This is a genomic window from Gordonia sp. PvP123, assembly GCF_040547295.1.
GTDB lineage: Bacteria > Actinomycetota > Actinomycetes > Mycobacteriales > Mycobacteriaceae > Gordonia > Gordonia terrae.
Genome location: NZ_JBEPPN010000004.1, coordinates 57672 through 115342, shown reverse-complemented (window position 1 = coordinate 115342; position 57671 = coordinate 57672). Strand labels below are relative to the sequence as shown.

Below are 57671 nucleotides of genomic sequence, written 5' to 3'. Positions count from 1 at the left end.
GGTTTCGTCCGCGACCGGATGCTGGTCTCGTTGTCGGAGGACGAATGGGATGCGGTCGTCCGGGTGCACCTCAAAGGGCACTTCGTCGGACTGCGGCACGCGGCCGCGCACTGGCGCGCGCAGGCCAAGGCCGGCGACGTTCCGCAGGCACGCATCATCAACACGAGTTCCGGTGCGGGCCTGTACGGTTCGGTGGGCCAGGGTAACTACGTCGCGGCGAAGGCCGGCATCGCGGCCCTGACGATCCAGGCAGCGGCCGAACTGGGGTCGTATGGTGTCACCGTGAACGCGATCGCTCCGGCCGCCCGCACCCAGATGACCATGGGCGCCGGTGAGGCAATGGCCGCTCAGATGGCCGCGCCCGCCGACGGCTCCTTCGACTCGATGGATCCGGCAAATGTGTCGCCGCTCGTGGTCTGGCTCGGTTCGCCCGCAGCGGGCTCGGTGACCGGCCGGGTGTTCGAGGTCGAGGGCGGCAAGATCTCGGTCACCGATGGCTGGCAGCGAAGCGTCGAGCGGGACAAGGGGTCTCGCTGGGAGGCTGGTGAGCTCGGCCCGGTGATCGAGGAGATCCTGGCGAAGGCGCCGGTGCCGATGCCGGTGTACGGCGCGCGATGACGTCACCCGCCGATTCGTCGGGCGACCGGATCGCAGCGGCCAGGGCCTATGTCGATGCCCTGGTCAGTCACGATCCGTCTGCGGTCGCGCTGCACCCGGACTGCACCCGGGTGGAGTTCGGCGTCAAGACCGGACGCAACGGCGGCCACATCACCCGTAGCCTCGCCCGCGGTCCGCAATTCCGCCTCATCCATCGGGTCTCGGACTTCACCGCAACGGTCGACGGTCACAGCGTGACCACGCGCTACGTCGTGCACGTCCGACCCAAGGCGCTACGACTGGGGGCGACGGTGTCGGAGACCTTCGTGATCGACGAGGACAACCGGATCCGTGCGATCGTCGCCCACTTCGGACTCCCGCGGCCCCAACGCGCCTGACCGCCGGGCACTTTCGCACGCAACGAACACCCACCGCCCCGCGTGGCGGTGGGTGTTCGGCTGGTATGGATGTGAGTCAGGCGCCCGGCGCGCGGACGACCATCGGCACGCCCGGGAAGTAGGCGGCCATCTCCGAACGCGACTTGCGCAGCGCGGCGGTGCCGTACCCCGACTTGCGGAACTGGGGATGGATCCAGATGCGCAGGTCGATCTCGCCGTCCTTCAGCTCGCCGAATACGAAGCCCACCTTCGATTCGCCCTCGACGGCCACCAGCCAGACGGCTTCCTCGGCGTCGACCCGGTCGGTGGCGGCGCTGATCTCGGCCGCGACATCTCCGGCGGGAGCACCGGAACCGTCTCCGGCGGTGCCGATCTCGTTGGTCCGCGCCGAGAACAGTTCCGCGTCGGCGGACGGGTCGAACGGACGGAGGTCGAGCGTGTCACCGCTGCTCGCCGGCCGCTCGGCCAGCGTGAAGGTGAGGGAACTGTTCAGGTCGTCGAGCTCGGCCTGGTTCTTGCGACGGTCGTCCTTGGTGAGCTGGTCGAGCTTCATGTCCAGAATGGCCTCGGCGCCGAGCCGGGACTTCCCGAGCAGCTCGACGATTGCGGCGACGGCCTGGTCGTGATTCTCGGCGTCGACGATGGCATCGAGGACCTCATGGCGACGTTCGAGAGCGGTCAGCAGGGCGTCGGCGATGTCTCGTCGGGTGGTGGCGAGGTCGAGATCAGTCATGCCTCGATCCTAGGTCACCGTCGGTCACCATGTGGTGGACATCCGGTGCGCGCATCGGATGCCGGACCTCGCCCTCGAGGCGCAAATGTAGAACAGGTTCTATTGGCTGGATGGTCTGTTTTGGTGGAGATTCTTCCCTCTGGCTGTAACACGTCCTAGTCTGGTGCTCATGACGAACGAGGGTACGACGACACCACCGGCCGACTTCGATCACCTGCGCGGGGGCACGCACATGGGCGACCTGATGGTCGCGGCGTTGCGGCGGCACGCCGACCGCACCGTGCTGTCCCTCGGGGACACCGAGATGACCGGCGGCGAGATGGCCGCGTCGATCAGCCGGTACATCCAGGCCTTCGAGGGATTGGGGGCCGGCACCGGAACCGCGGTCGGCCTGCTCGCGCTGAATCGTCCGGAGGTGCTGTTCGTGATCGGCGCCGGGCAGACCCAGGGATGGCGTCGTACCGCGCTGCATCCGCTGGGGTCGCTCGACGACCACGCCTACGTGCTGTCCGACGCCGGTGTGTCGACCCTGATCATCGATCCGGTCCCCATGTTCGTCGAACGGGCGGCGGCGCTGCTCGAACGAGTGCCCGGCCTCAAGCAGGTGCTGACACTCGGGCCGGTACCCGAGCAACTGGCCGCCCACGCGCGCGACGTGATCGCCGAGGCCGAGAACTTCGACCCCAAGCCTCTTGCGGCGGCACATCTCTCGCCCGACCACGTTGTCTCGATCACCTACACGGGTGGGACGACGGGCAAACCCAAGGGTGTCATCGGCACCGCCCGGGCCATGTCGACGATGACGCAGATCCAGCTCGCGGAATGGGAGTGGCCGGAACACCCGCGGTTCCTGCTCTGCACCCCGCTGTCGCATGCGGGTGCGGCGTTCTTCGTGCCGACCCTCATGAAGGGCGGATCGATGGTGGTGCTGTCCAAGTTCGACCCGGCGGAGGTGCTGCGCACGATCGAGGAGCAGAAGATCACCGCGACGATGCTGGTGCCGTCGATGCTGTACGCGCTGATGGACCACCCGGACTCGAAGACGCGCGACCTGTCGTCGCTGGAGACCGTGTATTACGGTGCGTCGCCGATCAATCCGGTACGTCTCGCCGAGGCCATCGAGCGTTTCGGGCCGATCTTCGCGCAGTACTACGGCCAGTCCGAGGCCCCGATGGTCATCAGCTATCTGGCCAAGGGCGATCATCCGGGTCCCGGCGAGGACCAGCGTCGGCTGAGCAGCTGCGGACGACCGTCGGCCTTCCTGCGCACCGCCCTCCTCGGCCCCGACGACAAGCCCGTCCCGCAGGGTGAGCCCGGCGAGATCTGTGTCGCCGGACCGCTTCTCGCGGGTGGCTACCTCGGTCTCCCGGAGCAGACCGCGGATACCTTCCGTGACGGCTGGCTGCGCACCGGTGACGTCGCTCGCGAGGACGAGGACGGCTTCTGGTTCATCGTCGACCGCACCAAGGACATGATCGTCACCGGCGGGTTCAACGTGTTCCCGCGCGAGGTCGAGGATGTCGTCGCCGAGCACCCGGCCGTCGGGCAGGTCGGCGTCATCGGTGTCCCGGACGAGAAGTGGGGGGAGGCGGTCACCGCGATCGTCGTGCTCCGCAGTGATGCCGACACCGACGATGCGGCGAAAGGCCGCATCACGACCGAGATCCAGCAGTCCGTCAAAGACCGCAAGGGCGCGGTGCAGTCGCCCAAGCAGGTGATCTTCGCCGACGCACTGCCGTTGACCGCACTCGGCAAACCCGACAAGAAGGCGCTGCGGTCCCAGTACTGGGCCACCTCCGACCGCGGAGTCGGGTAGGTCTTCGTTCCCTGGGGGACGGACCCAGATCGCAGGTCAGAGATCGCAGCAGTCGCAACAATCGCAGCAGTCACAGTCGTCGCAGGCCGCATCCTTGTACTTGTCGGTGAAGTGATTCCAATGGTCGGTGCAGCAGGCCTTGCCGAAACAAGAAACACCGATGAAGGGCAGAATCCGTTCGGCGAAGGAACGATTCGGCCTGAACGGCGGCGGGTACGGCCACTCGGTCGGATAACCGAAGGGCCGGTGCGGTGGCCACTGTGTGCGCGAGTCGGCGGTCACCGACATGGCGGCAGAATGAGGGTGCATTCGCTTGTGGATGGCGTGGCGCAGGCCGTCGAGCAGAACCACGCGCAGCAAGCGGTCGTCGGCGAGGGAGAGATCCGCATAGCGCGCCCGGATCGCGGCCGCCAGTCGCCGGCACCGGTCGAGGGCGGTCTCGGGTGACGTGCCGGTCGCGCGGAGTGGGTTGAACCGCCCCTCGGCGTCATCGGAGTCGTAGTCGTCTACCGCGTCGAGCAGGTGCGCGATGCGGCCGAAGTCCGCGCCGATGTCGAGCAGCGGCTCCCGATTGTCGGGGGCGTCGGCGAGCACCGCCGAGGTGGCGAAGACCTGTGCCGCAGCGACCGCCGATGGTTCGATGAGGTCGTCGAGCACCACGCTCGTCGACTCGATCTCCGCCTGCCGCGACAGCGTCGTCATCATGGAATCGATGTCGAGCCGGTCGGCGACCGCGGTGTCGGCCGCTGCGTGCCGGCGCAGATGGTTCCCGGCGTATCCGGCGAGTTTCGCGCGGACCGGCCGGCGGGGCGCGAGCGCGTGGTGTTGCTCGTTGCCGACGTCGGCAGCCTTCGCTGCGGCCAGGGTGAGCGACGCGGTGGTGGCCAGGCGGACGCCCGGTTCGTCGCCGGACACGACTGTCGCCGTGCGCATTCCGCGAAGGGGGCACCGGCCGGCAGTTGTGGAGGCGCACTCCGACGCCGATTGCGCGGCGGTGAGGATCGAGACCATCACCGCGTCGGTGTTGACCGTCAGCCTGCTCGACTGGCCGTGGTTGTCGCGCAGCGAGATACAGACACCGCACAGGTGTGAGCGCCACTGGTCCATCAGATCGTGGTCGAGTGCGTGCCGACAAGGAGTGAGGACTCCGAACATCTGAGAATCAGACCACAGGGCCGGGAGCGTCGCCACGGGATTCATTCGTTCGGCGCAACCACTCTCAACCCGGTCCGCGCGCCCCTCCGATCGATCGGGCGCGAGCGGACAGTGCGTCCCGCAACCACCTCGGCTCCACCACGGCGAAATCGTGATCGAACATCGACGTCCACAGGGCGCGGGTGGCATGTCGATGATCGGCGAAATGGAGTTCGAGGTGACAGCGGTCGCCCGGCCGGGGAATCGTGTCGACGGCGGTGGCGATCATCCCGAGGCGCTCGGCATCGTCGGCGGCGCAGTCGACGACCACGTCGACGGGTTCGAACGAGCTGCGGAACGCGTCGCGGCGTCGTTCCCAGATCGCGGCGAGGTCAACCTCGTCGTCCCGTTGTGCGGGCTCGTCGAGGACCTCGACGTCGCGCATCCTGGAGATGCGGTACATCCGTTCGTCGGAACCCTTGCCCGGTCCGTCCTTCCGGGTGGCGGCCGTCTCGGTGGTCCCCGGGCGTCGTCCGGAGGCGACGAGATACCAGGTGTCACCGGCCACGATGAGTCCGATCGGGTCGAGGACGTGTTCGCGGGCCTCGTCCGCGCCTCGCCGGCGGTAGCGCATGCGTATCCGACGCCCATCGAGGACAGCGGTCTGCACGGCGTCGAGCGACTCGAGTCGCTCGGGTGCGCGGACGAACCCTTCCGGCCGGACCAGAACCCGCTGGGCGGCGCGGACCGCGTGGCCGCGGTGCGCCTCCGGGAGCGCCGCGGTCACCTTTCGCATGGCGCTGGTGAACGCGGGGGAGTCCAACCGGCCCGTCCCGGCCAGGAGGGAGGTCGCCTCGTCGACGGTCAGTCCGGTGAGATCGGTGCGGTATCCGGGCAGGAGTGCAAACCCGCCGTGGCGACCCCGCTCGGCGTACACGGGGACGCCGGACAGAGACAACGCGTCGATGTCACGCAGCACGGTTCGCTCGGAGACCCCGAGCTCGGCGGCCAGCACCGCGGCGGTGACCCGGTCGTGCTTCTTCAGCACCATGAGCAGGGCGATGAGGCGTTCAGCGCGCACGGGGGAGATTCTTCCGGAAAAACATGACAGAAGGTGTCGTGTATCGGGACTTCACTGGTCGACGTACCCGAAACCCCACGAGAGGACGACATCATGAACGCAGCGACCACGAACTCCGCACCCACTCCCGAGGCGACGCCCGCCCTCGACGATCCCCGGCCGGCGTTCCGCGCCGCCACCGCATGGGTCGTGGAACTGCTCGACGGAGTGTCCGACGACCAACTCGACTCGCCGACGCCGTGCGACGAGTTCGACGTCCGAACGCTGTCGGCCCACCTCGTCGCCGTCGCCGAACGCGCGGCCGCGCTGGCCGAGGGTGTCGACATCCGCACGATGGCGTCGATCGCCGAACAGTTCGACGCCCGGACCTACGCGGCCTTCATCGACCAGGCGCTCGACTCATGGTCGGATGACGCCAAGCTCTCCGCGATGGTCCAGGTGCCATGGGGCGAAGTCCCGGGCGCCGGTGCCCTGTGGGGTTATGTCAGTGAAACACTCGTCCACGGCTGGGATCTGGCGGTCGCCACCGCTCGGCCTGCGGAGGCCGACGCCGAACTCGCCGAGACGACGCTCGGGGTGGCACGCCAGTTCATCCCGGCCGCGATCCGCACCGATCCCGGTGTCCCGTTCGGCCCCGTCGTCGAGCCGCGCCCGGAGGCCGGACCCACCGAGCGGCTCGCCAACTGGACCGGCCGGCAGTCGGTGGGATGGGTGGCCTGAAGTACAAAGCGCGACGGCTTCTGCTCCCTGAGGTGCGGGCGGGTCGACTTCGCGCTCCCTGAGGTGCGAGCGGGCCGACTTCGCGCTCCCTGAGGTGCGAGCGGGCCGACTTCGCGCTCCCTGAGGTGCGAGCGGGCCGACTTCGCGCTCCCTGAGGTGCGAGCGAAGCGAGCCTCGAAGGGTCCTGGCGAGATGCGTTGCCGCCCTTCGTGGCTCGTCGCTATCGCTCCTCACACCTCAGGGAGCAGGGATGGGGTGTCTGGCTAGAGCTATGCAACCGGCTCGCAGATGACCACCGGGATCGTCCGCTCCGTCCAGGCAGCGTAGGTGTCGTAGTCGGCATAGGTGTCGACCAGATCCGGCCACAGCTCGGCGCGTTCGGCATCGGTGGCCGTGCGTGCGACGAGGTCGAACTTCTCCTTGCCGAGCTGGATCTCGACCTTCGGGTTGTCCCGGAGGTTGAGGTACCACGCGGGGTGCTTGGCCGAGCCGCCCTGCGACGCCACGACGACGAACGAGTCGCAGCGGCGCAGGTAGATGAGCGGAGCCGTGCGCGGCTGACCCGACTTGCGGCCGATCGTCGTCAGCAGGCACACCGGCGCCGGTTTGCGGAGGCCCGCGCCCACGCGCCACGTGCCGCCGACCCGGCCGCCGGTCGCCTTGTACAGCGCCGTGTTCGCCTTGGAGCCCAGCTTGATGAACTTGCTGACGACAGGTGAATCCAGCTGCGCCGGTTTGTTGTTCGGATCGAAGGCGGGCATCAGATCCGCTCGATGATCGTGCCGGTGGCCATCGCTCCGCCCGCGCACATGGTGATCAGGGCGGTCTGACCGTCCCGGCGTTCCAGCTCGTGCAGTGCGGTCGTGATGAGGCGGGACCCGGTACTGCCCACCGGGTGGCCGAGGGCGATGGCGCCGCCGTTGACGTTCACCTTGTCCATGTCCGCGCCGTGGACCTGAGCCCAGCTCAGCACCACCGACGCGAACGCCTCGTTGATCTCGACGACGTCGATGTCGGACAACGACATCCCCGACTTCGCCAGCACCCGTTCGGTCGCCTGGACCGGACCGTCGAGGTGGAAGTGCGGCTCCGCGCCGACGAGTGCCTGCGACCGGATGCGAGCACGCGGCGTCAGGCCCAGCTCGCGTGCCCTGGACTCGTCCATGATCAGCACCGCGGCCGCGCCGTCGGAGATCTGCGACGAAGTGCCCGCGGTGTGGATGCCACCCTCGAGGACGGGCTTGAGTGCCGACAACGACTCGAGGGTGGTGTCACGCAGACCCTGGTCCCGGCTGACGTCCAGGATGTTGCCGGTGAGCTCGCCCTCCTTGGTCCGCTCGGGAGCCTTCAGTGTCAACACCTCGCGATCGAAGCGGCCCTCGTCCCACGCCTGGCGCGCGAGGCGCTGGCTGCGCTCGCCGAGTCCGTCGATGTCGGCGCGTGTGATGCCGCGGCGTTTCGCGATGCGCTCGGCGGCCTCGAACTGATTGGGCATGTCGACGTCCCACGACTCGGCGTGGTACGGCCCGGCGTCGGTGCCGACGTTGGCCCCCAGCGGGACGACCGACATCGTCTCCACGCCACAGGCCAGACCGATTTCTATCGCGTCGGAGGCGATCAGCCCGGCGATCAGATGGTTGGCCTGCTGCGCCGAACCGCACTGGGCGTCGATGGTGGTGGCGCCCGTCGCCTCGGCAAGGCCCGCCGACAGCCACGCCTTGCGGGTGATGTTGCCGGCCTGCGCGCCGGCCTGGGTGACACAACCGCCGATGACCTGCTCGACGAGTGCGGGATCGATGCCGGCCTTGTCGAGGACCCCGCGCTGGGTCATGCCGAGGAGCTCCTCGGCATGTAGTCCTGACAGCCATCCGCCACGCTTGCCGATCGGCGTACGCGCCGCCTCCACGATGACCGGAACGCCCATGGTCACTCCTTCGTTGGTCTCGGTGAACTCCGTTGCCCACCGGGTATGGCCCGACGACAGGGCGTCGAGGCCGCTGAGATCACGCTAGAACACGTTCTATGTTTGCGTCTATGGTGGGTCCGGAAGGCGTCCCCCGATGACACCTCGGGACGCGGTCCGGCGTCGTACGACTGCGCTGCACGATGGCGAACATGGTCGGATCTGCGGAGCAACGCTGCTGGTGGGGGCAACAAGCCGGGAACAAAACTAGAACAAGTTCTCGTCTGGGGGTGTCGAATGGGTCACAGTGTGCTTCAATGTGATTGAAACAGGTTCTAAATCTCACAGCGAGGTGGTGTGACGTGACCCAGGCCCAGAGCGCCCCGATCGGCAGCGAGCCGACCACGGCGGATTCTGCGCACGCGAGCCCTCCCGACGTCGTCGCGGAGTGCCCGTTCATGCAGCAGGAAGGGTGGGATTTCACCAACCCTGATCTGCTCGAAAAGGGAATCCCCGTGCAGGAATTCGCGCAACTGCGCAAGACCGCACCCGTCTGGTGGAATGCCCAGGCGCCCGGAAAGGGCGGCGGGTTCCACGATGGTGGCTACTGGGTGATCTCCAAGCACGCCCACGTCCGCGAGATCTCGAAGAACAACGACGACTGGGAAACCAACGCCAACGGCGTGATCATGCGTTTCGAGGACGACATGACCGCCGATCAGATCGAGATCACCAAGGCGCTGCTGATCAACCACGATCCGCCGGAGCACACACGCCTGCGCAAGCTGGTCTCCAAGTTGTTCACGCCGCGTGCCGTGCACTCCCTCGAGGAGAAGCTCGACGATGCCGCACGTGAGATCGTCAGGCGGGCCGCGGAGAAGGGCAGCGGCGACTTCGTCAAGGACGTCGCCGTCGACCTCCCGCTGCTGGCGATCGCGGATCTGCTCGGTGTGCCCGAGGTGGACCGGGAGAAGCTGTTCGACTGGTCGAACTCGATGATGAACGCCGACGACCCGGACTACACCACCGATCCGCAGCAGGCGAATGCCGAGATCCTCGGCTACGGCTACACGATGGCCGAGGAGAAGCGCAAGAATCCCGGCGAGGACATCGTCACCACGCTGGTGAACGCCGACATCGACGGGCAGGCGCTCGACGAGACGGAGTTCGGGTTCTTCTTCATCCTCCTGACCGTGGCCGGCAACGAGACCACCCGTAACGCCATCAGCCACGGGATGAACGCGTTCCTGGACAACCCCGACCAGTGGGAGCTGTTCAAGAAGGAGCGCCCGGCGACCGCGGTCGACGAGATCGTCCGATGGGCGACCCCGGTGAACTGCTTCCAGCGGACTGCCAAGCGGGACACGCAGATCGGCGGCGTCCACATCGCGAAGGGCGAGCGCGTCGGTATGTTCTACGGCTCGGCGAACTACGACGAGGACGTCTTCGACGATCCGTTCTCGTTCAACATCATGCGTGACCCGAACCCGCACGTCGGGTTCGGCGGCAACGGTGCGCACTTCTGCGTCGGCGCGAACCTCGCGCGGATGGAGATCAACCTGATGTTCAACGCGCTCGCCGACATGGTGCCCGACATCACCAAGCTCGACGCCCCGCGCCGCCTGCGGCACGGTTGGATCAACGGGGTCAAGGAACTCCGCGTCGACTACGGCACGAAGTGACCGCAGCGGAGGAGACCGCCGGACAGCAGTCGCCGGCCTACCTCGGCATCGACCGGGAGAATCATCCCGCAGTCGTGGCAGGTCGTCGTTCGCGTGAGTTCGTGGCGTCACGGGACAAGCAGGCGTGGATCGACAACTTCGCCGTCGACGCCACGGTGGAGGACCCGGTCGGTCCGTCGATGTTCGATCCGGACGGCGCCGGATTCCGTGGGCACGAGGCGATCTCCGAGTTCTGGGACAAGTCGATCGGGACGACCGAGAACATCGACTTCCGGTTCGACGAGGAGATCATCTGCGGGAACGAGGTCGCCTACATCGGCAGCATCGTCACCCACATCGCCGGCCACGTCTCCGAGGCGCGGGGAGTCTTCACGTATCGGGCCGACGCCGAGGGGAAGCTGTCGGCACTGCGCGCCTTCTGGGAAGTGGAGAAGACCATCAACTCGGTGCGCAAGGCCTGATCGGCGCACGAGTAGCCCACCGCGGGCGGGACAGGTGACGACCACCTGTCCCGCCCGCGGTGTTTGTCAGTGACGGTGCCTGTGAGCCATCGGACGTTTACACCGGAGTCGCATCGGCGCACGATGAGGTGCGTAAAGGTCGGCGATCGGCACCGGAAGGACGGACGATGAGGGCACTGCACCGAACACGGAACTACCTTCGCGCGATGGGGCGGGCTCGACGGCATCGCGCCGAACTCGTCGGCCATCTGGCACGACGCCCCCTCGTCGCCGGCGCAACAATGGGCATGGAATCGGCACTGCTGCTGTCGAATCGGATGGACCCGAAACTCAAGGAACTCGCCGAGCTCAAGGCGGCCGGCCTGGTCAGCTGCGAGTTCTGCCTCGACATCGGTTCGGCACTCGCGACGGGAGCGGGCATCACCGAGCAGCAACTCCGCGATCTGCCGCGGTATCGCGAGTCGGGTGCGTACACCGATCTGGAGAAGCTCGTCATCGGCTACGCCGAGGCGATGACCCTGACCCCCGCAGTGGGCGAGGACCTCGCCGAGCTGCGGGGTCGGCTGGCCGAACATCTGTCGGAGACCCAGATCGTCGAGCTCGCGATGACCGTCGCATGGGAGAACCAGCGGGCTCGGCTGAACCAGTCACTGGGCGTTCGGCCGACCGGGATGTCCGACGGCCTCGCCTGCGCTGTGCCCGAACGCATGTCGTAGCAGTCATGCGCACATGGCGCGCATGACTGCTACGAGAACGGATCAGTGGAGGGGCTTGTCGGCCCCGACGAGCCACATCGAGAAGTACTGCGAGCCACCACCATAGGCGTGACCCAGCGCCTTGCGCGCATCGGCGACCTGGTGGTCGCCCGCCTTGCCCATGACCTGGATGGCTGCCTCGGCGAAACGGATCATGCCCGATGCGCCGATCGGGTTCGACGACAACACACCGCCCGACGCGTTGAGCGGGAGGCGGCCGCCGATCTCGGTGTCACCCGATTCGGTGAGCTTCCAACCCTCGCCCTCGGCGACGAAGCCGAGGTTCTCCAACCACATCGGCTCGAACCACGAGAAGGGGACGTAGATCTCGGCGGCGTCGATCTCGTCGAGCGGATTGCTGATGCCACCGGCCTTCCACAGCGCGGCGGCGGCGTCGCGCCCGGCTTGGGGACTCACGACGTTGCGGTGCGCATAGGACAGCGGTTCGGTGCGCATCGCGGTGGCGTGAATCCACGCCACCGGGTCACCCGCGGCCACGGCCGCATCGGCGACATCCTCGCTGCCGATCACCACCGCGCAGGCGCCGTCCGACGACGGGCAGGTCTCGTCGTAGCGGATCGGGTCCCACAGCATCTGCGAGCTCATGACCTTCTCGACGGTCTGATCCGGTTGATGCAGGTGCGCAAGGGGATTCAGCGCGCCGTTACGACGGTCCTTGGCGGCGACCATCGCGCCGATGTGCTCGGGAGCCCCGGACTGCCGGATGTAGGCGCGTACGTGCGGTGCGAAGAATCCGCCCGCGCCCGCACCGACCGGTTTGGTGAAGGGCACCGGGATCGACAGGGCCCACATCGCGTTGGACTCCGACTGCTTCTCCCACGCGACCGCGAGGACTCTCTTGTGCACGCCCGCGAAGACCAGCGACGCGGCCACGTTGGCCGTCGACCCGCCGACCGAGCCGGCCGTGTGCACGCGGATGAGGCGTTTGCCGACCGCGCCGATGGCCTCGGCCATCGCGAGCTCGGGCATCATCGACCCCTCGAACAGGTCGGGCGCCTTGCCGATGACGATCGCGTCGATGTCGTCGAGCGAGACCTTCGAGTCGATCAGCGCGGCGTCGATGGCCTCGCGGACCATGCCGGCCATCGTGACATCGGACCGTTTGGCGACGTATCGTGTCTGCCCGGTGCCCAGCACCGCGGCACGGTTGTTGTGTCCCATCAGTTCCCGGCCCCCTCGTTGTTCTGGGCACTCAGTGTGACCACCATGTTCTGCTGCAGCAGCGGGCCGCTCGACGCATGGGCGAGCGCGGTGCCCGCGTTGCCGCCGAGGATCTCGTGCGCGGCGTAGCCGATGCGCTGCAGGCCGGCCGAGAACAGCGAATTGCCGGCGAGGGAACCGCCGGACGGGTTGATCCGCACCGAGTCCGGAAGGCCGAGTGCGTTGCGGACGATGATCTCCTGATGCGTGTACGACGCGTTGATCTCGGCGACGTCGACCGCACGGCTGCGATCGCCGAACGCGGTGTCGCCGGCCAGCTTCGTCGACGGGGAGAGGGTGAGGTCGCGTGCCCCGAAGTTGGGGGTGTCGATCCGATGGTCCCATCCGGTGACGAATGCCGGATTGGCGACGAGTTCACGCGCCTTGCGCTCACTGGCGATGACGACCGCGGCGGCGGCGTCGGTGTACGGCGCGATGTCGTGCGCCCGTAGCGGATTCGCGACGTAGTCGCGGCCGAGAAGCTCGTCGACCGAGCCGCCGAAGGTGCGGGCGCCGATCGTCGCCATGTCTTCTTCGGTCCACACCCCGGCGTCGATCCCGGCTCGCGCCTGCAGCGCGCCGAGCGACCGGGCGTCGGGGTGCAGGGGAGCGACCGTGTAGGGGTCGGTCTGCAGGATCAGGGTCTGATCCGCATTGCCGGCGGTGGCCTTGCCGAAACCGTAGGCGAGCGCGAGGTCGACCTCACCGGTGGCGATCTTGACCCACGCCTCGTAGAGCGCCCATGCGCCGTCCATCTCGACGTGTGACTCGTTGATGGGCGGCATGGCGCCGATCGAATCGATCGCCGAGATGAAGGAGAACGCGCGGCCGGCAAGGTAATCCGACGATCCGCTGCACCAGAACTCGATGTCGGTGCGAGCGATGCCGAGCTCGGCGTAGAGCTTCTCGAAGCACGGGATCAGCATCTCGACACCGTTGGTGGTGCCGTGGGTGCCGGCGACATTGGGGCTGTGCGCGAAACCGATGATCGCGATCGGGGGCAGTGTCATCAGAGGTGGTCCTTGTAGGTCTCGTACTCGGCGTCCGGTTCCCCGGTGGGCGCGAAGTGGCTGATGTTGCCGATCGAGTGCTCCCATTCGTCCTCGGGGAGCCAGACGGCCTTGACGCGCATGCCCATTCGGACCTCGGCGGCCTCGATGTCGAGGATCAGGTGGAGGAACGGGATGTCCGCGCCGTCGAGGAGCACGTAGGCGGCGACGTACGGAGGCTTGATCCGCTGACCCTGGAAGGGCACGTTGACGATGCAGAACGTGGTGACGATGCCGGTGTGGGCGAGTTCGACTCGTTCCACCGCGGGGGAACCGTCGGCCGGGCTGACGCCACGGGGCGGGAAGTACACGCGTCCGGCGTCGACACCCGAACCGATACGGGTCCCGATCAGCTTGCCCGCCTTCAGCCCTTCGAGGTAGACAGACTCCTCCTCGTTGGCCGAGTGGATGATCTCGGTGCTGACCGGGGTGGGGATGACGAGAAGGCCGGTGTCGGCACCCTTGGGTGCCTCGGCGGTGTTGGCAGGGGCGGTGGCCGGCTCCTCGCCGGGGGCGAAGTGGGCGATGTCGTCGATGCGGCCGATACGAGCCGCGCCGAACACCGCGTGGACCCGCATCCCGGTCGACATCTCGTCGGGGGAGTCGACCGAGATCGCATGCAGCAGAGTCGTGTCCGCGCCGTCGAGGCGGATGAGCGCCCATGCGAACGGCTTGTCCAGTGGCTGGCCCGGTACCGGCTCGGGGTTCCAGGTCCACGTGGTCACCGTACCCACGGCCGACACCTCGACGAACTCCGTTGACTGCGCGCCGGTGACGGGGTCGAACTCGACCGGAGGGACCGCGACCTTGCCGTCGCTGACTCTCGAGCCGATGATCCGACCGTCGCGCAGGGCGAGTGCGAACTGACTGAGAACCGGACCCAGAGACCTGGTGTAGTCGAACGAGTTGGTCAGGGGAGCGGTCAGGATGGGGGACTTCGGCTCGGGCACCTCGGCAACGGGACTCGGGGCGGCCGGAGACGTTACGCTCATGCTCACATCTCGAGTAGAACACGTTCTAGTATTGGACACAAGGTGCATGTCAGGCCGTGGGAACGCGCGGCCGGGCGAAAGGGGAGTGGGAGTGAAGCTCGGTCTGCAACTGGGGTACTGGGGCGCCGACCCCATCCCGAACGCGCCGGAACTGATCGCCGCCGCGGAGGAATGTGGCTTCGACGCCGTGTTCACCGCGGAGTCGTGGGGATCGGATGCGTACACGCCGCTGGCGTGGTGGGGTGCCGCGACCTCGCGTCTGCGACTGGGCACCGCGGTGGCCCAGCTGTCGGCGCGACCGCCGACCTCGCTCGCCATGCACGCGCTGACCCTCGACCATCTCTCCGGCGGCCGGCACATCGTCGGACTCGGGGTGTCGGGACCGCAGGTCGTGGAGGGTTGGTACGGCGAACCGTTCGCCCAACCGCTGGCGCGCACGAGAGAGTACGTGCGCGTGGTGCGGGACGTGCTCGCCCGCCAGGACAAGGTGACCAACCCCGGTCCGCACTATCCGCTGCCGTATCCGGCTGACGCACCGGGGTCGACCGGCCTCGGGAAACCGTTGAAGCCGATCACCCACCCGCTGCGCGCCGATGTGCCGATCTGGCTGGGCGCCGAGGGCCCGAAGAACGTCGCGCAGACCGCCGAGATCGCCGACGGCTGGCTCGCCATCTTCTTCAGCCTCGGCCTCGCCGACCAGTACAACGCCTGGCTCGACGAGGGATTCGCCCGCCCGGGTGCGCGCCGGTCGCGCAGCGACTTCGAGGTGGCCGCGACCGTGCAGGTCGTCATCACCGACGACGTCGCGGCCGCCATCGACCGGTACCGGCCGTCGACGGCGCTCTACGTCGGCGGAATGGGCGCCAAGGAGAAGAACTTTCACGCCGAGCTGTACAAGCGGATGGGTTACGGCGACGCCGTCGACGAGATCGTGAGCCTGTTCCTGAGCGGGAAGAAGGCCGAGGCGATGGCCGCGGTGCCCGACGAGATGGTCCGCGAGACGATGCTGGTCGGGACCGCCGACGAGGTGCGCGCGCAGATCAAGGAGTGGGAGGCGGCCGGGGTCACCATGCTCATGGTCACCGCGCGCGACGCCGAGACGATCCGCGAACTGGCGACGCTGGTGTGATTCGGCCATAGAATTCACCCCGTGCGACACGGTGATCACGATCCTCGTTGTGAGGGCGCAGACCACGAACGGGGCGGCCTCCCGGCGGGAAGGCAGAACAACACGTCCGACCGGATGCCGTCGGGAATGCGCCGCATCGGCAATTTTCGCTTCTTCTACGAGGGTGAGAAGTGGGAGTGGTCGGATGAGGTCGCCGCGCTGCACGGCTACGCACCGGGTGAGGTGGAACCGACCACCGAGCTGATGCGCCGCCACAAGCACCCCGAGGACCGTGCCCACTTCGACGCGGTGATGGCCGAGATACTCACCAATCACGCGCCGTTCTCGAGCCGTCACCGCATCGTCGACACGTCGGGGCGCGTCCGACCGGTGGCGGTCATCGCCCACTCCATCACCGACGCAACCGGTGTGCCCATCGGCACCGAGGGTTTCTATCTCGACCTGACCGACGCCGAACTGGCCGCGGTGCAGCGGCGGGTCGACGATCAGGTCCGGGCCTTCCGGGACAGCAGCGGGGTGATCGAGCAGGCGAAGGGCATGCTCATGCTGGTGTACGGAGTCAACGCCGACCGGGCGTTCGATGTGCTCCGCTGGCGCTCGCAGCAGGAGAACGTCAAGATCCGGGATGTCGCGGCCGCGCTCGTCGTCGAGATCCAGGCGGGACTCTCCGTGGAGGACCACCAGCGTCGGCGCCTCGACGAGATCGTGCTGCGTCCCCGGCAGGCGTCGGGGGACTGACCGGTGCTCTCCGGCCCCACCGCGCGCCTCGCTCGCTAGCGCGCAGAGTCGGACTGTGCGTCGACTGGGCGTCGGCTTTCGTCGACTGGGCGTCGTTTGGCGTTGATTGTGCGCCGAAGTGACTACTCGCCGGTGAACTCGGGTGTGCGCTTCTCAGCGAAGGCGCGCGGGCCGACCTTGGCGTCCTTGGACTTGAAGACCGAGATGCCGATCTTCGCGTCGATCTCGAAGGCGTCGAGTTCGTGCAGGCCCTCGGTGTCGCGGATGGTCTTCAGGATTCCCTGTACCGCGAGCGGACCGTTGGCCGCGATCTTCTCGGCGAGCTCGAGGGCTTTGTCGAGCGCGGCGCCGTCGTCGACGACGTGGCCGATCAGGCCGTACTCCAGGGCCTCCCGCGCGGTGACGTGGCGACCGGTCAGCAGGATGTCGCAGGCGACGGTGTACGGGATCTGCCGGACGAGCCGGACGGCGCTGCCGCCCATGGGGTAGAGCCCCCAGCGCGCCTCGGAGACACCGAACTTCGCGCTCTCGCCGGCGATCCGGATGTCGGTGCCCTGCAGGATCTCGGTGCCGCCGGCGATCGCCGGTCCCTCCACCGCGGCGATCAGCGGCTTGGTGAGGCGGCGTCCCTTGAGCAGCGCGGGCAGCGACGCCGGATTCCAGGCGCCGGAGTCCACCGTGTCGCCGGGTGCGTTCTTGTTCATGCTCTTCAGGTCGGCGCCCGCACAGAAGTATCCGCCGGCGCCGGTGAGGATGGCCACGCGGATGTCGGGGTCGGCATCGACCTGATCCCACGCCTCCGTCATGATCCGCATCATCTCCGTCGACAGCGCGTTGCGCGCCTCCGGGCGGTTCATCGTCACGATGAGGATGTGCCCGCACTTCTCGACGAGGCACTCGGGTGCCTTCTCGGTGACGGACTCGGCGGGGGTTGTTGTGGTCATCGCTGCGCTCCGGTCTCGCTGTGCTCAGGTGATCGCGGCGGCAGTGGATTGCCGCTTGCCCAGAACGATAACACGTTCTAATTTTGATCCCATGGCCTACACGATCGCCGACCTCATCGAGCATGCCGTCGACCTGGTTCCCGAGCGCATCGCGCTCGAGTCCGGCGACCGCACGCTCTCCTACGCCGAGCTGGAGGCGCGGTCGAACGCCCTCGCCCACACACTGCGCGAACTGGGTGTCAAGCCGGGTGACCGAGTGGGGTTGTACAGCCGGAACACCATCGAATCGGTCGAGGCGATGGTCGCCATCTTCAAGGCGCGCGCGGTGATGGTCAACGTCAACTACCGCTACGTCGAAGCCGAACTCGAGCACATCTTCACCGACTCCGGGATGAAGGTGCTCATCCACGAGCGCGGCTTCGCCACCCGCGTCTGCAACACGTTGCCGCGCTCACCCGAACTCGAGCACCGCATCGCCATCGAGGACGGGTCCGACGAGGATCTCTGCTGCGACGGACACGGCGACGCCATCCGGTACGAGGAAGCGATCGCGGGATCGTCGACCGAACGCGACTTCGAGGACCGCAGCGACGACGACCTGTACATGCTCTACACCGGTGGGACCACCGGGAAGCCCAAGGGTGTCGTGTGGCGTCAGGTGGACGTCTGGCGTGTGCTCGGTGGCGGAATCGACTGGTACACCAGCGAACCCGTCCCCGACGAGTGGCATCTCGCCAAGACCGGCGCCGACGGCGGGCAGCTCGTCCGGTACCCGATCCCGCCGTTCATCCATGGCGGATCGCAGTGGGCGATCTTCCAGTCGCTGTTCGCCGGCGGAAAAGCGGTGGTGTACCCCGAGTTCAGCGGCTCGGCCGCGTGGGACATCGTCGAACGCCACAAGGTCAACGTCGTGTTCATCACCGGAGACGCCATGGGACGTCCCATGATCGAGGCGCTGGAGAACGGCGACGAGCGCGATCTGTCGAGTGTGCTGTCGGTCGCGTCATCGGCCTGCCTCTTCTCGCCGAGCGTGAAAGAACAGTTCCTCGACCGCTTTCCGAACGCAGTCGTCATCGATGCCATCGGGTCGTCGGAGACCGGCTTCGGTGGAATGGGAGTCGTCGAGAAGGGCACCCCGCACACCGGTGGTCCACGGGTGAAGGCCGACAGCGAGACCCACGTCCTCCGGGAGGACGGCACACCCGTCGAGGCGGGGAGTGGCGAGGTGGGGGTGCTCGCGCGCTCCGGACATGTGCCACTGCGCTACCACAACGATCCGGAGAAGTCGGCCAAGACATTCAAGGTCTTCGACGGCGTGCGGTACTCGCTGCCCGGCGACAATGCGGTCCTCGAGGCCGACGGGACGATCACCATGCTCGGCCGCGGGTCGGTGTCGATCAACACCGGCGGCGAGAAGGTGTTCCCCGAGGAGGTCGAGGGCGCGCTCAAGGCCCACCCGGACGTGTTCGACACCGTCGTGGTGGGAGTGGCCGACGATCGATGGGGCCAGCGCGTCGCCGCGGTGATCGCCACCCGCGACGGGGCGCGGCCGACGCTCACGAGTCTCAACGACGTCGTGCGGAAAGAGCTCGCGGGCTACAAATGCCCGCGCAGCGTGTGGTTCGTGGACGAGATCAAGCGTTCTCCCGCAGGCAAACCCGACTACCGATGGGGAGCGTCGGTCACCGCCGAGCGTCCCGCCGACGAGGCGCAGTAGAGCGCCGGAAGCGAGCTGACAACAATGCGTACTGAACTGGCCGAGAAGTTCGGCATCGAATACCCGATCTTCGGGTTCACACCCAGCCAGGACGTGGCGGCGGCGATCAGTCGCGCCGGCGGACTCGGCGTGCTGGGATGCGTCCGCTTCAACGAGGCCGACGAGCTCGACGAGGTCCTGGAGTGGATGCACGAGAACACCGACGGCAAGCCCTTCGGCGTCGATGTGGTGATGCCCGCCAAGATCCCCACCGAGGGTTCCAAGGTCGACCTCGACTCGATGATCCCGCCCGAGCACCGGGCGTTCGTCGAGCGCACGCTCGACGATCTGGGTGTGCCGCCGCTGCCCCGTGGTGATCGTGTCGACGCCGGTGTGCTCGGCTGGCTGCACTCGGTCGCGCGGTCCCACGTCGACATCTCGATGGAGCATCGTCGGAAATACGGGCAGATCAAACTGATCGCCAACGCCCTGGGGTCGCCGCCGCCCGACGTCATCCAGACCGCGCACGACAACGGCGTGCTGGTGGCCGCACTGGCAGGCGCGAAAGATCATGCGCTGCATCACGTCGAGGCCGGCGTGGACATCGTCATCGCGCAGGGTTACGAGGGTGGTGGGCACACCGGTGAGGTCACCTCGATGATCCTGTGGCCCGAACTCGTCGACGCGGTCGGCGACACCGCCCCCGTTCTCGCGGCCGGTGGCGTCGGTAGCGGTCGTCAGATCGCCGCCGCGATCGCGCTGGGTGCCCAGGGTGTGTGGATGGGCACGTACTGGCTGACGGCCGCGGAGTACAAGCTCGGCGTGCCGGAGGGCTCGGACAAGCCGTCGACCGTTCAGCAGGCGCTGCTCAAGGCGACGTCGCGCGACACCGTGCGCCGCCGGATCTACTCGGGAAAGCCTGCGCGACTGCTGAAGACGGCCTGGACGGATGCGTGGGACGCCGAATCGGCGCCCGAACCGCTGCCGATGCCGCTGCAGAACCTACTCGTCGCCGAGGCGCACGCACGGATCTCGCAGGCCGACAACCCCGACGTCGTCGCCATGCCCGCCGGGCAGATCGTCGGACGCTGCAACGCCATCACGCCGGTGGCCGATCTGATCGCCGATCTCGTCAGCGAGTACGACGAGGCCGTCGGCCGGATGAACAAGACGCTGGGCGGTTAGCGGACCGGTGCGGCGACGTCACGTCAGCGGACATCGGCACGCAAGAATTTCGGATGATCCAGGCGCCAGGTGATCATCGCCGCGACCACCGCGACCACGGCCAACGTCAGCAGTGAGTTCCGTTCGTCGAAGGCGTTGAACAGCAGGCCACCGAATCCGGCACCGGCCAGGAATCCGGCGTAGGTGCTCAGGTGAGCGACCCATCCCCACCGCTTGGCGCCGGCCACGTGCAACCCGGCACCCTGGCCGATCTTCACCAGCGTGCCGGTCACATACGACAGGGGCATGACGACCTCGCCCTTGCGGCTGATCGAGGTGTTGAGTGCGCCGAGACCGAAGGCCAGGCAGAGGACCGGGCCGGCGCCGAATTCGCGATTGCCGTTCTCGAGGCCGATGTCGATGAGCCACGCCGCGATCGTCGAACCCGCGGTCAGCATCGTCGCCCCGTGCCGGGCCTTGCGCCACACATACATTCGCGCCAAGGTGGCCACGAACACCCCGAGAACGAACACCACCACGGTGAGCAGCGCGGTGAAGCCGAGCCGGTGCGCCCCCTTGACGTGTTCGAGCACCAGCCGTTCGCTGTTGCCCGTCATGAAGGTGACGTACCAGCCGGAGGAGTACAGCCATGCCGCGGCGCCGGTGGCGCCGGCCAGCGCGGCGAGGACGGCGGCGAGAACCATCTCTCGCCCGTCGTAGAAGGGACCCAGCAATTCCTTTCGGGTTGATTCGCTGCGAGGGTCGGAAGTGGATGCGGTGCGTTCGACAACGGTCATCGGGTCGGCTCCCAGTCCTGTCGGTAGGGCTGTGGTCGTGATCGGCATTCGAACGGGGGAGTGTGTCCCGGCGGCATCGGCGGTCTGTCCCGTCGGGGAAGCCCGATAGGGCAGTTCCCTACTTCCAGGGCACCCGAAGTCCGCCGTCTGCGCCACGTGAGTCCGACCACATACCGGTCCGCCCGGGCGATCCGTCACCCATCGAGGTGTCGGCGGAACCCACGCGTCGGCACAACCGTTGTGTGGCGGCTGCGAGCGGGCTCGGCTCGGGATTCGGGGATCGCGCTACGGCGAGGTGTACTCGCCCCACAGGTCGTCGACGATGTCGGCGGCGTCGGGCGGGAGGCAACTCGCGTCGGGACACGGCCCCGGCGGCATGGGAGTCGGTGCGATCAGGGTGCCGACTGCGGCGGGAAGTGTCAGTCGCGTGGTTGGTGCGGCCGACGGCTTTCCGGTCGGGCCGAGCGTGCCCCATTGTTCGACGCCGTCGACTCCCGGCACGGTGGTGCATCCCCAGTACAGGTCCCAGTCGCCGTCGGGCAGCACGGTGGACCCGGTCGGACCGTCGTCGGATACCTCGAGCGCAACAGTTCTCGTGCCGCCGGGGGCGATCAGAGCCCGCGGGTCAACCGGATTGACGTACCCGAACGGCGGTCGTGAGTCGCTGTTCGCCACCGACCCGGCCGGTAGCCCGAACATCTTGCACCCGATCAGCGCCGCGGACCGGTTCGTGACTGTCACGGTGACCGAGTTGCCCGACACCGAAGGTGTGATCGTGACATCGCCGGGGGCGGCGTGCGCGATCGCGGGGGGAGAGGATTGCTGCGGTTGCGCAACCCAACATGGCGCCGAGCGTGCGGAAGGGGTGTCGACCGGTCATGGAGTCAGTGTCACCCACCCAGAGCGCAAACCCACCACCAGTGGACATTTCCGCCACCGTTCGGCGGGTGGATGTGTCGAACCGTGGTGGGTTTGGGGGTAGGCGACCGTAGCGATGCCACATCACGAGCCGGCGAAAAACAGCACGGCGATCGCGAAGCCACCCAAAACCACCATGGTGCCGATCGCGACGCCGGTACACACCTGCCTGGTGGTGCCGTGGGCGCACGTTCCGATGGCGCTGCACACAAATATAAAAGCGCCGATAAGGAGCCCCAGCCCCCACAAGAGTGCATATGCCAGAAGAGACGTCGCCGACGCGGCGATCGTGGCAAAGGGTGTTACCGGACCGAAGAACCGAGTATCCACGTGTCAGGCCTCCAGCAGCATTAACACGGCGCCACTGACAGACGTGGCTACCGCGATCACGGCCGCCCATCCCCGCATCGAATTGCTGAGGAAGAAGAGAACCAACGACGTCGTCAGAGCAGCGACTGCGATGAGTAGACGAGAGGTGGTCTCCGGCCACAGACCAGGTGCAGCCGGTGCCACAAACATCGCGACCATGACGAGGACTGCTGTCGCTGTCTGAGCCGCATAGGTGGTTTGGCCTGCGCGAGCGTCTGGACCAGCTGGCTTCTGAGTGGGATACGTCATGGATTCACCTTGTTCCGTGGAGATTCGAGGGACCAGGCATACCGCGGAAATCAGAAAGTCTCATCGAACTCCTTTCAGTTCAGGGGGATTCTCGGCGCTGCCCAGATCCGTCATGCCGCTGATCTCACCCGTTTCGACCGGAATCCAGTCGTTGCCTGGAGAGGCGTTGACGACCTCCTGTTCGAACCGATCGAGATCGTCTGTGTAGTCGCCGTAGTCGTGGTGGAGGGGAAGATTGAGCATTGGGCCCGTTTCGTGGTGGTCACCTGCCTCGTCCAGGTGTAGGACCTGAGTCCGACCATCAGGAAAGTACTGATACGTCTCCATTGAAGGGAAATCTGTAGCTTCGCCCGACACTCGCGCACCGCCCTGTCCGGGCGTCACAATGGTCTGGCCATTGACGGACCAGCCGATTTTTTCAGGTCCAGGCGGTGCGAGAGGATCCCAGCCGTCATATGCAATTGCGACCGTTCCATCAGGTAACTGCCTCGCCTGCACCGACGGAGTTCCGGTCTTGACATTGCCCCGGTCATCGCAAGATGGATTCTGACGTGCCACGATTACGCCATTCTCGTAATCAATGAAATAAGAGATGCGGGTGTCCTCGGGGGAAAATGCCGAGTCGAAACCCCGGTTGTCCCCGAGGTTTCTATTGAACCGATTCCAGCCAGGCCCTGCGATGACCTTATCGATCGGAATGAACAACCCCGTGGCAACGACGCCCTGCCCGGGCACAGGGTTGATTTTGATAACGCTGACAACCGGCGGGACGTGCTGGTTCTTCGGGTTGTAGCTGTGCGGGTCCAACGCGGCGGCCATCCGCCAGTCGTTCTCACCAACCGGAACGCGACCGTAGACCTCGCGGAATGCGTCTACTTGATTCGCCACGCGTGTCATCGATCCGGTGGAAGTGGCAATCGACGCCGGTGTGATTCCGCTTAGTGCAGCAAGGGCGGAGTTGATGGCTGCGCTCGTGCCGCTCACAGCCTGGTCCGCGGCAACACCTAGGTTGCGCAAGGCGGTCTGGTGTTGAAAGGCGACATTCTCGTCGTATTCGGTGTCCGGCGGGGCTTCCGCTGCCTCGAAGGTCACCTCGTACTCGCGGCTTCCCCGGTTCAGCACGTAACCCAAGGATTGGGAAGCCGTTCGTCCGTTCTCCAGTGCAGTGACTGCGTCGTCGATAGAAGTAGCGCCGCGGTTCATCGCATCGGCGAGATCGCCGTATTCGTCGGCGACTCCGCGGAGCCAGCGTGTGACAGCCTCCGCTCGGTCATCGGCCGGTCCCCTGGCCGTACCCGTCCACTCCGCACCCGTCAGGTTGAGGACGGGGTTTCCAGCCTTGGGCGCCTCGGCGTCCAGACGGGCCTTCATGGCGAACAGTCCATTGGCGATGAGCCTCATTTGATCGGGCGTCCATGCCGTGACCTCGTTGTAGCTCGGCGGCATGCTACCGCGGTCCCCTCTCCGTGATGTCCAGGAGAATCTCGAGCGGGACTGGGTGGTCCGTCAGTGGGCCGGTCCTCGAAGGGAAGGCGAGCGCGCTCGAGATGCGGTTCGCCCCGGCTTGATCGGTGTCGACGGTGGTGTCGCGGGCGTTGATCACCAACTCAGCAAAAGCAGAGATAGCGTTCGAAGCATTCGACATCGACGTTTTGATCTGCGAATCCCCGGCTGCAGCGACGTCACTCATGTCATCGGTGGCACCGCGGAAGCGGCCGGCGAGGCTGCTGAACGTCCGCGTCGCGTAGGTGGTCCCCAGTCCTGCGCTGAGATTCAACCCTCCGATGCGCGACGCGCACTGCTCGATCTCCGTCGCGGCTGTGACAAGCGCTGCCGGGTCTACGGTCAGATCTGCCAATGTCTCCCCCCGAAAGTTTGCGTCGAAGCTAGCACGGTCGGCGCATGAGCAAACTGCTCGCTGTCAACGTAGTGGGTGACGAGGGCGATCAGGGAACGGATTCCACAGACATGCGACAACCCGTATGACGTTGAGTCCGGATACCGAACACAACGTCATACGGATCGCGGAGGTGAGCCTTACGTCGCGGTGCGGTAGACCCGACCGTCGCGAACCCACGTGGGCGGGGTGGTGGCGGAAGCCAAGAGCCGCTTGACCGTCTTGAAAGTGGCGGTCTCGGGGAGCTCGTCGACGAGTCGCACCCGGTGCGGCCACTGCTTGGGACCGAGATCGTCCTGAGCGGAGAGGAACTCGCCGAACTCGTCGGCCGTGAGCCCGTCGGCGACGAGGACCGCCTCGATCTCGTCACCGATCTCCACCGGTACGCCATGCACCGCGACCTGACGAATCGACGGATGACGCAGCAGGATTCGTTCGATCGGGCCGGTGCCGATGTTCTCCCCGTCGACCCGCAGCCAGTCGCCGAGTCGTCCGGCGAAGTGCAGGAAACCGGCGTCGTCGACCCAGGCGAGGTCGCCGGTGTGGTAGATCCCGCCACGCATGCGGTCGGCGGTGGCGTCGGGATCATTGTGATAACCGGCGAAAAGGCCGGGGCCCGAGAGGTTCACGATCTCACCGACCGTGCCGACAGGTACGGGCTCGCCGGTGTCGACATCGACGACCGCGGTCGGCTCACGCAACGGTCCCAGGGCGTCGTCGGGCGTGTCGGGGGTCCGGGTGATGGCCACCCCGCCCTCGGTGGAGCCGAAACCGTCGACGACGCGGCACCCGAAGCGCTCGGCGAACCGGCACCGGTCGCGGGCCGACGCCTCGTTGCCGTACATCACCCGTAACGAACTCTTGGCGTCGCCGGGGTGCGGCTCGGTGGCGAGGATGTAGTTCATCGGTTTGCCGACATAGTTGGCATAGGTCACGCCGTATCGATGGACATCCTCGACGAACCCGCGCGCGGAGAAGCTGCGTCGCAACGCGATCGACGCCCCGCCGGCCACCGCGACGCACCACCCGGCGATCATCGCGTTGGAGTGGAACATCGGCATCGACAGGTAGGCGACGTCGCGCGGACCGATGTCGAACCGGTCGGCCAGCATCGGGCCGCTGGTGGCGAAGGTGCGATGCGTACACCGCACCGCCTTCGGATCCCCGGTCGTCCCCGAGGTGAAGATCAGCATCATGAGGTCGTCCGGCGTCGGATCGGCGAGTGGCGCCGGCTCGCTCGTGGCCACCGCGTCCGCCCACTCGGGCGAGTCGACATCGATGACGCGGGTTCCACCGAGGTCGAGGCCGTCGAGCAGATGCCGGGTGTCGACGCCGCACAACACGACCTGACACTCGGCGCGGGCGATGTCGGCGGCGAGGGCGTCACCGCGGCGGGTGGTGTTCAGGCCGACCAGCACGAATCCGTGACGTGCCGCCGCTGCGAACAGTGCGCTGAACTCCGGTGTGTTGGCGAGCAGGATGCCCACGTGGCGCGGGCGGTCCTCCGACAACCGGCTCCGCACCACCCCGGCCCGCAGTGCGGCGTCGACGAGATGATCTGCCCACGAACGGAACCCGCCCTCGAACCAGATCCCGCGATCGTCGACCCCGGTCAGCGGCGCGACGAGATCGGCGACCGTCGAGGCGCGCGTCGGTTCGATCGGCCGGCTCACGCCGGTGTGGCGGCCAGCTCGGCTCCGATGACCCTCACCGACGCGGTGGCCGAGCCGAACGCGAACTCGTTGTGCTTGGCGCGCAGGAAGTAACGATGCACGGGGTGGCTGGTGTCGAGGCCGACACCACCGTGAACGTGCACGGCCGTGTGTGCCACGCGGTGACCGGCCTCCGCCGCCCAGAACTTGGCCGTCGCGATCGCATTCTGCAGCTCCGGGGTGGGTCCGCTCGAATGGTCGAGCAGCCAGGCCGCCTGCGTCGTCGTCAGCGCCAACCCCTGCGCGTCGATGTATCCGTCGGCGAGACGCTGCGCGACCGCCTGGAACGATCCGATGGCGCGGCCGAACTGCTCACGCTCGCGGGCGTATTCGGCGGTGAGCTCGAGTCCGCGCTCGACGATGCCGGTCTGGTCGGCACAACACGCCAGTGTCGCGCGGGCGACCAGCGTCGCGGCGGTGTCCCCTCCGCCGGCGAGAACGGCGTCGCCGTCGACCGGTGTGCCGTCGAATTCGACCTGCGCCGAGGGGATCAATCCGGTGGACGGGGTGGGGGTGACGACGACGCCCGGGGCGTCGGCCGCGACGACCACCGCGACGACACCGTCGGGTCCGGATGCGGTGACCACGAACATGTCCGCGGCCTCGGCATAGGGAACGTCGACCTTGACCCCGGTCAGCGTCCCCTCCGTCGAGAACGTCGTCGTGGGGGAGCCGAGGTCGGTCGCCAGGTCTTCCTCGACGGCAACGGTGAGCACCGAATCGCCGGTGGCGCCGGCAGCGAGGACCCGGCCACGGAGCTGCGCCGAACCGTGCGCGGCGATCACCGGCAGCGCAGCGATCGCATGGGGTCCGAACGGTACGCGGGCCAGCACCCGGCCGAGCTCGGTGGCCACGAGCGCGTTCTCGACGACACCGAGGTCGCCACCGGCATCTCCGACGGCTTCGGCGGTCAGCTCGAGGCCCAGGAGCCCGGCGCCGCCGAGTTCACGCCACAGGTTCGCGTCGAGCGCGGCCCGCGAGGACTCCAGGTCGGCGACGCGCTCGGGAGTGCTGATCGACGTCGCGATGTCGCGGGCCAGTCCACGGACGTCGGCGCCGGATTCGGGAAGCGAGAAATCCATCGGTGCGTCTCCATCTTCGGGGTGCGGTTGTGGTTTCGATACGCCGCGTGCTCGCTGCGCTCGCTCGGGGCTACTCAACCAGCGGGTGGGGCGGGGTGCTTGCTTGGCTCGGTCGGGGTTACCTGCGGCTGGGGCGGGGCAGGTTACCTGCGCTGGTGCGGGAGGCCGAGCGCGAGCATCGCGATGATGTCCCGCTGGACCTCGTTGGTGCCGCCGCCGAAGGTGAGGATCAGCGACGTGCGCTGGTAGCGCTCGAGCCGGCCGTTGAGATGTGCCCCCGTACTGCCGGTGCGCAGGGTCGCGGCGGGACCGACGACCTCCATCAGCAATCGATAGGCTTCGGTGGCGAATTCGGTGCCGTAGACCTTGGTCGCCGACGCATCGGCCGGACTCGGCGACCCGCCGGAGCTGGCGACCGAGGCGATCTTCCAGTTGATCAGCTTCAGGAACTCGACCTTGGCATGGACGCGGGCGAGGTTCTGCTGAACCCACGGCGCGTCGATCACCCGGTGGCCGTCACCGGTCTTGGTCTGCTGTGCCCACGCGACCGTCTCGCGCAGTGCGGTCTGGATCGGCGCCGCGCTGCACAGCGCCACCCGCTCGTGGTTGAGCTGATTGGTCACCAGCGGCCACCCACCGCCCTCCTCGCCGACGATCGACGACGTCGGCACCCGGACGTCCTGGTAGTAGGTCGCGCTGGTGTCGACTCCCGACATGGTGTGCACCGGTGTGTAACTGAAGCCCTCGGCGGTGGTGGGCACGATGAGCATCGAGATGCCCTTGTGCTTCTTCCCGCCGGTTTCCAGCGTCGACGGGTCGGTACGGCAGGCGAGCCAGATGTAGTCCGCATACGCGACCAGGCTGGTCCACATCTTCTGGCCGTTGATGACGTAGTCGTCACCGTCGCGGACCGCGGTGGTCCGCAGGGCCGCGAGATCGGTGCCGGCGCCCGGCTCGGAGTACCCGATCGAGAAGTGCAGCTTGCCCGCCGCGATCCGCGGCAGAAAGTACGCCTTCTGCTCGTCGGAGCCGTAGTTCATGATCGTCGGCGCCACCGAGTTGATGGTGAGGAACGGAACGGGTGCGCCCGCGATCGCGGCCTCGTCGGTGAAGATCAGCTGATCCATCATCGACCGGTTCTGGCCGCCGAACTCGGTGGGCCAGCCCAACGCGAGCCAGCCGTCGGCGCCCATCTGGGCGACGACGTCGCGGTAGGCGTCGCCCTCGCCGAGCTCGCCGTCGCCGCCGGACAGGGCGGCACGACGGTCCTCGGTCATGAGGCCGGAGAAGTAGTCGCGGAGTTCTCTGCGGAGCTCGGCTTGTTGGTCGGTATAGGCGATGCGCATCGACACTCCAAGGGGTGGATCGGCTAGCGTCCGGTCCCGGCTTATGGTCAAGTTGACAGGCGAAGTGCTCGTGCACTTCTGAAACACGTTCTAACCTGTTCTCACAGCCCAGTCAACAGGTGACCCATCGATGAGGAGACGGTTCCGATGCGTATCAAGGCAGATTTCGACCTCTGCGAGTCCAACGCCATCTGTGTCGGGATGGCGCCGGACTTCTTCGACCTGGATGACAACGACTACCTGGTGATTCTTCAAGAGGACATCCCGGCGGACCGCGTCGAGGAACTTCGTCAGGTCGCCGCCAACTGCCCGAAGTCGGCGCTGTCGGTGGTCGAGGACTGACCCCGGCGAAAATGCGGTTCGGTTCCATCCGTTCGTGAATCATGCTAGAACAGGTTCTAGTTTTAGCTCAGGAGGATGTCGGGTGGGTTACTCGTTGGACGGTCGCGTCGCGGTCGTCACCGGTGCAGGTGCAGGTCTCGGTCGCGCGGAGGCCATCGGATTGGCTGCCGAGGGGGCAACGGTCGTCGTGAACGACCTCCCCGCGGCGCTCGAACAGAGCGACGTGATCGACACGATCACGACCGCAGGCGGCCGAGCTGTCGCGGTGGCCGGCGACATCGGCGACTCGGCCACCGCCACCGCCATCATGACGACGGCGACCGACCAACTCGGCTCGCTCGACATCGTCCTGAACAACGCGGGCGTGGTGCGCGACAAGATGCTGTTCAACATGACCGACGACGAGTGGGACCTGGTGATCCGCGTGCATCTGCGCGGTCACTTCCTGCTCACCCGCAACGCCGCGTCGCACTGGCGCGCCGCATCGAAGGCGGCGGGCGGTCCGGTCTACGGCCGGATCATCAACACCGCGTCGGAGGCCGGTCTGCTCGGTCCCGAGGGGCAGGCCAACTACGGGGCGGCGAAGGCGGGTATCACCGCGCTGACGCTGTCGGCATCTCGAGCCCTCAAGCGATACGGCGTGCGTGCCAATGCGATCTGCCCGCGGGCGCGGACGGCGATGACCGCCGCGGTGTTCGGCGACGCGCCCACCGACGGGGTGGATCCCCTCGACCCCGAACACGTCGTGCGGCTGGTGTCCTATCTCGCCGGTCCCGACTCCGACGCGGTCACCGGTCAGGTGTTCGTCGTCTACGGTCCCAAGGTCACGCTGATGGCTGCGCCGACGGTCGACGAGGTCTTCGTGGCCGAGGGCGACGCGTGGGCGGCGGAGGACCTCGCGAAGACCCTGACGGGCCACTTCGCCGACCGCGATCCGGGACGCACATTCTCGGCAAGTGCTCTGGTCAACTGACCAAATCGGCTCGATTGTGCGTGATAGGTTTCGCGATGGTGCGAGGGTGAAGGGGGGCTGGCGGTGCTGAGCAAACTGGCCACACCCTTGAGCGGGATCGGGGATTTCGTTGCGCTCGGGGTCGAGTCGACGCGCGAGTTGTTCCACCGTCCGTTCCAGTGGCGGGAGACCGTCGAACAGTCCTGGGCGATCGCCCGCGTGTCGATGGTGCCGACGCTCCTGGTCGCCATCCCGTTCACGGTTCTCGTCAGCTTCACGCTGAACATCCTGTTGCGCGAGATCGGCGCACAGGACCTGTCGGGTGCGGGTGCCGCGCTGGGCACGGTCACCCAGATCGGCCCGATCGTCACCGTGCTGATCGTCGCCGGGGCGGGCGCCACCGCGATCTGCGCGGATCTCGGCGCCCGGACCATCCGCGAAGAGATCGACGCCATGAAGGTGCTCGGCATCAACCCGATCCACCGTCTGGTGGTGCCGCGCATCGTGGCCTCCACCGGCGTGGCGCTGCTCCTCAACAGTCTCGTGTGCACCATCGGCATCGGCGGCGGGTTCATCTTCTCCGTCTACCTCCAGGACGTGAATCCCGGTGCATTCGTGGCCAACCTGACACTGCTCACCGGGTTCGGCGAGCTGATGATCTCCATGGTCAAGGCGGCTCTGTTCGGTCTGTTCGCCGGCATGGTCGGCTGTTACCAGGGCCTCAACGTCAAGGGTGGCGCGAAGGGCGTCGGCGATGCCGTGAACGAGACCGTCGTGTATTCGTTCATGGCGCTGTTCGTCGTCAACGTCGTCGTCACCGCCGTCGGTCTCAAGGCAACGGCGGGCTGAGCGATGGTACTTCCGTTCACCACCCGGTTCCGCACCGCGCGCGTCGCGGTCAAGCGGGCCGGCGAGGACTGGGATCAGATCGGCGATCAGGCGCTGTTCTATTGGGACAGCGTCGTGTCGATCCCGCGTGCGATCAAGCACTACAAGAAGGAGACCCTGCGGCTCATCGCCGAGATCTCCATGGGCACGGGCGCGCTGGCCATGATCGGCGGCACCGTCGTGGTCGTCGGATTCCTGACACTGTTCACCGGCGGGACGATCGCGGTCCAGGGGTACAGTTCGCTGGCCAACATCGGCGTCGAGGCGCTCACCGGCTTCTTCTCGGCGTTCATCAACGTGCGCATCGCCGTCCCGGTGATCTCCGGTATCGCGCTCGCCGCGACCATCGGTGCCGGCGCGACCGCGCAGCTCGGTGCCATGCGCGTCTCGGAGGAGATCGACGCGCTGGAGACGATGGCGATCTCGTCCATCCCGTACCTGGTGTCCACGCGGATCATCGCCGGTCTGATCGCGATCATCCCGCTCTACGCGTTGGCGTCGTTGGCATCGTTCCTCGCGAGCCGGTCGGCGACGGTCTTCCTGTACGGACAGTCGCCCGGCGTCTACGACCACTATTTCGACACGTTCCTCATCCCGTCGGACATCCTGTGGTCGTTCGTGCAGGCGATCTGCATGGCGGTCGCCGTCATGCTGATCCACACCTATTACGGCTACAACGCCTCGGGTGGGCCGGTCGGCGTGGGCGTCGCCGTCGGGAACGCGGTCCGCGCATCGCTCGTTGTTGTGGTCGTGATCACACTCCTGACCTCCCTCGCCATCTACGGCGCCGATGGCAAGTTCAACCTGGCGGGCTGAGTCATGAGCAAGAGACAAGAGCGTTCACGGGCCACCCGCCGAACGGCGGCGGTCGTCATGGTCGCGGTGCTGCTGGCGCTGATCATCGGGGCCAGCGCGTCGTTCCTCGGTGCTTTCAAGGGCACCCAGCAGGTCACCCTCGTGGCTCCCCGGGCCGGCCTGGTGATGAACCCCGACGCCAAGGTCAAGCTGCGCGGGGTCGAGGTGGGGCGCGTCGCGGAGATCACCGAGCGCGGGGGCGATGCGATCCTCACCCTCGACATCGCCGACGGTGACATGGCGAAGATCCCCGCCAACGTGGCCGCCGACATCAAGTCGAACACCATCTTCGGCGCCAAGGCCGTCAACTTCGTGGTGCCCGGCGAGCCGGAGGGCACGCTGACCGCGGGTGCCGAGATCCCCGCCGACCGCGTCGTCGTCGAACTGAACACCGTGTACCAGCAGCTCGTCTCGGTGCTCGCACAGCTGCAGCCGGAGAAACTCAACGCGACCCTCGGTGCGATCAACACGGCGCTGCAGGGTCAGGGCGAGGAGATCGGCGATGCCCTCGAGCAACTGACCACGCTGCTGGGCAAGACCAATCCGCATCTGCCCGCCCTGAACCGACTCTTCCGGGAGGGCGCGACCGTCACCAACGTCTACGCGGATTCGATGCCCGATCTCCTGCGCACCGTCGACAACTTCACCGTTGTCGGGAACACGTTGGTGGACAACACTTCCAACCTCGACGCACTGCTCATCAACGCCACCGGGATGGCCAACACCATCGATGGGGTCATCGCCCCCTCGAAGAAGACGCTCATCGGAGCGCTGTCGGATCTCGATCCCATCGCGGCGCTCCTGGGATACAACGCCCCGGGGATCAAGTGCTTCCTCACCGCGGGCGCGATCGCCTCCGAGGTCGCGGCGCCGTTCCTCGGTGAACGCAACGGCATGCTGATGCTCGACGCGAGCATCCTCCCCGGCAAGGATCCGTATCAATATCCGTACGACCTGCCGCGGGTCGGGGTCGAGGGACCGCCGACGTGCCAGGGCGGACTCAGTGATCCCGCAACCAAGGTGCCGGCACCGTTCTACGTCGGCGACAACGCACCACAGCCCTACCAGCCCAGGACCAAGCCGAAGGCGAACTCGCAGAAGCTGTTCCAGATCCTGTTCGGAGAACCGCCCCGTGGATAACCGCGCTCGCGCGTTCCGCGCGACCCTGATCAAACTGGGTGCCTTCACCGTGGTGATGGTCCTGGTCTTCGTCGCGCTGGTCGTCGTCTTCAGCCGCTATCGGTCCGGCGCGTCGAACGAGTACAGTGCCGTCTTCACCAGTGCATCGGCGATGAAATCGGGCAGCAAGGTCAAGATCGCCGGAGTCGAGGTCGGGTCGGTCGGTGATGTCGAGCTGAACCGCGACAACGATGCCGTCATCACCTTCAGCGTCGACCAGCAGTATCCGCTGCCGGAGTCGGCACGCGCGTTGATCCGATACGAGAACCTCACCGGCGACCGGTATCTCGAGTTGCAGCAGGGGACCGGCAACACGTCGACCTTCCTTGCCGACGGCGCGCAGATCCCGATCGGCCAGACCGAGCCCGCACTCGATCTCGACAAGCTCGTCGGTGGTTTCAAACCACTGTTCCGGACCCTGGACGCCGACGAGGCCAACGCGCTGACCAGTTCGCTGATCGCGGTCTTCCAGGGGCAGGGCGGCGCGTTGAACACGTTGCTGGGCAACACCGCGTCGTTCACCGACTCGCTGGCCGACCGCGACCAGTTGATCGGCGACGTGATCGACAACCTCAACACCACCCTCGCCACCCTCGACGGCGACCGGGAGGGCCTCGACACCAGCGTCGACCTCCTGCAGCAACTCGTCACCGGGCTCGCCGAACAGAAGAGCACCGTCGGCAACGCATTGACGCAGACCTCGCGCGTCACCAACGGTCTCGCCGACCTGTTGGGCACCACCCGGCCGACCCTGCAGTCGATGGTGACCAACACCGGACGGGTCTCGGAGGAGTTGCTGGCCGCGGAACCGTTTGTCCGGAACCTGATCTCGCGACTTCCCGAGGACTACAAGACGCTGTCGAACCTCGGCTCCTACGGCGCCTGGCTGCAGATCTACTTCTGCCGCATCCGGCTGATGCTGCCGGCGCCCGGCGGTCAGACCATCCTGTACACGTCGAACAACGTGATGGGGAACTCGACGACGGCAGGCGGAAGGTGTGACGGCTCATGAGTCTTCCGTTCGGCGGCATGTTCTCGAGCCGTAGATCCGAATCCGACGAGGCCGACGTCGCCCGCGAGCAGAAACGCGGACAGCGGAGTCGCGCACAGGTCGGCGTCATCGGCATCGTCGTGATCGGCCTGGTGGTCATCACCGCGATGCAGATGGACAAGCTGCCCTATATCTCGCCGATCAGCACCTACACCGCCTACTTCGACGACGCCGGCGGACTCACCAAGGGCGACATCGTCTCCGTCTCCGGGGTCCAGGTGGGCACGGTCGAGTCGATCGAACTGGCCGGTACCGACGCCGGGACCAAGGTCAAGGTCGGGTTCCGCATGGACGACACCGTCGAGATGGGGTCGGACTCCCAGGCCGCGATCCGGACCGAGACCGTGCTGGGCCGACGCAATCTCACGGTCATCCCGCACGGGGGCGACCGGATCAAGCCCGGTGGCTCGATCCCGGTCGGCAACACGATCTCGCCGTATTCGCTGCAGGACGCACTCGAAGGAGCGACCGACACCGTCGCCGACACCGACACCGACCAGCTCAACGAGGCGCTCAACACGCTGACGATCACGTTCTCCGAGACACCGGATCAGGTCCAGGGGGCGGTCAACGGTGTTGCGCGGCTGTCGAAAGCGGTCGCCGACCGCGACAAGGAACTGCGGGCGCTGCTCGCCAAGGCCAACCAGGTGAGCAAGATCGTCGGCGACCGCAACGAACAGATCAACCGGTTGCTCATCGACGCCAATGCGCTCGTCGGGGAGATCGAGATGCGGCGCTACGCGCTCAACCAGCTGATCAAGGGAATCGGTGACGTCACCGCTCAGCTGCGGGGCTTCATCGCCGAGAACAACGCGCAGCTGACGCCCGTGCTGCAGAAGTTCGACCGCGTCGCGACGATCCTCACCGACAACGAGAAAGAGCTGAAGGAGACGATCGACCGTCTCGGACCGTTCGCCAACACCCTCGGCGAAGCAGTGGCGTCGGGCCCGAACTTCGATTCCCTCGTCGGCGTGAACACCTTCGGCGACTACACCGCGGTGTTTCTCAACGCCCTGCGCGGTCGGTACCCGCAGCTGTGGCAGTCGCTGATGTACACGGGCAACCCGCTGCTTCCGCAGGGCTGGAGCCTGGGACCTCCAGCGGGGAGCGATACGCCGCGCGGACCACTGCCCAGCCCGACCTATCCCACGCCCGCGCCGACCACGAGGGGGAGGTGACATGACCGTCGGAAGTATGTCCATCGGACGCAAGGTGCTCTTCGGGGTACTCGCCGTGATTCTCGCGGTCGCCCTGGTCCTCGTGGGCTGGAAGGTGTTCACCAAATCCACGACGAACACCTTCACCGCCTATTTCGCCGGCGTCGCCAGCCTCTACAAGGGGGATCCGGTCCGGGTGCTCGGTGTGAACGTCGGCAGTGTCTCGGCGATCACCCCCCGCGAGAACGACGTGAAAGTCGAACTGCGCGTGGACTCCAGCGTCGACATCCCGCAGGACGCGAAGGCCGTCATCGTGGCGAAGAGTCTGGTCTCGGGCCGGTTCGTGCAGCTGACCCCGGTCTATTCGGGCGGGCCGCAGATGTCCGACGGCGCCGACATCCCGATGGACCGCACCGCGGTGCCGATGGAGTGGGACGACATCAAGGCCCAGCTCACCCGACTCACCGAGGCCATCGGCCCGCAAGGGGCCGATCCGGGCTCGGCGGCCAAGGCGGTCAACGTCTTCGACGAGAACCTCGAGGGCAACGGCGAGGCGATCAACGCGTCGATCCGGGAGGTGTCCGACGTGATCGGCACCCTTGCAGCCGGCAGTGGCGACCTGTTCGCCACCATCCAGAGCCTGCAGAAACTCACCGACGCCCTGTCGGGGAGCCACGAGCAACTCGTGCAGTTCAACGGCCGGATCGCCTCGGTCAGTTCCGTTCTCGCGGACAACACGACCGAGCTCGACGAGGCGCTCAAAGGCCTCGACGCGGCGATGACCGATGTGCAGACCTTCATCGACACCAACCAGACGGCGCTGTCGTCATCGGTTGAGCGTCTGGCCGCCAGTACGAAGATCGTGGCGGACAAGGACGAACAGGTGCGTGGCGTACTGCATTCGGCGCCCAACCAGCTCGCGAACTTCTACAACATCTACAACCCGCTTTCGGGATCCCTGTCGGGTGTCTTCGGTTTGGGGATGGGAACAAATCTCATCACTCTGTTGTGCGGAACCATGGAATCGACCAAACGACCCGGCACCACGATGGCCGACGTCGACAAGTGCGTGGAGATCCTCGCGCCCGTCCTGTCGTCGATCTCGATGAACTACCCGCCGTTCCTGACGAATCCGGTGCAGGGTCGCAACGCGACACCGAGTCAGCTCCAGTACCAGGACGCAAGCGTTCGAGCGCGAGCCAATGCCGGTGTGACCCGGGTGGACAACGAGACCCGACGCGACAACCGAGGCAGTCCGCTCGAGGATCTGCTGGTCCCGTTCGGAGGTGACCGATGAGGCCGGCACGCCTGCGCGGCGGGTTGGTCGCCGGTGCGGCCTCCCTCGCGCTGATCCTGGCCGGATGTTCCTTCGACGGCCCCAACTCGCTGCCCGTACCGGGCGCCGAGGGCACCGGTGGTGGTTCCTACGAGATCACCGCCCTGATCCCGTCGGCTGCCGGACTGGTCAACAATGCGCCGGTCCTCATCGACGATGCAACGGTCGGGAGCATCGGCGACATCGAGGTCGAGGACTGGAATGCGCTGGTCACCATCCGCCTCAACGACGGCGTGATCGTCCCGCGCGGGTCGCACGTCATGGTGGGGTTGACCAGTGCGCTGGGTTCGACGCACCTGGAGATCGTGCAGCCGGCCGAGCCCGAAGGCGGCCGCCTCGAAGCGGGCGACCAGATCCCCCTCACCAAATGCCCGGAGCAATCCAACATCGTGACCGACCCGTCGGTGCCCGCGGTGCCCGACATCAATGCGGCACAACAGGTGTCGGCGTGTACCTACCCCAGCACCGAGCAGGTGCTCAGCTCGCTGTCGGTGGTGCTCAACGGCGGCGGTCTGTCCCAGATCGGCGACATCGTGCACGAGATGAGCGAGGTCTTCGGCGGACGTGAGGACCAGATCAAGAAGCTGATCCCGCGACTGAACACACTCGTCGCCGATCTGGATGCGCAGAAGAGCAACATCATCCGGGCCACCGAGGGACTAGACCGGTTGTCGCGCACCATGAACGAGCAGTCCGGCACCATCGAGCGCGCGCTCGACGACAGCCCGCAGATCCTGCAGCTTCTCGTCGACCAGCGTCAGCAGTTCCTGGACACGCTCGGCTCGGTCGCCACTCTGTCGAAGACAGCCAACGACATCCTCGACGCCAACTCCGAGGACATCGTGACGATCGTGGAGGGGATCGAACCGGCCCTCGATCAGCTCCAGGCGGCAGGTCCCGCGATGACGCAATCGCTCAACATCCTGCTGACCTTCCCGTTCTACGAACCGACGATCCGACGAATCGTCAAGGGTGACTACGTGAACTCGGACCTCACGCTCGATCTGACGCTGGAGCGCCTGGACAAGTCGATGTTCGCCAGCCTCGGCGTCACCGGGCCCGAGGGCGTCTTCGGACGTCCCGCCGGCGCCGCCGCGCGCGGGCTGAATCCGTTCATCGCGCCACTCCAACCGGGCGGCGAACGGATGCCCGACTCCGCCGAACCGATTCCGGCGAACATGATTCCGCAGATGCCCGCGGTCACGCCGGTCCCGGCTGCGGGAGGTGGCCGCTGATGAAGATCACGCGATTCGTCCGGATGCAGCTGATGATCTTCGCGATCGTGACCGTGGTCGCGATGGTGGTGATGGCGCTGTTCTACATCCGCATCCCGTCGATGTTCGGGGTCGGCAGCTACCAGGTGCAGCTGCTGCTGCCCACCAGCGGTGGCCTGTATCAGAATGCGAACGTCAGTTACCGCGGCGTGTACGTCGGCAAGGTCGACTCGGTGCAGCTGACCGACTCCGGCGTCGAAGCGGTGCTGACGATCGAGAACAGCGCGGAGATCCCGGCATCGTCGACGGCGTCGGTGCGCAGCGTCTCGGCGATCGGCGAGCAGTTCGTGGAGTTCACACCGGACCCCGAGGCAGGGGAGTCCGGAGGATTCCTGCAGGACGGGGCCACGGTCTCGACCGACCAGGTGCCGGTGGAGATCTCGTCGATGCTCGACCAGGCCGACCGGTTGCTCGCCGAGATCGGTGACACGCGTCTGCGCTCGCTGATGGACGAGGCCTTCGTCGCGTTCAACGGCACCGGCGAGGCGCTTCAGCGACTGCTCGACTCGATGGTCCTGTTCGTCGACGAGGCGAACAAGAACACCGACACGACGATCCAGTTGGTCGAGCAGGGCGCCCCGCTGCTGGCCACCCAATCACGCACGGCCGACGCCATCCGCTCCTGGACCCGGGACGTCACCGCGTTCACCGATCAGCTCCGCGCGAACCGGCCCGAGATCGGCGACATCCTGCGCAAGGGGCCGGCGACCGCGTCGAAGAGCCAGGAACTCTTCGAATCCCTCGGCGCGTCGTACCCGCTGTTGGTCTCGAATCTGGGCACCATCGCCAAGACCCAGGTGGTGTATCTACCGAACTGGAAGCAGGTCCTCGTTCTCTATCCGCGACTGGTCAATTCGTTGATCACGGCACTGAACACCGGCACCAACCGGTTCGGTCCCAACGTGAACTTCTCGCTCGGTTTCCAGGACCGGCCGCCGTGCAACATCGGGTTCCTCCCCAAGGAGGACTGGCGGTGGCCCTCGGAGCAGACCGCTCGCGAACTGCCGCCGGGCATGCTGTGCCGGGTGCCGCAGAACTCCAACATCGCCGTCCGCGGCGCGCGCAACTACCCGTGCGCGGAGTTCCCGGGACGCCGTGCGCCCACTCCGGCGGAATGCGCGACGGGGTATGTGCCGAAGCCGGGTTCGGTCGACCCCTTCCAGAGCGGGCTGCCGTTCGGGTTGAAATGGCAACCGGCGTCCTCCGGTACCGTGACACCGGGCACACCGAAGGACTTCGACGCCGAGCCCGCGGTGTACGCGACGACATACGACCCGGACTCGGGCAACTTCATCGGACCCGACGGAAAGACCTACAACGCCGGGGCCGGCAGCGATGAGCAGGGACAGAGCAGTACATGGCAGACGATGATCAGCGGGACGGTCGCCCCGTGACGCCGGACGGTCCCGGCACGACCTCCCCGGATCGCACGGGCACGGATCGCGCGGGCACGGGTGATCGCCGAAATGCGAAGCGGCCGGTGCGTTCGGCGCCGATCCGGCGCGGGCGTCCGGCAGGGAAGAAGCCGTCGAAGCCGGCCGCGGCGACCCCCGCCGGCGATGTTCCCGCGCCGACGGACGGGCGCACCGACGAGTCGGCGGCCGGAACCGACGAGGTCAGGTCGGACACGACGTCGTCGGTGTCGCTCACCAAGCCGGACGGCGAGTCCGGCGCTGAGGCGGGCGCCGGCGCGGTGCCCGCCATCGCGCCCGACCCGTCCGAGGTCGAGAAGACGGTCGGTTACCGTGAGCGTCGACGCGCCCGGACGGCAGCCGCCTCGTCGGCCGCGCAGGCGCCGAAAGCCAAGCGCCGCATCAGGTACCGCGGAACCGGTCAACGCTCGCCACGGACGATCGTAGGTGTCGTGGTGGCACTCGTGGTCATCGTCGTGTGCGCCATCGCGTCCGTGGTGTTCGCGCTCGGTATCGCCCGCCAGGACCGCACCGACGACCTGCGAGCCGAGTACTCGGCCTTCGCGTCACAGGTCCTCGTGAACCTCACCAGCATGAACCCCGACACCGTCGACCAGACCCTCACCTCGGTGCAGGAGGACACGAGCGGCAAGGTCAAGCAGGAGGTGGAGAACAACATCCAGCAGGTCGCTGCCCTGGTCCGCGACGGCAAGCTGGAGACCCGGTCGCTGATCCTCAGTTCTGCGGTCACCAAGGCCGAACCCGACGAGGGCTCGGTCATCATGGTGTTCGGCTGGCACCAGCGATCTCTCGACGGCGAGGTGCCGTCGCAGGAGAAGGTGTTCCGGTGGCGTGTGGACATGACGCGCATCAACGGGGACCTGAAGATGACCGACTTCGAGTGGGTGGCGTGATGGCGTCCGGGTCCGCACCGACCTCGCGTTCGCGATTCGCGATGGGCAAAGGGCGTCTGGGTCTGATCGCACTCGGGGTGGTGCTGGTCGCCGCGGTCGTGGTCACGGCGTTCCTCGGGTTCCGCTTCACCCAGGGTCGCGCCGTCGAGGACGCGCGGGCGTCGTCGCTGGCGGCGGCTCGCGACTATGCGACGACGATGTTCGGGTACAACGCCGAGAACGTCACCGAGCACATCGATCAATCGATGAGCGTGCTCACCGGTCCGGCGAAGCCGGAGTACACGAAGCTGATCACCGACAACAATCTCGCCGCCGAGGTACGCAAGCAGTCGGTCGTGTCCGAGGTGACGATCCAGGACGCGGGCGTGGTGACCAACACCGCGGACACCTCGCAGGTCCTGATCTTCATGAACCAGTCGGTGACCCGAGGCAACAAGGAACTCGTGAGCATCAACCCGTCGCGGCTGACCTTCGACATGAAACGCGACGGCGACCGCTGGATGATCAACTCCATCGAGGTCATCACCGACGACACCTTCCGCTCGAAGATCGAGGTCGTGGAGTCGCTGCCGCCCGACGCGAAGCCGGTGCCCGGCCCGAGTTCGGCGTCGCCCGCGGCGACGCCGACGCCGGCGCCCGGCCCGGCCGGAGCGCCGGTGCCCACCCCCTGACCGGGTTAATCCGTTGCGGCCCGCCGGAATCGGGCGTACGTTCGCGGGTACACAAGGAAGGAGGTGGTCTGATAGTGATTTCTCATCGGACATGTGAGGTGACCATCCGTTAGCAGTTGACCGTGTGGCATTCGTGTCGCACCGAGGCGGGACTCCACCCGTCGGTCGGCGCAAGCGAATACCAGGTGGTCACCCGGCCCCCGCATCCCGACCCGGTCCGGTCGGCGCAGGCCCATCGAGGGCGATGCGGGGGCCGTTCCATGTCCGGGGTGCACGGAGTGGATACCCATACAGGGTAGAAGTAGTCCTGGCGCTGGTACCCCTGGGGGGTATAGTCTCGGGTCATGAACACGCATCATGACCATCCACGTGCAGCGGCGTCGCCCACCGCGGACCACGCACATCGCGCTCAGCCCGCACACGGGCACGGCGGCCACGATGAGCACGCCGACCATGGCGGTCACGGGGACCACGTCGAGCAGTTCCGGCGACTGTTCTGGATCATGCTCGTCCTGGCGGTCCCGACCGTCGGCTTCAACGACATGTTCGCCGACATCCTGGGCTACGGGCTGCCCGACGCCGACTGGGTGCGATGGGTGTCGCCGCTCTTCGGCACCGTGCTCTACCTGTGGGGCGGACGTCCGTTCCTCGCCGGCGCAGCCGGCGAGATCCGTTCTCGTCGTCCGGGGATGATGCTCCTGATCGCCCTGGCGATCACCGTCGCCTTCGTCGCCTCCTGGGGCTCGACGCTGCATCTGTTCGGCCACGAGCTGAACTTCTGGTGGGAGCTGGCGCTGCTCGTGGTGATCATGCTGCTGGGTCACTGGATCGAGATGCGTTCACTGGCCCGGACGACATCGGCCCTCGACTCACTCGCCGCGCTCCTCCCGGACGAGGCCGAGAAGGTCGACGGGGGCGAGATCATCACGGTGGCGCCCGCTGTCCTGGTCGTCGGCGACGTGGTCATCGTCCGGCCCGGGGCATCCGTGCCCGCCGACGGCGCCATCATCGACGGCTCCGCGAACATGGACGAGTCGATGGTCACCGGGGAGTCCGCCCCCGTCCGGCGGGAGATCGGCGACGTCGTGGTCGCCGGTACCGTCGCGACCGACTCCGGATTGCGGGTCCGCGTGACCGCGACCGGCGACGACACCGCCCTGGCCGGTATCGGGCGTCTGGTTGCCGACGCGCAGGCCTCCTCATCGCGCGCTCAGCGGCTCGCCGACACCGCGGCCGGGTGGTTGTTCTGGTTCGCTCTCGGCGCCGCGGTGGTGACCGCGATCGTCTGGACCGCGGTCGGGTCGCCCGACGACGCCGTCGTCCGCGCGATCACGGTGCTGGTCATCGCGTGTCCTCATGCGCTGGGTCTGGCGATCCCCCTCGTCGTCTCCATCGCCACCGAGCGGGCCGCCCGCGGTGGGGTCCTGATCACGGACCGGCTCGCGCTCGAGTCGATGCGCAATGTCGACGCCGTGCTCTTCGACAAGACCGGCACCCTGACCAAGGGGGAGCCGACCGTCCTCGAGGTCGAGCCGGCCCCGGGACAGGATCGGCGTCGGGTGCTGACCCTCGCGGCCGCCGCGGAGGCGGCCAGTGAACACCCGCTGGCCTCGGCGATCATGCGCGCGGCACGGGCCGAGGGAATCGAACTCCCGGCCGCACAGGGCTTCTCCTCGTCACCTGCGGTGGGTGTGTCCGCGTCCGTCGACGGGCACGCGGTGCGAGTGGGCGGGCCCAACCTGCTCGACGAACAGGGCCTCGACGAACTCCCCGTCGCGTCGTCGTGGCGTGAGCAGGGGGCGATCATCCTGCATGTGCTCGTCGACGAGCGTGTCGCAGGGGCGATCCGGCTCGCCGACGAGGTCCGTCCGGAGTCGCGTGCGGCCGTGGACGAACTCCATGCCCTCGGTGTGCAGGTCGTGATGATCACCGGCGACGCGCAGGCCGTGGCCGACGACGTCGCCGGCCGGCTCGACATCGATCGCGTCTACGCCGGGGTCCGGCCCGAGGACAAGGCGGCCACTGTCGCCGAACTCCAGCGCGAGGGACATCGCGTGGCGATGGTCGGCGACGGGGTCAACGACGCGCCCGCCCTCGCGCAGGCCGACGTCGGCATCGCCATCGGCGCCGGGACCGACGTGGCTATCGGTTCGGCCGGGGTCATCCTCGCCTCGTCCGATCCGCGATCGGTCCTGTCGGTCATCGAGCTGTCGCGCGCGAGCTACCGGAAGATGGCGCAGAACCTCTGGTGGGCAGCGGGTTACAACCTCGTCTCGGTACCGCTGGCCGCCGGCATCCTGGCGCCGATCGGTGTCGTCCTGCCGATGAGTGTCGGCGCCATCCTGATGTCCGCGTCGACGGTGGTGGTGGCGCTGAACGCGCAGCTGCTGCGTCGACTCGATCTGCGACCCGGCTCCGTGGGAGCGCGCTCCGGGCGCAGGTAGACAGGACGTGGTTGCCGGTGACCAGCGTGGTGATTCGCGTAGCGCAGTACTCGCGAGACCGGGGCGTGGAAGCGCTGGAATGGGAACACAGCGAGTCCACGGCGCCCGTCGGGGTGCCGAGAGGAGAAGGTGCGATGGTGGCCACGAGTATCGCCACGGTGGTCGGGGAGGCGAACCCCGGTCGCCATCAACCCGGGGTGGGCGAACAGTACTGGGGTCCGGGCGATCCGGACTTCGGAACGGCGGTGGCACCCCGCTTCGAGTTCGCCGATCCGCACGCCGCCGGGTTGTTCCACGCCAAGGGCAGGTCCGGCGACTTCGGTGAGCGCGTCACCATCGGCAACCGTGGCGAGCGCGATGCGGCCGTCGTGGTCCTGCTCGCGGACGGTCGCACATATCTCGACATCCTGATCCCCGGTTCGGAAGCCCCTCTGCCGGAGGGGGATTCGCTCACCTACGTCCAGGCGCCGCGCACCGCCGACGGCCGGCCGGTCCTGTACGGCGCGGTGTGGGTGCGAGACGGACGGGTGATGCCGGTGACGCTGCCGATCCCCACCCGGCACGAGTTCCTCGACCACCTGTACCTCACTCCGTGGAGTCCGGAGTGGAACGGCGGTGTCTCGGGCCGACAGATTCTCGACGCCGCGGCGGCGGGCATCTCGTATCAGTACCGGACGGGCGGTTCGACGTTCCTCGTGCGCAATTCCGGCCGCGACTGGATCGGTGTGGTGCATCGATCCGGTGCCGACCTCACCTTCGTCGAGTGTCCGCCGGGAGGCCGCGTCGGTTTCGACCTGTCCCCGCATTCCGCGCGCGCCGAGGTGTTCTCGGTGGTCGGACGCCGCATCGGCGGCACGGCGGGGCACGGACCGTACATGTCGCGGTCGGGAACGGTGCATCCCGGGTGGGCGGGGCGCCCGGGTGAGGCAACCGCGTACGGGTCCGTCGTCGTCATGCTCGGATCGCCCGTCTACAGCGCACTGCCGAAACGGAATCTCTACATGGCGTTCTCGGATCGGCGACCCTTCGAGGCTCGCTTCGCTCGCACCTCAGGGAGCAGGGGGCCGCGCCGCCGAACTGGGGCGAGTGTGCGGGGCGCAGGGAGCGTCGATGAGGGGGATCAGCCGACGTGGCGGCGGAGCTTGGCGGACAGCCGCGGCGTGAGATCGCCGTCGGCGTCGACGCGCTCCTCGACATAGGCGAGGTCGCCGTCGGCGACGAGGCCGTACAGACGTTTGGCACCGCCGGTGCGCCGGCCCGACTCGGCCTTGATGACGACGTCGGTGGCGAGTTCCCAGGTGGTCTGGTTCAGCGGGGTGCCGTAGAAGAGTTCGACGGAACCCTCGGCGTGGGCGAGCAGCAGTTCGATGGTGTCGTCCTCACCGATCCGCCAGAATCCGGATTCGCGGAGGTCGGGCCGTTGGTAGGCGGCGTCCTCGTCGATCAACCACGAGCGGGACTCCCAGGCGAGGAAGTTCTGACCGTCGTGCGAGACCACGACCTGCTGCGCGAAGTGATAGTCGGTGTCGGTCTCGGGATCGTGCCCCTCGCCGTCGCCACGCCACACACCGACGAGCGGCAAGAGTGCGAGCAGGCCCGGATGCAGATCGGCCCCGAGACGGAGATTGGCGGTGTCGGCGGGAAGCGGCAGATCGTCCCACGTGGGGACGTTGCGTTCACGGCTGCCGGACTCCACGGCCCGGGCCTCGGCCTGATTGATCGCCTCGTCACCGGACCGGCGGGATTCGGAGACGGCATCTGTCGACCCGTCGCCGGACGGCTCCGGGGCGGGTGGGCCGTCGGCCGTGGTGCCGCCGGGTGGGGACGTCACGACTCGTCGGTCACCAGGCGGTACAGGGTGTAGACACCGAACCAGGTGATCAGCACGGCGGCCAGGATCAGCAGGATTTCGAAGAAGAGGACCACGAGGGAAATTCTAACCCCGGCCCGGCCCGGACGTTTCGCGGGGCCGGAACGAGACAGCCCGGTCACCGCGGATGCGGTGACCGGGCTGCCGGGACGAACTGGCCGTCACTGTGGAGACGATGTCTCCGGCGTCACTTCGAGACGGTGATGTCCTTCTCGTGGATGCCGGGGCCCTCGGGGCTGATCGTCACGTCGCCGTTGCCGACGGCGGACAGGGCGCGCAGCGTCCAGGTGCCGGGGGCGGCGAAGAAACGGAAGTCGCCGGTGGGCGAGGCCACGACCTCGGCGGTGAACTCACCGGTGGAGTCGAGCAGACGCACGAAGGCGCCGGCGACGGGCGAACCCGAGCCGTCGGTGACCTGTCCGGTCAGGACGACCTCCTTCTCGACGTCGACGCCCGCGGGCAGCTTCTGTCCCTGCTTGGGTGCAGCACACATATCTCTTACTTTCCTTCTCCGAGTTCGATCGGGACGCCGATCAGCGAGCCGTATTCGGTCCAGCTGCCGTCGTAGTTCTTGACGTTCTGGTGACCGAGCAGTTCCTTGAGGACGAACCAGGTGTGGCTCGAACGCTCGCCGATGCGGCAGTAGGCGATGGTGTCCTTCGAGCCGTCGAGGCCGGCCTCACCGTAGAGCTCGGCGAGTTCCTCGTCCGACTTGAAGGTGCCGTCCTCGTTGGCAGCCTTGCTCCACGGCACGCTGATGGCGCCGGGGATGTGGCCGGGCCGCTGGCTCTGCTCCTGCGGCAGGTGAGCCGGCGCCAGGATCTTGCCCGAGAACTCGTCGGGGCTGCGCACGTCGACCAGGTTCTTGACGTTGATGGCGTCGACGACCTCGTCGCGGAACGCGCGGATGCTCAGGTCGGGCTCGCCGGCCTTGTAGGTCGTGGCCGGACGGCTGACGGAGTCGGACGACAGCGGACGGCCGTCGAGTTCCCACTTCTTGCGGCCACCGTCGAGGAGCTTGACGTCGTTGTGGCCGTACAGCTTGAAGTACCAGTATGCGTAGGCGGCGAACCAGTTGTTGTTGCCGCCGTAGAGGATCACGGTGTCGTCGTTGGCGATGCCGCGCTCGGACAGCAGGGCGCCGAACTGCTCGGCGTCGACGAAGTCGCGGCGGACAGGATCCTGCAGGTCGGTCTTCCAGTCGAGCTTGACGGCGCCGGCGATGTGCCCGCCGTCGTAGGCCGAGGTGTCCTCGTCGACCTCGACGAAGACGGTCTTGTCGGCATTGAGGTTCTGCTCAGCCCATTCGGTGCTGACCAGGACGTCGGAACGTGCCATGGCGGTGTCCTTTCCGGTGCATTTGTGATGGTCGTCGATCAGATGGTGGAGGTGGAGACAGTGAGACGCGAGAAGGATTCCCGCGTTCTCGGCGGAGGTGATGAGCGCGGGTGACGGCGCACGGAATCGAGGAATCGATACCTCGGTGGAGACGCCCCCGTACTCATCGACGGTGTGGGCGACCGGCTGCCAACGCAGCGCGGGTGGTCACACCGTCAACGGCGAGTGCGACAACAACAGTCGGCGACACGACAGAAGTCGATCGCCCGGCGTCGTGTGAGCAGATACTCACGGCGCTGCTGCATGCCCACGAGGGTACAACAGAGTCGATCGGGCCCCCAACGGCCGGGGTCCTTTGGCGCCCGCATCCCCGACAACCGTCTGAACTGCTCAGAGTCTGTTCGGGTGACCGTCAGAAGCGGTCGGGTCGGACCGCGGCCGGGCCGGAATCGCCGACCAGCTGGACGTCCCCGCCGAAACTCTCCGCGCGCTCGGCCGCGACGTCCCAGGCCATGGGCAGTCGGGGGAGGGTCATGCTGAACCGGTCGAGAACCGCGGCGCGCATGTCGGGCGCGATCTCGGCCTCGACGTGGCGTTCGGGGCCGGTGTAGAAGCCGGTGGCCCGGATGTCCAGTGCGCCGTCGACCACGCCGAGGTCGACGGACACGCTCACGCGCACCTTCGGTCCGTCGTAGGCCGACGCCGACGGTGGCTCGGCGGGATCGAGTCCGTCGCCCGGCGGCAGCGCGACGGTGCCGGTGAACACGACGCCGCTGGTGCGGCTGACGGTGCCGTCCTGAGGGCCGCCCGCACCGGCCTTGCCGTCCGGCCCTGGCGTGCTCACGGTGAGGTCGACGATGCGCAGATACCGCGCCAGGGTGACGGCGTCGAGGCGGGTGTAGGCCGAGATCGAGCTGGTGTGGAGAACATCACTCGCGGTAAAACCGCTGCCGTCGGCGACGTCGAACGGGCCGAGAGCGGCCCCCAACTCGCCGCGGCAGACGCCGCGGGCGGGCTCACAGCCGGCAAGCTCGACGCCCCGTGCGGCGATGGTGGCGCCCGCGAAGTGGCCGGCGGACGACTGGGAGGTGAACGGGAACCCGGCGATGGTGACCTCGGGATCGACAGTCACGCGGGGGGATTGGGCGATGGCGCGGGAGAGCTGGTGTTCACCGCGGACTGCGGCCGCGACGTCGACGCCGACCGCGACCCCCGTTGCGGCGAGCGCGGCGACAACGCCGATGACAAGCACTTTCCGGATGCGCGGCATGCTCGGCCGATCACCCTCCCCGTCGTCGTCATCCGGCGGTCGAGGTCGCCTTGTTAACAGCCAACCGCCCCGGTGGCGCTATTCTGTCACCTATCCCGCACACGTTGGTAAGGCGGCGTAAACAATCGCCGAGCGCAGGTGTGGGTGGCGTTCACGTCGTGGTGAGCGATCTGGATGGTCCGGGACGGGGACGAACGAGATCGGAGTGCTGGGTGGATCTCTTGTTGTTGACGGCCGACCCGAATCCGGAGTCGGTCTTGCCGTCGCTGTCGCTGCTCGCGCATACGGTACGGACCGCTCCGACCGAGGTGTCGTCACTCATGGAGGCGGGCAACGCCGATGTCGCGCTGGTCGACGCGCGCGCCGACCTCGCGGCGGCTCGCGGACTGTGCCGTCTGCTGGGCAGCACCGGCTCCTCGGTGCCGGTCGCGGCGGTGCTGACCGAGGGTGGGCTGGTCGCGGTCAACGCGGACTGGGGCATCGACGAATTCCTGCTGCCGGGTACCGGCCCGGCCGAGCTCGACGCCCGGCTGCGCCTGCTCGTGGTGCGTACCCGCGGGGTCGCTGCGGAGGAGTCCTCGGGCAAGGTCACGCTGGGTGAACTCGTCATCGACGAGGGGACCTACACCGCGCGCCTGCGCGGACGTCCGCTCGACCTGACCTACAAGGAGTTCGAACTCCTGAAGTACCTGGCGCAGAACGCCGGTCGCGTGTTCACCAGGGCTCAGCTGCTGCAGGAGGTCTGGGGGTACGACTTCTTCGGCGGCACCCGCACCGTCGACGTGCACGTCCGGCGCCTCCGCGCCAAGCTGGGCAGCGAGCACGAGTCGCTGATCGGCACCGTGCGCAACGTCGGGTACAAGGCAGTACGCCCGACGCGCGGTCGCGCGGCCGCGGCGGCGGACACCGACCTGTCCGACGACGAGCCTGCGGGACCGGCCGGGTCCGGCCCCGACGACTTCGACGGTGCCCTGGATGGTCCCGACCCCTTCGACGAGGAGTTCAGTGCAAGCGCCGGGAACTGATCGCATCCAGATCCATCAGGGCGCGCTGCCCGACGACGTGGCGGACTTCGCTCGTCGTCTGGTCCGCGACGCGACCACGGCCGACGGCGTCGCACCGCTGTCGGAAGGTGCGGTCACGGCGATCGACGCCCCCGACGGGTCGCCGACCGTCCATGTCTGGTCAGGAGCGGGTTACGCCGTCATCGTCCCGGGCCGTGACGGTGAGCCTGCGATGATCGAGGCGGTCGTCGACCCGGCGCATCGGCGTGAGGGGCGCGGCCGGAGGTTGCTCGATGCGGCGTTCGGTGCCGCACCCGTTCCCGAGTCGGGGGCCGGCGTGCGGGTGTGGGCGCACGGCGACCTGCCCGGTGCGGTGGCGCTCGCGGCATCGATGGGCCTGACGAAGCGCCGTGAGCTCCTGCAGTTGCGCCGTCCGGTGGGGGCAGGTCACGAACTCCCCGAACTGGTCGTCGACCCGACCGTCGAGCTGCGGACCTATGCCGGGTCGTCCGACGACGCCGAGATCCTGCGCGTGAACAACGCCGCCTTCGACTGGCATCCCGAGCAGGGCGGCTGGTCGCCGGAGCAGATCCGGGAACGGGTCGAGGCCGACTCTTTCGACCCGGAAGGTCTGTTCCTCGCCGTCGACCGTGCCGGCGATGACGACACCGGCAGGCTCCTCGGCTTCCACTGGACCAAGCGGCACGATGCCGATCTCGGTGAGGTCTACATCGTCGGGGTCGATCCCGCCGCTCAGGGGCGCGGGCTCGGCCGTCTGCTGACGCTTGCCGGACTGCATCACCTTGCGCGCGCGGGAGTCTCGGAGATCAACCTCTACGTCGAGGGCGACAACACCGCCGCGCTGCACACCTACGAGCGCCTCGGGTTCACCCGATACGCCGTCGACGTCGCCTACGGCTGAGTCTCACGCGCCTCGACGTCCGAGGGCGGAACCGATGGCATCGATGACGTCGCCGATGTGCGGTTCGCGAACCACGGACAGATGATTGCAGTCGAGGCGGAGGACGTCGACGTCACCGGTCACGATGTGGCGCCGCCAGATCGACGGTTCGTCGCGGTTCTCGCTGCCCTGCACCACCAGGACCCGCCCCGAATACGGCCGCGGACGATGCAGCCGCGCGACGCGGACGCCGAGCTCCTCGAGAGCCTGCGCGTCGGCCGTCGGCGAGGTCTTCACCACGCCCGCGAGGGGAACGCGAATACGTCGTCGCCACAGCTCTTTCCGTGGAAGCGGCTCGTACACGGGGGTGGTGCTGAGGGATGGATCGGCACGCTTGGCGCGAAGGAGGACGCGCGGCGGGACGAATGTGTCCACCACGACGACCAGATCGACACGATGCCCGTCGGACTCGAGGCGCCGTGCGGTCTCCAGGGCGATGAACCCGCCCAGTGAGTGGCCGACGAGGACATAGGGTCCGTCGGGTTGGAGTCGGCGGAGGTCGCGGAGATGCCGGCGGACGGCGGCGTTGACCGTCCAGTCCGGGACCCCGCGGGTGTCCAGGCCGTGCGGCGCGAACGCGTACACCGGTCCGGCGTCGTCGAGTTCACCGATACGGTCGGCGAACGGCACGAAGGTGAGAGCCGAGGCGCCCGCACCGGTGAAACAGAAGACAGGCCAACCCGGGCCCCGGCGCAGCGGGATCGTCGTCGGCGCAAGACGGATGCCCGGCCGGGTCCGCGAACCGGTGCCCGACCCGCCGGTGCGGTCGGCGATGATCGTCGCGAGCTCTGCAACGGTCGGCGCGGAGGCCATGTCGGACTGGGTGAGCGATGCGCCGTGGGATGAGTTCAGGCTCACCATGATCTGCTGAATCGTCAACGAATCCGCGCCCAGCGCATAGATGTTCTCGTTCCGACCGACGACGTCCAGCGCGAGTTCACGCGCCCAGGTCGCGGCGACGGACGATTCGAGCTCGCCTGCCACCGGCTCGATGTGCCGTCGGGGTTCGGGCAGGGCCGTGCGATCGACCTTGCCGCGGGCGTTGCGGGGCAGGTCGGACAGTTCGACGATGTGCGTCGGGACCATCCACGGCGGCAGCGCATCCCGCAGGCGGGCACGCAGGGCGGCGGTCGGCGGTGTGCGCCGGCTGCCTTCGGGGACCACGTAGGCGATCAGTTCCACTGTCGCGGAGGGGGTCTCGCGCGCGATCACGACGGCCTCGGAGAGGTCGCCCTCGCGTAGGAGTGCGGCGCTGACCTCGGCCGGCTCGACGAGGTAACCACGGATCTTCACCGCGTCGTCGGCACGCCCGAGCAGGATCAGGTCGTCGCCGTCGAACCGTCCCTTGTCGCCGGAATGGAACGTCCGCACGCCGTCGTCGTCGACCGAGAACCGGCCGGCGTCGCCCGCGGGGTCGAGATAACCGAGAGCGATGTAGCGCGACGAGATCGACACCCGACCGGACGGGTCGATCGTCACCGTCTTGTGGAGCGCCGGGGTGCCCGCGGGCAGCGGCCCGGTTCGGGCGGGATCGCCGGCGCGGACGTCGAAGTGCCCGATCGCATAGGTCTCCGACGAACCGGCCCAGTTGGTGACGGTCGCCTGTGGTGCCAACGCGAGTGTGGCGGTGGCAGTTTCACCGGTGAGCGGTTCGCCGGTGGTGATGATCCGCTGCACTGTCGCCCACGCAGGGTGCACTGCGCCCGACGCGCCGGCGCGAACGAGCGAGCGCAGCAGCGACGGGGTGAGGAAGACGGTGTGGATCTCGTCTGCCGCGATCATGTCGAGCAAATCGGTCGACGTACCCTGCCGCGGATCGGCGACGAGGACATCGCAACCGCTCAGCAGTGAGCCCATCAACACATTGAGACCGCCGCCGAAACTGATCGGCATGCACAAGGCGACGCGCAGGCGGTGTGCGAGCCCGAAACGCGCTCGCATAAACATCGAGTCGCACAACCATATCGCGCCCGGTTGCAGCACACCCTTCGGGGTTCCGGTGGAACCCGACGTGAACTGGATGTTGGTGACCTCGAAGGCCGTGTCGGTCGGGAGGAGTGGGGCCCCGCCGGTATCGGACGGGATGGCCGCATCCGATGCCGATGGAACGTCGACGAGGACGTCGGTCGTCGCCGCGACCATGAGTCCGAGTCGATTTCCGCAGTCGCGCAGCCTGTCCAGGTGATCGTCATCGGCGATGGCCAGGCCCGGTGGCCGGCCATGGGTGCGCAGCGAGGCGAGGATGGCGTCGATCCGGTCCGCGGGCAGCGCCGTGTCGAGCGTGACCAGAGGTCGCCGCGTCAGGACGATGCCGAGGACCACGGCGACGGTGTCCGGGGACAGGCCGAGCTGAACGACCACCGGACCCCGCTCGCCGGGTTGCAGCTCGTGGATCCGTCCGGCGACACCACGCGCGGTGTCGAGGAGCGCGCGATAGCTGATCTCGGTGCCCTGCAATCGGAGCGCGATCGCGTCCCCGAAACGGTCGGCGGCCGCCGCGAACGCATGCGCCAGCCCGCCGGCCAGCTCGGGCTGGGCGGTGCCGGACTCGGTCGCGGGGAACGCGGCGACGAGGCCACGAGTGGAGTCGATGGTCATGGTGTGGTCGTCCTCGCCGAGAGCTCGGCAGCAGTGGGGGCGGGGGTCAAGGCCTGGCGGATGAGCCGGAGACCGGGAACGAGCAGCAGGATCACGACGGCGACGTTGGCCGTGAGATAGACGTAACCGACGCCGATGATGCCCCAGTGGTCGGCGCCGAAGACGATGCCGCACAGCACGATCACACCGAACACGCCCTGCACGCCGACGGCGAGGCGGAGCTTGCGGCGGACACGGGCGAGCGCCGTGTAGATCGTCACGAACGACACGGTCGGCAGGGTCAGCGCCATGAGACGGATCAGATCGGTGCCCTCGTCGGCGTATTGGGGTCCCATGATCGCGAGAATCCAGGGCGCGGTGACGAACAGGACGACGCCGCCGATGACCCCGGCGCCACCGCACAGGGTCATGAACCGGATCGTTGCCGACCGGAGATCGGCATCGGGCTCCGCGGCCTTGGCCACGAAGGGCGCCGACGTTGCGTGCAGGAGGATCGCCGCGGTGTTCACGACGAGCCAGCAGATCGAGAAGTAGGCGTTCATCTCGGTTCCCAGGCGAGCGACGATCACGAGCGGCACGATGAGGGGCACGACCACCCCGACGGCCGTGATCCCCAGTGAGCCGGCATAGAACTGGGCGATCTCGCCCGGCCGCGGAAGTGTGCCCGGGCCGGTCATCGAGCGGGCGGTACGACGGATCGCGCTCAGGCCGACCCACGCCGCGATCACCGCCGCGGGCAGGACCCAGGCCCAGAAGACGGCGAATCCGGTGGCAACCGGGATGAACGCCGTCACCAGGACCAGTTTGATGGTCGACTGTGAGATGTTCTTCGTGGCAACGGTTCGCGAGCGGCCCAGGCCGATGAGGGTCTGATCCTGGATGGCGAATATCCCCAGCACGGCCACGAAGAGCGGGAACAGCCAGGTTTCCCACGGGCTCATGAACAGGGAGTCCACCGGCCCGAGAAAGACGAAACCGAGTCCGAGTAGGAGTGCGGCACCGATGATCACGAGGCGCCCCGACGCGATGATCCGGGGCGCGTTGCCCCCTGCGACAGGGAGAAAGCGTTCGTAGAGGCTGCCGATGCTGAGGTTCGACAGGGTGGCCAGCAGGGTCGCCGAGGTGATGAGCGCGGACGCCCGACCCACCTCGGCGGTGGTGTAGCCACGTGCGGCGATGGTCCAGAAGACGAATCCGAGGACGCCGGTCGCGAGACTCGACGTCATGACGGCCATGATGTTGAGGCCCACGCCCGTCTGGTCGCCGAGGAGCCCTCCGGTGTTCCTGGTGAATCTCCTCGGCCGGACGCGCCGCCGGGTGACGGATTCCGCCGGTGTCTCGATCGGTCGAGGAGATCGTCGAGACGGCGTGTGCGCGTCGAACACTGACTTCTCCGATCGTGATCCGGCGGACGGTGAATCTGGCGGGACGCGCGGATCCGAGATGAGGGTAGCCTATCCTGAAGTTGGCTTTCCTCTCAGTGGTGTCAAATGACGCGCGAGGCGGATGGCGCGCAGATCTCACGGGGGCCATCGCTCGTACCGATCCGACTGCGCGAGTCCGTTTTAGGCGGTTCATATGAAGCTGATCACAAAGTAAGAGCAGCCTAACCTTACTGGTTATGCTTCACTCGCTGAGCGTCGTGGGGGGCGCTTCATGACTCATGATGATGCGATTCGCGCTGGAGGTATGGTGACCGACTTGATCGACGCTGGGAACGGCACGGGGGGTGCAGATCCGGCGGTGCTCGACGACATGACCGAGTTCGAGAACGAACTCGACGTCCACCCATCGGATGGCGTGGAAACGGGGGAGCGGGTCGCGGAGATCGCCGGCATCGGCGACGTCTCCGCGGCCGAGGTCGTCGAGACCGCGAGACCTACTGTCACCGTGGTCATCCCGACCCGCAACGAGGCGCTCAATCTGCCGTATGTGGCCGAGCGGATGCCGCCCGTGGACCAGATCGTCGTCGTCGACGGCGCGTCGGTGGACGGGACCGTCGACGTCGCGCGGACGTTGTGGCCCGATGCGGTGATCGTCTCGCAGACCCGTTCCGGCAAGGGAAACGCGCTCGCCTGCGGCTTCGAGGTGGCGACCGGTGACATCATCGTCATGATCGACGCCGACGGCTCCACGGACCCCGCCGAGATCCCCGACTTCGTCGGTGCGCTCGTGGCCGGCTCCGACCTGGCGAAGGGCAGCCGCTTCTCCCTGGGTGGACACAGCGACGACATCACCGCCTTCCGCCGTGCCGGCAACAAGGGCCTGAACTGGCTCGTGAACCGGATCTTCGCCACGTCATTCGCCGATCTCTGCTACGGCTACAACGCATTCTGGCGCCGGCATCTCGAGGTCCTCGACCTTCCGCTGACCGATGTCGACGAACCACAGTGGGGCGACGGGTTCGAGATCGAGACGATCATCAACGTGCGCATGGCGCGGAGTGGTCTGACGATCCGCGAGGTCGGCAGCCGCGAGTCCAAGCGAATCCACGGACGCAGCAACCTCAACGCCCTGACCGACGGTGTGCGCGTCCTCCGGACCATCGGTTTCGAGCGTCGCCTCCACCGCGACCACAAGGCGTCGGCTCTCCGCTGAGCGGACCGAGAGCGCCTCTGCCGCAACGGAGGACACCCCGCGTGACGAACGCCGGTGACCGTGAGGTCGCCGGCGTTCGGCGTCGGGAGCAGTGATCCTGTCGAGCCCTTCGCTTGTGCTCCTTGCACCTCAGGTGGCGGAGGGGGCGCTCTTCTCAGCTCAGGGGGCGGAGGGGTCGCGCTGGGGTTCGAAGACGAAGATCGCGGTCTCGCCGTCCTCGTGGACCATGCGCCACCCCGGCGCAACCCGAAGAGCGGCTTCGAGTTCGGCCGCCGCGTCGGGCCGGTACGTCCCGTAGTAGGCGGAGATCCGGCGCGACTGCTCGGTGAAGGTGACGTAGGTCGGCATGTCGGACTGGTCGACCTTCCAGAAGAGGTCACCGAGCTGTTCTGGACTGGGGAACGTCATCCGGTCGCCCGCGAGGTCGAAACTGAGCGGGTAGTCGAAGTAGGGGTTCGCCAACGTCATCGGCGCGTAGTTGCCGTTCGTCCGGGTGGGCATGCCCGCCGGATGCAGTGAGATGAACCGGGTTCCGGGTTCGGCGTTCTCCGTGATGATGTCGATCGCCTCGTACTGTGCGCGGGTCTCGACGATCAGCGGCCACAGCGCCACATAGGAATACATGCCGGCGAGGGTCGTCGCGCAGACGAGTACGGCGGCGCCGGCGGCCCGCAACCGGGCCCCGGCACCCCGCGAGAAGCCGGTGAGCAACCAGACCAGGGTCGGTGCGATCAGCAGCGCACAACCGAGGAGCCCATAGAGATAGACGCGGAAGATCGCCTCGCCGCCATAGCTCTGGCCCAGCAACAGGGCGAGAGCGGAGAACGCGAGCACAGCGAGGGTGAGCCAATGTGCGCGCCTGCGGCGCCGGCCGATCAGCGCGCAGACGCCGGCCGACACCACGACCCCCGCCGACAATCCACGGCACACCATCGAGGTGGTCTCCTTGGCGGGCACGCCGGCCATGGTGAAGTTGCTGGCCGCGTTGTCGATCGGGTTGCCGCCCGACAAGATGCCGTACGGGGCAACCGCTTCCAGATTGGCCAGCAGATAGGCACCGGCGATGGCGACCATGATGGCCACCGCCCACCACGGTCGCACCCGGCGCAGGATGACCAGGAGGATGCCCGCCCCGAGTACCCAGAACGGTGTCAGCTGATGACTCGGCACGATCGCCGCGAACGGGATGATCGCCAGGACTGCGGCGCGCGGGGTGCGTCGCGACGCCAACAGGAGGGCGATCGCGCCATAGGCCAGCACGAGCGCCCATGCCTGGGGTGCGAAGTAGTCTTGACCGACCCAGTTGACCGTTTCGACGAGGAAAGCCGTTGTCAGCGCGACGATGCGACTCATCGACAGGGTGCGCGCCGTGGCGTAGACGATGACCGCGAGGAGTACGTGGACGACCGTCGCGAAGAGATGCGCCAGCACCATCGGATCCAGTCCCGCCACGTCGCAGAACCAGGCCCCGACCACGAAGAAGGCGGGCCACTGGGCGTAGATGTCGGTACCGCTCTGGGTGAGGGTGCCGGTGTCCTGGATGTAGTCGACGACCGCGAGGTGTTTGTATGTCCAGTCGTAGAGCGGCATCTCGGTGCCGAGCCAGGTGGTCACGCGGCTGACGACGATCGAGGTCCCGATGGTGACCACGAGCCCGGCGGAGCTCCGGGTGGCGATCGCGACGACGGCAGCGGCCGCGGTCAGCAGGGTCGCCGGGATGAGCAGGCGTCCGCTGCCGGAGAACAGCAGACCGTAGTAGCTCGCGTCGACGCCCGGGAGCGTCGGCACGGCGATCGCCCACAACGTCAGCGCCGCAACGCAGAACGCAACGGACACACGGAACCCGGTCGACCGGAGGCCGGGACTGCGGAACGCGGTGGCCCCGCGGCCGGTGAGTCGGGTCCGTAGCTCCCGGAGGTCGGGGGTCGGCGCGTGCGTCCGTCGACGAAACGCGATGCCCGACGCCAGCACCGCCGCGCTGCCGACCACCAGGAGGACTGTCGGCTGCCACCACGACGCCCAGATGGCGGCGATGGTGACCAGGGTGGTGAGCGCCAGGCCGAGCGTCGGTACGGCGGCGAGTCGGGTGCGCCGCGGGAGTTCCACCCAGGTGCACACGGCGGCACCGGGTCCACAGATCACGAAGAAGCCCACCGACAATGCGCTGAGCACCGACGGCAGCGGCAGCGCACCGACGAGTCCGGCGATCGCGGCGACGACGCTCAGGGTCGCCACCGACCCCGAGCGGCCGGCCGTCGCCGTGGTCACAGCGCCGGCGTCGGAGGGGCGCGACGGTGCGGCCTCCGCGGCGGCAGTCACGCGGATCCCTTCGCCAGCGGCTCGGCGCGACGGCCACGAAGGCGCTCGCGAACCAGCGCAATGGGTCCGCCGACGACCGACAGCACCTCGCGCCGGCCTGCCCGGGCCGCGACACCGTCGGCGATGGCCGCCGGTGGTCTGGTGATCGCGCCATAGGCGACACCGGCTTTCGCGACAGCGCGCGACCGACGCCGGAGCACGCGCAGGGCGAGTGCGAGATGGTGTCGGTCGGTGGCGACCTTGGTCAGCCACGCACCGAGTCCGACGCCGTAACCCCGCGACTGCTCCAGCAAGGCGTCGTCGGTGCTGCGATGCCGGTGCCAGATGATCGAATCCGGCTCGTTGGCCAGCGCGTGGCCCGCCGTCAGGATTCGGAAGAACATGTCGATGTCCTCGCCACCCCGTGTCCGGGTCCCGGCCCCGAGCGCCTCGTCGAACCCGCCCAGCGACAGCGCGATGTCCCGGCGGATCGCGAAATTGGCACCCGTGCCGTAGACCCCGATCTGGAAGGGGAACAGCGGCAGATCCGATGGTGGCTCGGCGAGTGAGAAGACCCGAGCCCGCATCGAATCCGCCCACGACACCCGCCAGTCGAAGTAGACCTGCGACCGAGTCCGCAGTTCTCCGCTCGGCACCATGCCGCACACGCATGCGA

53 protein-coding genes (2 of these 53 cut by a window edge) are annotated in these 57671 nt (G+C 67.5%); 28 read left to right on the top strand and 25 right to left on the bottom strand.

Annotated features, from left to right (window positions below):
* Together ABIC25_RS08380 and ABIC25_RS08375 are read left to right on the top strand one after the other, a co-directional pair.
* On the top strand, positions 1 to 618 hold the 3' portion of the coding sequence (locus ABIC25_RS08380) for an SDR family oxidoreductase (protein WP_435529066.1). Its footprint begins 267 nt before the window's first position; 618 of the gene's 885 nt are visible here — the last part of the coding sequence; its start codon lies beyond the left edge, outside the window; the stop codon is at positions 616 to 618.
* Positions 615 to 995, top strand: a complete 381-nt coding sequence (locus ABIC25_RS08375) for a DUF8021 domain-containing protein (RefSeq protein ID WP_004020842.1) — start codon at positions 615 to 617, stop codon at positions 993 to 995. Before ABIC25_RS08380 ends, ABIC25_RS08375 begins: the two co-directional genes overlap by 4 nt.
* 76 nt (positions 996 to 1071) lie before the next feature.
* Here ABIC25_RS08375 and ABIC25_RS08370 read toward each other — a convergent pair whose 3' ends face one another.
* Positions 1072 to 1728: a GNAT family N-acetyltransferase gene (locus ABIC25_RS08370; RefSeq protein WP_004020843.1), complete on the bottom strand. Its 657-nt coding sequence runs from the start codon at positions 1726 to 1728 to the stop codon at positions 1072 to 1074.
* A 169-nt stretch (positions 1729 to 1897) separates the two neighbouring features.
* Here ABIC25_RS08370 and fadD8 point away from each other — a divergent pair, with 169 nt between their 5' ends.
* Positions 1898 to 3544: a fatty-acid--CoA ligase FadD8 gene (gene fadD8, locus ABIC25_RS08365; protein ID WP_033205101.1), complete on the top strand. Its 1647-nt coding sequence runs from the start codon at positions 1898 to 1900 to the stop codon at positions 3542 to 3544.
* Between the two features lie 36 nt (positions 3545 to 3580).
* Here fadD8 and ABIC25_RS08360 read toward each other — a convergent pair whose 3' ends face one another.
* Complete coding sequence (locus ABIC25_RS08360) at positions 3581 to 4699, bottom strand: DUF5685 family protein (protein ID WP_354560922.1); 1119 nt, start codon at positions 4697 to 4699, stop codon at positions 3581 to 3583.
* Between the two features lie 64 nt (positions 4700 to 4763).
* Positions 4764 to 5759, bottom strand: coding sequence for a helix-turn-helix transcriptional regulator (locus ABIC25_RS08355; protein ID WP_354560920.1), 996 nt, complete (start codon positions 5757 to 5759; stop codon positions 4764 to 4766).
* A gap of 93 nt (positions 5760 to 5852) precedes the next feature.
* Here ABIC25_RS08355 and ABIC25_RS08350 point away from each other — a divergent pair, with 93 nt between their 5' ends.
* A complete protein-coding gene (locus ABIC25_RS08350) occupies positions 5853 to 6479 on the top strand; it encodes a TIGR03086 family metal-binding protein (RefSeq protein ID WP_354560918.1) in 627 nt (208 codons plus the stop codon).
* 269 nt (positions 6480 to 6748) lie between these two features.
* On the opposite strand, the gene ABIC25_RS08345 is transcribed toward ABIC25_RS08350, so the two are convergent.
* Entirely contained in the window at positions 6749 to 7240 is a 492-nt protein-coding gene (locus ABIC25_RS08345) for a nitroreductase family deazaflavin-dependent oxidoreductase (protein WP_354560917.1), read from the bottom strand.
* Positions 7240 to 8403 carry a steroid 3-ketoacyl-CoA thiolase gene (locus tag ABIC25_RS08340; protein WP_004022065.1) on the bottom strand — a complete coding sequence of 388 codons (1164 nt, stop codon included), beginning with the start codon at positions 8401 to 8403 and terminating at the stop codon, positions 7240 to 7242. The genes ABIC25_RS08345 and ABIC25_RS08340 overlap by 1 nt, the downstream gene beginning before the upstream one ends.
* A gap of 341 nt (positions 8404 to 8744) precedes the next feature.
* On the opposite strand from ABIC25_RS08340, the gene ABIC25_RS08335 reads away from it, so the two are divergent.
* From ABIC25_RS08335 to ABIC25_RS08325, 3 genes are all read left to right on the top strand, one after another.
* Positions 8745 to 10064 carry a cytochrome P450 gene (locus ABIC25_RS08335; protein WP_004022064.1) on the top strand — a complete coding sequence of 440 codons (1320 nt, stop codon included), beginning with the start codon at positions 8745 to 8747 and terminating at the stop codon, positions 10062 to 10064.
* Positions 10061 to 10525 carry a nuclear transport factor 2 family protein gene (locus ABIC25_RS08330; protein WP_004022063.1) on the top strand — a complete coding sequence of 155 codons (465 nt, stop codon included), beginning with the start codon at positions 10061 to 10063 and terminating at the stop codon, positions 10523 to 10525. Before ABIC25_RS08335 ends, ABIC25_RS08330 begins: the two co-directional genes overlap by 4 nt.
* A gap of 167 nt (positions 10526 to 10692) precedes the next feature.
* Positions 10693 to 11241, top strand: coding sequence for a carboxymuconolactone decarboxylase family protein (locus tag ABIC25_RS08325; protein ID WP_033205059.1), 549 nt, complete (start codon positions 10693 to 10695; stop codon positions 11239 to 11241).
* Between the two features lie 42 nt (positions 11242 to 11283).
* Here the strand turns inward: ABIC25_RS08325 and ABIC25_RS08320 are convergent, their stop codons facing one another.
* Genes ABIC25_RS08320 through ABIC25_RS08310 form a run of 3 tightly spaced genes read right to left on the bottom strand, consistent with a single transcriptional unit; the run spans position 11284 to position 14542 of the window.
* Complete coding sequence (locus ABIC25_RS08320; protein WP_004022061.1) at positions 11284 to 12462, bottom strand: thiolase family protein; 1179 nt, start codon at positions 12460 to 12462, stop codon at positions 11284 to 11286.
* A complete protein-coding gene (locus tag ABIC25_RS08315; RefSeq protein ID WP_354560915.1) occupies positions 12462 to 13511 on the bottom strand; it encodes a thiolase family protein in 1050 nt (349 codons plus the stop codon). The genes ABIC25_RS08320 and ABIC25_RS08315 overlap by 1 nt, the downstream gene beginning before the upstream one ends.
* Entirely contained in the window at positions 13511 to 14542 is a 1032-nt protein-coding gene (locus ABIC25_RS08310) for a Zn-ribbon domain-containing OB-fold protein (RefSeq protein WP_354560913.1), read from the bottom strand. Before ABIC25_RS08310 ends, ABIC25_RS08315 begins: the two co-directional genes overlap by 1 nt.
* 91 nt (positions 14543 to 14633) lie before the next feature.
* On the opposite strand from ABIC25_RS08310, the gene ABIC25_RS08305 reads away from it, so the two are divergent.
* Both ABIC25_RS08305 and ABIC25_RS08300 read left to right on the top strand, forming a co-directional pair.
* The gene (locus tag ABIC25_RS08305) at positions 14634 to 15671 is read left to right on the top strand and encodes an LLM class F420-dependent oxidoreductase (RefSeq protein WP_004022058.1); all 1038 of its coding nucleotides are present in this window, start codon (positions 14634 to 14636) and stop codon (positions 15669 to 15671) included.
* A 21-nt stretch (positions 15672 to 15692) separates the two neighbouring features.
* The gene (locus ABIC25_RS08300; RefSeq protein WP_354560912.1) at positions 15693 to 16409 is read left to right on the top strand and encodes a PAS and ANTAR domain-containing protein; all 717 of its coding nucleotides are present in this window, start codon (positions 15693 to 15695) and stop codon (positions 16407 to 16409) included.
* 122 nt (positions 16410 to 16531) lie between these two features.
* Here ABIC25_RS08300 and ABIC25_RS08295 read toward each other — a convergent pair whose 3' ends face one another.
* Positions 16532 to 17353 carry a crotonase/enoyl-CoA hydratase family protein gene (locus ABIC25_RS08295; RefSeq protein ID WP_354560910.1) on the bottom strand — a complete coding sequence of 274 codons (822 nt, stop codon included), beginning with the start codon at positions 17351 to 17353 and terminating at the stop codon, positions 16532 to 16534.
* A gap of 91 nt (positions 17354 to 17444) precedes the next feature.
* Here ABIC25_RS08295 and ABIC25_RS08290 point away from each other — a divergent pair, with 91 nt between their 5' ends.
* Positions 17445 to 19070, top strand: coding sequence for an acyl-CoA synthetase (locus ABIC25_RS08290; protein WP_354560909.1), 1626 nt, complete (start codon positions 17445 to 17447; stop codon positions 19068 to 19070).
* A gap of 24 nt (positions 19071 to 19094) precedes the next feature.
* Complete coding sequence (locus ABIC25_RS08285) at positions 19095 to 20234, top strand: NAD(P)H-dependent flavin oxidoreductase (RefSeq protein WP_354560907.1); 1140 nt, start codon at positions 19095 to 19097, stop codon at positions 20232 to 20234.
* Between the two features lie 23 nt (positions 20235 to 20257).
* Here ABIC25_RS08285 and ABIC25_RS08280 read toward each other — a convergent pair whose 3' ends face one another.
* The 8 genes from ABIC25_RS08280 to ABIC25_RS08245 form a co-directional block, all read right to left on the bottom strand.
* Positions 20258 to 21010 (bottom strand): DUF1275 family protein, encoded by a 753-nt coding sequence (locus ABIC25_RS08280; protein ID WP_101819887.1) that lies wholly within the window; start codon positions 21008 to 21010, stop codon positions 20258 to 20260.
* A 285-nt stretch (positions 21011 to 21295) separates the two neighbouring features.
* Positions 21296 to 21751, bottom strand: a complete 456-nt coding sequence (locus ABIC25_RS08275) for a hypothetical protein (RefSeq protein ID WP_354560905.1) — start codon at positions 21749 to 21751, stop codon at positions 21296 to 21298.
* A gap of 261 nt (positions 21752 to 22012) precedes the next feature.
* Positions 22013 to 22258, bottom strand: coding sequence for a hypothetical protein (locus ABIC25_RS08270; protein WP_354560903.1), 246 nt, complete (start codon positions 22256 to 22258; stop codon positions 22013 to 22015).
* Between the two features lie 348 nt (positions 22259 to 22606).
* Positions 22607 to 23992, bottom strand: a complete 1386-nt coding sequence (locus ABIC25_RS08265) for a hypothetical protein (protein ID WP_354560902.1) — start codon at positions 23990 to 23992, stop codon at positions 22607 to 22609.
* Position 23993: 1 nt separating this feature from the next.
* Positions 23994 to 24404, bottom strand: a complete 411-nt coding sequence (locus ABIC25_RS08260; protein ID WP_354560900.1) for a hypothetical protein — start codon at positions 24402 to 24404, stop codon at positions 23994 to 23996.
* Positions 24405 to 24583: 179 nt separating this feature from the next.
* Positions 24584 to 26116, bottom strand: coding sequence for a long-chain-fatty-acid--CoA ligase (locus ABIC25_RS08255; protein WP_354560898.1), 1533 nt, complete (start codon positions 26114 to 26116; stop codon positions 24584 to 24586).
* Entirely contained in the window at positions 26113 to 27237 is a 1125-nt protein-coding gene (locus tag ABIC25_RS08250) for an acyl-CoA dehydrogenase family protein (protein ID WP_239403504.1), read from the bottom strand. The genes ABIC25_RS08255 and ABIC25_RS08250 overlap by 4 nt, the downstream gene beginning before the upstream one ends.
* 143 nt (positions 27238 to 27380) lie before the next feature.
* Positions 27381 to 28583 (bottom strand): acyl-CoA dehydrogenase family protein, encoded by a 1203-nt coding sequence (locus tag ABIC25_RS08245; protein ID WP_354560896.1) that lies wholly within the window; start codon positions 28581 to 28583, stop codon positions 27381 to 27383.
* A 147-nt stretch (positions 28584 to 28730) separates the two neighbouring features.
* Between ABIC25_RS08245 and ABIC25_RS08240 the strand changes: the two genes are divergently transcribed.
* The 14 genes from ABIC25_RS08240 (at position 28731) to ABIC25_RS08175 (ending at position 44257) form a co-directional block, all read left to right on the top strand.
* The gene (locus tag ABIC25_RS08240) at positions 28731 to 28925 is read left to right on the top strand and encodes a ferredoxin (protein ID WP_004022043.1); all 195 of its coding nucleotides are present in this window, start codon (positions 28731 to 28733) and stop codon (positions 28923 to 28925) included.
* 82 nt (positions 28926 to 29007) lie between these two features.
* Positions 29008 to 29898, top strand: a complete 891-nt coding sequence (locus tag ABIC25_RS08235; protein ID WP_004022042.1) for a 3-oxoacyl-ACP reductase — start codon at positions 29008 to 29010, stop codon at positions 29896 to 29898.
* A 63-nt stretch (positions 29899 to 29961) separates the two neighbouring features.
* Positions 29962 to 30726, top strand: coding sequence for an MlaE family ABC transporter permease (locus ABIC25_RS08230; RefSeq protein ID WP_004022041.1), 765 nt, complete (start codon positions 29962 to 29964; stop codon positions 30724 to 30726).
* Between the two features lie 3 nt (positions 30727 to 30729).
* Positions 30730 to 31581 carry an MlaE family ABC transporter permease gene (locus ABIC25_RS08225; protein WP_004022039.1) on the top strand — a complete coding sequence of 284 codons (852 nt, stop codon included), beginning with the start codon at positions 30730 to 30732 and terminating at the stop codon, positions 31579 to 31581.
* A gap of 57 nt (positions 31582 to 31638) precedes the next feature.
* The gene (locus ABIC25_RS08220) at positions 31639 to 32760 is read left to right on the top strand and encodes an MCE family protein (RefSeq protein ID WP_058253574.1); all 1122 of its coding nucleotides are present in this window, start codon (positions 31639 to 31641) and stop codon (positions 32758 to 32760) included.
* Entirely contained in the window at positions 32753 to 33811 is a 1059-nt protein-coding gene (locus ABIC25_RS08215) for an MCE family protein (protein WP_058253549.1), read from the top strand. The genes ABIC25_RS08220 and ABIC25_RS08215 overlap by 8 nt, the downstream gene beginning before the upstream one ends.
* Complete coding sequence (locus ABIC25_RS08210; protein WP_058253548.1) at positions 33808 to 35028, top strand: MCE family protein; 1221 nt, start codon at positions 33808 to 33810, stop codon at positions 35026 to 35028. Before ABIC25_RS08215 ends, ABIC25_RS08210 begins: the two co-directional genes overlap by 4 nt.
* A 1-nt stretch (position 35029) precedes the next feature.
* Positions 35030 to 36304: an MCE family protein gene (locus ABIC25_RS08205; protein WP_354560894.1), complete on the top strand. Its 1275-nt coding sequence runs from the start codon at positions 35030 to 35032 to the stop codon at positions 36302 to 36304.
* Positions 36301 to 37578: an MCE family protein gene (locus ABIC25_RS08200; RefSeq protein ID WP_248643470.1), complete on the top strand. Its 1278-nt coding sequence runs from the start codon at positions 36301 to 36303 to the stop codon at positions 37576 to 37578. Before ABIC25_RS08205 ends, ABIC25_RS08200 begins: the two co-directional genes overlap by 4 nt.
* The gene (locus ABIC25_RS08195; protein WP_004022033.1) at positions 37578 to 39011 is read left to right on the top strand and encodes an MCE family protein; all 1434 of its coding nucleotides are present in this window, start codon (positions 37578 to 37580) and stop codon (positions 39009 to 39011) included. Before ABIC25_RS08200 ends, ABIC25_RS08195 begins: the two co-directional genes overlap by 1 nt.
* Entirely contained in the window at positions 38975 to 39943 is a 969-nt protein-coding gene (locus ABIC25_RS08190) for an Rv1363c family protein (RefSeq protein WP_435529062.1), read from the top strand. Before ABIC25_RS08195 ends, ABIC25_RS08190 begins: the two co-directional genes overlap by 37 nt.
* On the top strand, positions 39943 to 40614 hold the full coding sequence (locus ABIC25_RS08185; protein ID WP_354560893.1) for a hypothetical protein: 672 nt from the start codon (positions 39943 to 39945) through the stop codon (positions 40612 to 40614). The genes ABIC25_RS08190 and ABIC25_RS08185 overlap by 1 nt, the downstream gene beginning before the upstream one ends.
* A gap of 344 nt (positions 40615 to 40958) precedes the next feature.
* Positions 40959 to 43058 (top strand): heavy metal translocating P-type ATPase, encoded by a 2100-nt coding sequence (locus ABIC25_RS08180; RefSeq protein WP_354560891.1) that lies wholly within the window; start codon positions 40959 to 40961, stop codon positions 43056 to 43058.
* Between the two features lie 17 nt (positions 43059 to 43075).
* On the top strand, positions 43076 to 44257 hold the full coding sequence (locus tag ABIC25_RS08175; protein ID WP_354560890.1) for a hypothetical protein: 1182 nt from the start codon (positions 43076 to 43078) through the stop codon (positions 44255 to 44257).
* On the opposite strand, the gene ABIC25_RS08170 is transcribed toward ABIC25_RS08175, so the two are convergent.
* From ABIC25_RS08170 to ABIC25_RS08155, 4 genes are all read right to left on the bottom strand, one after another.
* The gene (locus ABIC25_RS08170; protein WP_354560888.1) at positions 44179 to 44889 is read right to left on the bottom strand and encodes a heme-binding beta-barrel domain-containing protein; all 711 of its coding nucleotides are present in this window, start codon (positions 44887 to 44889) and stop codon (positions 44179 to 44181) included. The genes ABIC25_RS08175 and ABIC25_RS08170 overlap by 79 nt on opposite strands.
* Positions 44890 to 45115: 226 nt before the next feature.
* A complete protein-coding gene (locus ABIC25_RS08165; RefSeq protein WP_004022024.1) occupies positions 45116 to 45421 on the bottom strand; it encodes a DUF1416 domain-containing protein in 306 nt (101 codons plus the stop codon).
* Between the two features lie 5 nt (positions 45422 to 45426).
* Positions 45427 to 46266, bottom strand: coding sequence for a sulfurtransferase (locus tag ABIC25_RS08160; RefSeq protein WP_004022023.1), 840 nt, complete (start codon positions 46264 to 46266; stop codon positions 45427 to 45429).
* 412 nt (positions 46267 to 46678) lie between these two features.
* Positions 46679 to 47536: an LmeA family phospholipid-binding protein gene (locus tag ABIC25_RS08155; RefSeq protein WP_354560886.1), complete on the bottom strand. Its 858-nt coding sequence runs from the start codon at positions 47534 to 47536 to the stop codon at positions 46679 to 46681.
* A 212-nt stretch (positions 47537 to 47748) separates the two neighbouring features.
* Between ABIC25_RS08155 and ABIC25_RS08150 the strand changes: the two genes are divergently transcribed.
* Positions 47749 to 48561 carry a winged helix-turn-helix domain-containing protein gene (locus ABIC25_RS08150; protein ID WP_354560885.1) on the top strand — a complete coding sequence of 271 codons (813 nt, stop codon included), beginning with the start codon at positions 47749 to 47751 and terminating at the stop codon, positions 48559 to 48561.
* Positions 48542 to 49462: a mycothiol synthase gene (gene mshD / locus ABIC25_RS08145; RefSeq protein WP_354560883.1), complete on the top strand. Its 921-nt coding sequence runs from the start codon at positions 48542 to 48544 to the stop codon at positions 49460 to 49462. Before ABIC25_RS08150 ends, mshD begins: the two co-directional genes overlap by 20 nt.
* A gap of 3 nt (positions 49463 to 49465) precedes the next feature.
* Here the strand turns inward: mshD and ABIC25_RS08140 are convergent, their stop codons facing one another.
* Positions 49466 to 52099 carry an alpha/beta fold hydrolase gene (locus ABIC25_RS08140; RefSeq protein ID WP_354560881.1) on the bottom strand — a complete coding sequence of 878 codons (2634 nt, stop codon included), beginning with the start codon at positions 52097 to 52099 and terminating at the stop codon, positions 49466 to 49468.
* A complete protein-coding gene (locus tag ABIC25_RS08135) occupies positions 52096 to 53349 on the bottom strand; it encodes a lipopolysaccharide biosynthesis protein (RefSeq protein ID WP_064569796.1) in 1254 nt (417 codons plus the stop codon). The genes ABIC25_RS08140 and ABIC25_RS08135 overlap by 4 nt, the downstream gene beginning before the upstream one ends.
* Positions 53350 to 53788: 439 nt before the next feature.
* On the opposite strand from ABIC25_RS08135, the gene ABIC25_RS08130 reads away from it, so the two are divergent.
* Positions 53789 to 54697: a glycosyltransferase family 2 protein gene (locus ABIC25_RS08130; RefSeq protein WP_033205054.1), complete on the top strand. Its 909-nt coding sequence runs from the start codon at positions 53789 to 53791 to the stop codon at positions 54695 to 54697.
* Positions 54698 to 54856: 159 nt separating this feature from the next.
* Here ABIC25_RS08130 and ABIC25_RS08125 read toward each other — a convergent pair whose 3' ends face one another.
* Together ABIC25_RS08125 and ABIC25_RS08120 are read right to left on the bottom strand one after the other, a co-directional pair.
* The gene (locus ABIC25_RS08125) at positions 54857 to 57016 is read right to left on the bottom strand and encodes a putative glycosyltransferase family protein (RefSeq protein WP_354560880.1); all 2160 of its coding nucleotides are present in this window, start codon (positions 57014 to 57016) and stop codon (positions 54857 to 54859) included.
* A protein-coding gene (locus tag ABIC25_RS08120) for a glycosyltransferase family 2 protein (protein ID WP_354560878.1) crosses the window boundary here: on the bottom strand, positions 57013 to 57671 show its 3' portion. Its footprint extends 676 nt past the window's final position; the window shows 659 of its 1335 coding nt (coding positions 677-1335); its start codon lies beyond the right edge, outside the window; the stop codon is at positions 57013 to 57015. The genes ABIC25_RS08125 and ABIC25_RS08120 overlap by 4 nt, the downstream gene beginning before the upstream one ends.

Excerpts from the sequence above, each read along its gene's own strand:
- ABIC25_RS08250 (WP_239403504.1), bottom strand. The coding sequence starts at position 27,237 with ATGGATTTCTCGCTTCCCGAATCCGGCGCCGACGTCCGTGGACTGGCC.
- ABIC25_RS08285 (WP_354560907.1), top strand. The coding sequence starts at position 19,095 with ATGCGTACTGAACTGGCCGAGAAGTTCGGCATCGAATACCCGATCTTC.
- ABIC25_RS08200 (WP_248643470.1), top strand. The coding sequence starts at position 36,301 with ATGAGGCCGGCACGCCTGCGCGGCGGGTTGGTCGCCGGTGCGGCCTCC.
- ABIC25_RS08130 (WP_033205054.1), top strand. The coding sequence starts at position 53,789 with ATGGTGACCGACTTGATCGACGCTGGGAACGGCACGGGGGGTGCAGAT.
- ABIC25_RS08165 (WP_004022024.1), bottom strand. The coding sequence starts at position 45,421 with ATGTGTGCTGCACCCAAGCAGGGACAGAAGCTGCCCGCGGGCGTCGAC.
- ABIC25_RS08225 (WP_004022039.1), top strand. The coding sequence starts at position 30,730 with ATGGTACTTCCGTTCACCACCCGGTTCCGCACCGCGCGCGTCGCGGTC.
- ABIC25_RS08240 (WP_004022043.1), top strand. The coding sequence starts at position 28,731 with ATGCGTATCAAGGCAGATTTCGACCTCTGCGAGTCCAACGCCATCTGT.
- ABIC25_RS08210 (WP_058253548.1), top strand. The coding sequence starts at position 33,808 with ATGAGTCTTCCGTTCGGCGGCATGTTCTCGAGCCGTAGATCCGAATCC.
- ABIC25_RS08140 (WP_354560881.1), bottom strand. The coding sequence starts at position 52,099 with ATGACCATCGACTCCACTCGTGGCCTCGTCGCCGCGTTCCCCGCGACC.
- ABIC25_RS08180 (WP_354560891.1), top strand. The coding sequence starts at position 40,959 with ATGAACACGCATCATGACCATCCACGTGCAGCGGCGTCGCCCACCGCG.
- ABIC25_RS08205 (WP_354560894.1), top strand. The coding sequence starts at position 35,030 with ATGACCGTCGGAAGTATGTCCATCGGACGCAAGGTGCTCTTCGGGGTA.
- ABIC25_RS08310 (WP_354560913.1), bottom strand. The coding sequence starts at position 14,542 with ATGAGCGTAACGTCTCCGGCCGCCCCGAGTCCCGTTGCCGAGGTGCCC.
- ABIC25_RS08185 (WP_354560893.1), top strand. The coding sequence starts at position 39,943 with ATGGCGTCCGGGTCCGCACCGACCTCGCGTTCGCGATTCGCGATGGGC.
- ABIC25_RS08375 (WP_004020842.1), top strand. The coding sequence starts at position 615 with ATGACGTCACCCGCCGATTCGTCGGGCGACCGGATCGCAGCGGCCAGG.
- ABIC25_RS08325 (WP_033205059.1), top strand. The coding sequence starts at position 10,693 with ATGAGGGCACTGCACCGAACACGGAACTACCTTCGCGCGATGGGGCGG.
- ABIC25_RS08195 (WP_004022033.1), top strand. The coding sequence starts at position 37,578 with ATGAAGATCACGCGATTCGTCCGGATGCAGCTGATGATCTTCGCGATC.
- ABIC25_RS08320 (WP_004022061.1), bottom strand. The coding sequence starts at position 12,462 with ATGGGACACAACAACCGTGCCGCGGTGCTGGGCACCGGGCAGACACGA.
- ABIC25_RS08345 (WP_354560917.1), bottom strand. The coding sequence starts at position 7,240 with ATGCCCGCCTTCGATCCGAACAACAAACCGGCGCAGCTGGATTCACCT.
- ABIC25_RS08265 (WP_354560902.1), bottom strand. The coding sequence starts at position 23,992 with ATGCCGCCGAGCTACAACGAGGTCACGGCATGGACGCCCGATCAAATG.
- ABIC25_RS08315 (WP_354560915.1), bottom strand. The coding sequence starts at position 13,511 with ATGACACTGCCCCCGATCGCGATCATCGGTTTCGCGCACAGCCCCAAT.
- ABIC25_RS08350 (WP_354560918.1), top strand. The coding sequence starts at position 5,853 with ATGAACGCAGCGACCACGAACTCCGCACCCACTCCCGAGGCGACGCCC.
- ABIC25_RS08220 (WP_058253574.1), top strand. The coding sequence starts at position 31,639 with ATGGTCGCGGTGCTGCTGGCGCTGATCATCGGGGCCAGCGCGTCGTTC.
- ABIC25_RS08155 (WP_354560886.1), bottom strand. The coding sequence starts at position 47,536 with ATGCCGCGCATCCGGAAAGTGCTTGTCATCGGCGTTGTCGCCGCGCTC.
- ABIC25_RS08160 (WP_004022023.1), bottom strand. The coding sequence starts at position 46,266 with ATGGCACGTTCCGACGTCCTGGTCAGCACCGAATGGGCTGAGCAGAAC.
- ABIC25_RS08370 (WP_004020843.1), bottom strand. The coding sequence starts at position 1,728 with ATGACTGATCTCGACCTCGCCACCACCCGACGAGACATCGCCGACGCC.
- ABIC25_RS08360 (WP_354560922.1), bottom strand. The coding sequence starts at position 4,699 with ATGTTCGGAGTCCTCACTCCTTGTCGGCACGCACTCGACCACGATCTG.
- ABIC25_RS08340 (WP_004022065.1), bottom strand. The coding sequence starts at position 8,403 with ATGGGCGTTCCGGTCATCGTGGAGGCGGCGCGTACGCCGATCGGCAAG.
- ABIC25_RS08280 (WP_101819887.1), bottom strand. The coding sequence starts at position 21,010 with ATGACCGTTGTCGAACGCACCGCATCCACTTCCGACCCTCGCAGCGAA.
- ABIC25_RS08290 (WP_354560909.1), top strand. The coding sequence starts at position 17,445 with ATGGCCTACACGATCGCCGACCTCATCGAGCATGCCGTCGACCTGGTT.
- ABIC25_RS08190 (WP_435529062.1), top strand. The coding sequence starts at position 38,975 with ATGGCAGACGATGATCAGCGGGACGGTCGCCCCGTGACGCCGGACGGT.
- fadD8 (WP_033205101.1), top strand. The coding sequence starts at position 1,898 with ATGACGAACGAGGGTACGACGACACCACCGGCCGACTTCGATCACCTG.
- ABIC25_RS08295 (WP_354560910.1), bottom strand. The coding sequence starts at position 17,353 with ATGACCACAACAACCCCCGCCGAGTCCGTCACCGAGAAGGCACCCGAG.
- ABIC25_RS08245 (WP_354560896.1), bottom strand. The coding sequence starts at position 28,583 with ATGCGCATCGCCTATACCGACCAACAAGCCGAGCTCCGCAGAGAACTC.